We start from the raw sequence: 55932 nt of genomic DNA, 5'->3' as shown, positions 1-55932 counted from the left end.
ATGGCCAGCAGGCCCTGGTCCGCCTCCACCACGTCCTGCCGCGAACCGGGCCGGGTGGCCGCCACGTAGCGCGGCAGCGTGAGCGCCCCACCGCCGAGGTGCAGCACGTCCAGGGCGCGCCCCGGTTCGGTCACCGTGTCCAGCACATGCCCGAGGCGCCGTGTGTACTCGAACTCCAGATGCGTCGGCTCGTCCAGATCGACGTACGACTGGGGTGCGCCGTCCACGGTCAGCAGCCACGCCCGCTCGCGGTCCACGTCGGGCATCAGCTTGGCGGTCCCGTGATCCACGGCCCGCGTCACGGGTATCGGCTCGTCCACGGGTCCATTGTGCGGCACCGACAAACACCACGAACGGGTGCCCGCCATGTCATGGCGGGCACCCGCGGCGCCCTACCGGCCGGACGTCACCCGACCGACGTACCGGGCAGGACGTCACCCGACCGACGTCACCGTCCCGGCGCCGACCGTCCGTCCGCCCTCGCGGATCGCGAAGCCGAGGCCGGGCTCCAGCGGCACCTCGCGGCCGAGCTCGACCGTCATGGTGACGGTGTCGCCGGGCCGGGCGACGGCCCGCTCGCCGAGGTCGACGTCGCCGACCACGTCCGCGGTGCGGATGTAGAACTGTGGCCGGTACCCCGTGGAGACCGCTGTCGTACGGCCGCCCTCGCGCGTCGACAGGACGTACACCCGCGCCGTGAAACGGCTGCTGGGTGCGACACTGCCGGGCGCGGCGACGATGTGCCCGCGGCGGACCGCGTCGCGGGGCACACCGCGCAGCAGCAGCGCCACGTTGTCACCCGCCTGCGCCTCCTCCATGGGCTTGCCGAAGGTCTCCAGGCCGGTGACCACCGTGTCGACGGCCGCGCCGAGCACCTCGACGCGGTCGCCGACGTGGATCGTGCCGCGCTCCACGGCACCGGTGACGACCGTTCCGCGTCCGGTGATGGTGAGCACGTTCTCGACCGGCATCAGGAACGGCGCGTCGAAATAGCGCTCGGGCATGGGCACGTAGGTGTCCACCGCGTCGAGCAGCGCGTCGATGGCCGCCGTCCACCGGGGGTCCCCCTCGAGGGCCTTGAGGCCGGACACCCGTACGACGGGTACGGAGTCGCCGCCGTAGCCCTGCGCGGAGAGCAGCTCGCGCACCTCCAGCTCCACGAGCTCGGCGAGCTCCTCGTCGGCCCGGTCCGCCATGGTGAGCGCGACCACGATGTGGTCGACACCCACCTGCCGGGCGAGCAGCACGTGTTCGGCGGTCTGCGGCATGATCCCGTCCAGCGCGGACACGACGAGGATCGCCCCGTCGAGCTGGGCCGCGCCCGTGACCATGTTCTTGACGTAGTCGGCGTGACCCGGCATGTCCACGTGCGCGTAGTGCCGGGTGTCGGTCTCGTACTCGACGTGCGCGATGTTGATGGTGATGCCGCGGGCGGCCTCCTCCGGAGCGCGGTCGATCCGGTCGAACGGGACGAAGGTGCCGGATCCGCGCCCGGCGAGGACCTTGGTGATGGCGGCGGTCAGGGTGGTCTTGCCGTGGTCGACGTGACCCATGGTGCCGATGTTCAGGTGCGGTTTGGTGCGCACGTAAGCCGTCTTGGGCATGGCTGTACCTCGAAGCCTCTTCAGTGTCAGCGGAGCTGAGTGATGGTCCCGGCGCGTACGGGCCGGGACGGGGACCCCCAGGAGTTACCGACCCTCCCCCTGCGGGGTCCGCCGGACAATCCGGGAAGGGTCAGCTTCGGGCGCCGTCGACGGCTGCCGTGATGATCGGGACGGCAGCCTTCGGCGCGTCCGCGACTGCGGATGCTGCGAGGAGGAAGGCGTACCGGAACATGAGGAGATCATCGCCGACGCCTCCGGGCACGTCGAATGGTTTTCGGCGCCACGCGGGCCGCTGCGGTGCGGGTGATTCAGGTGGTGCGAACCGTGCGAGCGGTGCGCCGGGAGACTGCGGGTCCGAGGCGTCGGCGGTCTCAGGGGCCGATGTTCTTCAGCGCCTCGCGCACGGACAGCGGCGCGAGGTTCGCCCGCTCCGCGGCGACGAAGTCCCGTACCGCCCGCGGGTCCGTCTTGGCGTATTCGCGCAGACACCATCCGATGGCCTTGCGGATGAAGAAATCGGGATGGCCCGACTGCCGGACGCAGTACGCGAAGAGGCGTCCGGTGTCGGTGGCCTCCTTGTGGCGGAGCTGATGCAGCAGCGCCGTACGGGCGACCCACAGATCGTCGTCCTCGATCCAGGCGTCCATGTCGGTGCGCAGTCGCGGGTCGGCGGCCACCAGGCCTCCCACCACATGCGCGGCGAGCGCGTCGACGGTGTCCCACCAGGAGACGGTTGAGACCAGGTGCCGGGCCACCGGCAGGAAGCCCGACGACAGGCGCGTCACATGGCGGCGCAGGTAGTCGACGGCGAAGTACTGGTACTCGCGTTCCGGCAGTCGCCAGCAGCGCAGGGCGAGGGCCGTGCAGTCCGTCTCGTCGGGACGAGCGGCGTCCAGGAGCACCGTCCGGGACAGGGCACGGCGCTCGGGCGTCGACAGGCCGAGGAAGGGGGCGATGTCCTTCATGTACGCGCGCATCGAAGCGGCCCGGTGGGGGTCGGCGGCCGCCGGGTAGACGGTCGTGAGCCGTTCAAGGACGGTGTCCGCGAGGAGGCTGTCCGGTACCTCGAGGCGCGCACCTGACGTTCCGGAAGCTGTGACGCCCATGAGACGAACCATACGGCGATCACACGCGTACGTCGGCTAGTGTCACCGGAATGCTCGATGCCACCACCCGCTCTGGGGGCACCGCCACGGCCATTCCCCGGGCCGCCGCCACGGAGCTCACCGTCGCCACCGACCTGGTCGTCGCCTCGGAGACCGCCGTCGCCGCACCCGCGGTCCTGACCGCCGCGCGCTCCGACCTGGGCTCTCGCTGCCTGAGAGCACTGCTCTCGCCGTGGTCGCGGCTCTCCCTCCTGGTCGCGCTGCTCGCGGCGGCCGCGTCGAGCGTGCTCCTCTTCGATCCGCAGCGGCTGCTCGCCGACGGCTGGCCGCCCCAGCTCGGCGGCGCCGCGGCGGCCGTCTCGTTCGCCGTGGCGTACGGGCTGTGCACGGTCGCCTTCGTGCCCCGGCCCCTGCTCAATCTGGCGGCCGGCGCCCTGTTCGGCTCCCAACTGGGCCTCGGCACCGCGCTGGCGGGCACGGTGCTCGGCGCCGGTGTCGCCTTCGGGCTCGGCCGGATCCTCGGGCAGGACGCGCTGCGGTCGCTGCTGCGGGCCCGCTGGCTGAAGGCGGCGGACAGCCAGCTCAGCCGGCACGGCTTCCGCTCGATGATGGTTGCCCGGCTGTTCCCCGGCGTGCCGTTCTGGGCCGCCAACTACTGCGCGGCCGTCTCCCGCATGGGCTGGCTGCCCTTCCTGGTCGCGACGGCGCTCGGCTCGGTCCCGAACACCGCCGCGTACGCCGTCGCCGGCGCCCGTGCGTCCTCGCCGACCTCCCCGGCCTTCCTGATCGCGATGGCCTTGATCACGATCCCCGCCCTGGTCGGAACCGTGGTGGCCTGGCGCAAGCGCCACCACCTGCGCGGTCACTGAGGCACGGCGGCGCTACCCCTGTACAGCCGAGATCCTGCGGGCGCCCCGGATCCGGGGCTTCCAGGATCCGCGGTCGCTACGGACCCGAGGCGCCCAGAACCTGCGGTCCCTCCGGGCCCCGGCTTCCAGCATCCGCGGTCTACGGGCGCACGGCCTCCAGGATCCGCGGTCTACGGGCGCGCGGCCTCCGGAATCGGCGGCCGCTACGGGCGCACGGCCTCCAGGATCATCGCGTTGGCGAGCCCGCCCGCCTCGCACATCGTCTGAAGCGCGTAGCGGGCCCCGCGGGCGCGCAGCGCATGGACGAGGGTCGTGGTGAGGCGGGTGCCGCTCGCGCCGAGCGGATGGCCGATCGCGATGGCTCCGCCGTGCACGTTGACCTTGGACAGGTCGGCACCCGTCTCCTGCTGCCAGGCGAGGACCACGGCGGCGAAGGCCTCGTTCACCTCGAAGAGGTCGATGTCACCGAGCTCCAGACCTGCCTTGCGCAACACCTTCTCGGTGGCGGGGATGACGCCGGTGAGCATCAGCAGCGGGTCGGAGCCGGTGACGGCGAAGCTGTGCAGACGGGCCATGGGCCGCAGTCCGAGGCGCGCGGCGGTCTCGCTCGACGTGATGAGCACGGCGGAGGCACCGTCGTTGACCGGGCTCGCGTTCCCGGCCGTGACCGACCAGTCGATCTGCGGGAAGCGTTCGCCGAAGCCCGGGTCGTAGTACGCGGGCTTCAGCCCGGCCAGTATCTCGGGGGTGCTGCCGGGGCGGACGCTCTCGTCCCGGCCGACGCCCTCCAGGGGCGCGACCTCGGCGTCGAACAGACCGCTGCTCCACGCCTGGGCCGCCTTCCGGTGCGAGGAGACGGCGAAGGTGTCCATCCGCTCGCGGGTGATGCCCCACTTGGCGGCGATGAGCTCGGCGCTGATGCCCTGCGGTACCAGACCCTCGGGGTAGCGCTCGGCGACCCCGGGCCCGAAGGGATCGGCGCCCGCCGGCACGTTCGACCACATCGGCACCCGGCTCATCGATTCCACGCCGCAGGCGACGACCATGTCGTACGCCCCCGACATGACGCCCTGCGCGGCGAAGTGCACGGCCTGCTGCGACGAGCCGCACTGACGGTCCACGGTGGTGGCTGGGACCGTCTCCGGGAATCCCGCGGAGAGCACGGCGTACCGGGTGGTGTTCATGGCCTGCTCGCCGACCTGGTCGACGGTGCCGCCGATGACGTCGTCGATCAGTGCCGGGTCGATCCCGGAGCGCTCGACGAGTGTGCGGAGCGTGTGGGCGAGCAGTTCCACGGGGTGGACGTGGGCGAGGGAGCCGTTCGGCTTGCCCTTGCCCACGGGGGTGCGTACGGCTTCGACGATCACGGCGTCACGCATGGGATGCCTCTCAGGTCTCTGAGGTCGGGGAACCGGCGACCGGGCGGGTCCGGTCCTCGAACTCGGTAAGTTTGATTTTCCAACTCTCCAAGTGACCCAAGAGTAACCCAGCGAGTTGGAACAACCAACCCACCCTCGTAGACTGGCGCCATGAAGGACCCCCGCCCCTGCTCGATCGCCGCGACACTCGCCGTCGTGGGCGAGAAGTACTCCCTGCTGGTGCTGCGCGAGGTCTCGCTCGGAGCCACACGCTTCGACCAGCTCGTACGCAATACCGGCGCCCCTCGCGACGTGCTGACGACCCGGCTGAAGCGCCTCGTCGACACCGGGCTGCTGGAGAAGGCGGAGTACAGCGACCGTCCCAAGCGCTACGAGTACCGCCCGACCCGGGCGGGGCTCGAACTGGAACCGGTCCTGCTGACTCTCATGGCCTGGGGGGACCGGCACCTCCAGGAGGGCGGCTTCCGTCCCATGGTGCTGGAGCACACCTGCGGCCACGAACTGGTCCCACAGGTGGTCTGCCAGGAATGCGGAGAGCAGGTCGAGCACGACGCCCTCACGGCCCACCCCCAGGCTCCGGGCTGGACGGTGACGGGGCCTGCGGTGGCGTAGCCACTGACACAGACACGGGGAACGCCGGCAAGCACAGGCATTGCCCGCTGCCACGGTCACGGCCACTGGCACTGGCCACGCAGCGGTCAGCGGTCAGCGGTCAGCGGTCAGCGGTCAGCGGTCAGCGGTCAGCGGTCAGCGGTCAGCGGTCAGCGGTCAGCGGTCAGCGGCGACGGTACGGCCTAGTCGGCCGCCTCGTAGACATCGAGCCGTCCGCACATTCCGAAACGGCCCCGCGCAAAAGGTTGTTCGGCCCGTACGACGGCCGCCGTGAGGTGCGACGCGTCTCCCCGTTCCAGTCGGTCGAGCTGGTCCCCCGTCGCCGCGGCGGCGGCCTCGGCGCCGCGCCGCCATCGTTCGCGCCACTCCGCGAGGCGCGGCCGCACCAGGTTCGCGGCGGCCCGGTGGAACGCCGCGAGGGGCGCGGGTCCGTCCGCGTCGCGCAACGCGCGGTAGCCCTCCAGGGCGAGATCGCGCCGGGCGCGGGCGAAGCGCGCCTGCTCCTCCTCCGGCGCGTCCGCCGGGACGGCGGTGGCAGCCGCGTAGGTCCCGGGATCGGTCAGGTACTCGGGGGGCAGGGTCATGACCGCGTCGCCCGCCTCCGGCAGACCGCTGTTCTGCATGAGCACGGTGATGCGCAGGTCGCGCTCGTTGACCAGCCGGTGGATCGTGCCCGGCGTGAACCACGCGACCGTGCCGGGCGCGAGTGACGTCACCTCGTACCCCGACGCCGTCAGCGTCTGGACCGAGCCGCGTCCACCGGTGACGACGTACGCCTCCGAACAGGTCAGGTGGAGATGGGGAGTTCCGCCGCGCGCACCGTCGACCGCGGGCCAGTCGTACACCCGCAGACGCGACACGGCGACGGCTCCCGGAAGCCCGGGAAAGCCGGTGGTCTCCGCCGCGCTCACCAGGGGTGCTCCGTCAGGTACTTGACGACGTCCTCGCGTTCCCAGGCCCCCTCGGCGACGACCACCCGGTAGCGGCGGGTGAGCGTGTCACCGGGTGCGAGTTCCAGTTCGTCGAAGAAGGCGAAGGACGGGGCGACGGCGGCGAAGGGCTCGTTGCGTACGAACCAGTGGGCCGGGTGGGCGCCCCGCGACCCGGCGTGATCGTTCTCGGGCGCGTGCGCGAAGACGAGGGTGGCGTGACCGTCGGAGCCGTCGTGCTCCGCCGAGTACGCGAGCCAGGGCGCCTGACACCCCATCAGCCCGGTTCCATCGGAGTCCGGTCCGATGACCAGCCCGTCCCGGAAGGCGCGCGGTCCGCGCCAGAACAGGCCGGTATAGCCGGCCATCTCACGCCCCGCGGTCGTCGGGCTGCCGAAGCGCAGGGGCTCCTCGCGACGGTTGGTGACCGCGGAACTCCAGGTCAGCGCCCAGGAACCCGCCCCGGGATCGACGTCGTGGACCTCGACGCGGCGCTCCTCGTCGGCCCACAGTTCACCGCCGTACGGATGCCACGTGAGCCGCTCGGCGATGACCGCGCCACCGCCCTCCGCCGTGACCTCCTCGAAGGCGACATGCGCCATCGACCCGACGCGTTCCGGGAGTTCGAGATATCCCCGACCGTGGACGTAGGTGTTACCGCCCCACAGGTTCTGGCCGGAGAGGTGCGAGGCCGTCATCTGAAGGCCCTTGTGCCAGCGGTGGTCGTTCGGTCGGTAGTCCGTGACGACGTTGCCGGACAGCGTCCGCAGCGGATGCAGATACGGCTTCGGGGACTCCCAGGCGGCCTCGGGACGGTAGACGTAGTTCAACAGCTCGACGCCGGTGGAGACTTCGCTGATCGCGATCCGCTCCCCGTGCGTGTGGACGATCCGCAGGACGGACCCCGAGACCTCGCTCACGCCCGGGCCTCCGCACGTGCCGCCTCGGGTGCCTCGGGCACCTCAGTGCCGGACCCGGCGGGTGCCCAGCCGGGCGCGCCACCGTGCAGTGCCGTGTAGTACGGGTCCCCAGGACCGATCTCCCCCGCGCGGACGGTCGTGTCCGTGAACGCCGACTTGTAGAGCGCGGTGATCAGTTCAAGACTGGTCCGCCCGTCGGCACCGCTGCTGCGCGGCCGTTCGCCCGCCCGCATGCTCGCGACGAGCTCCCGCAGCTGCGCGAGGTGTGAACTGGGCACGTCCGCGCCGAAATCCCGCCAGGCCGCGACATCCGCCTCCGGGACATCGGGCACCGGAGTGATCCGCCAGTCGTCGTTGCTGTGGCCGTACAGGTGGGTCAGCTCGACGGTGGCACGCTCGCAGTCGACACGGATGCGGCTGACCTCGTCGGGGCTCAGGACGCTGTTGACGACGGTCGCCAGGGCGCCGTTGGCGAAGCGGACCAGGGCGGTCGAGACGTCCTCCGTCTCCACGTCGTGCACCAGACGCCCGGTCATCGCGCGCACCTCGGTCCACGGTCCCAGCAGGTCCAGCAGCAGATCCATCTGGTGGATGCCGTGCCCCATCGCGGGTCCGCCGCCCTCGGTCGCCCATCGGCCGCGCCAGGGGACGGCGTAGTAGTCGGCGTTGCGGTACCAAGTGGTCTGGCAGTGCGCGACGAGCGGCCGCCCCATGGCCCGATCCGCGATCAGGCGCCGTACATGCCGGGCGCCCGAGCCGAAGCGGTGCTGGAAGACGATCGCGGCGTACGGCCCGGCACACGGCCCGCCGTCCGTGCCCTCCGCCGCCTCGATGGCGTCGAAGTCGGCGAGCGTCGGCACGGGCGGCTTCTCGCACCACACCCACGCGCCCGCCCGCAACGCGGCGACGGTCTGCTCCCGGTGCAGGGTGGGCGGCGTACAGACGGAGACCAGATCGGGCCGCTGCTCCTCCAGCATCCGGTCCAGATCGGAATACACGTGCGGAATGCCCGCCTCGGCGCAGAACTCCCGGACAGCTCCCCCGGCGATGTCCACCGCGGCGACGATCTCCGTCTCGCCCTCCTCCGCGAGCCGGGCGAGTGCGGGGTGATGACTCCCGCGCGCGATGGCGCCGGCGCCGACGACCGCGACCCTGATGCGACGACCGTCGAGAGGAGTGTGCGCGGCGCTGTTCGTAGTGGCTTGGGGGGCGATTGCGGTACGGGATACGGTCATCTGCCTGATCAGCGCTCCATTGGACGTGATGTCGGACGTGATGTCAGACGTCGGCCAGCACAGGGCGCCACCGTGACGGACGCGTACCGCCGTACGGACGCGAGCAGTGGCAGCAAGCGCTTTCCCTGCCGCTGCAACGTAAGCGGCGGCAGGGCGGCCGGTCAACACCCCGGTCACCGCACGCACACGCCCCCAAACCGTTCCCCTCCAGTCCTCCATGGCCGAACCACGTGCCCGATCGTGTACGGACGCGCGGAATCACCTTGCGGCACCACTGCCGGGACGTACCGGCCGAGCGAGCTGTAGGCCGTCCGGCCGAACACTTCTGCGGACCGCGCCGGGGCGTTTTAACGTGGTCCCCCCGACTGGAGGTGGAACATGCCGAAGGAGCCGACGCTCAGCCGCTTGGGCACGGAAGCGCGCGGTGTGAAGTTCCCGGACGGCAGCCGCGGGATCATCCTGGTGAAGGCGGGAATCCCGCAGGACGAGGCGGACGCGATCGCGGCGCGGGTCTGGGCGGATCGACCGGAGCCGAGCGGGCCGAACGGCTGAACCGGTGGCAGTCCCCCCTGACCGCCGGGAGCGGGTGCCCCTCGACCGTCCGATCGCCGCATCCAGTCCGGGGCAACTCAAGCTGACGAAAAGGGAGTTCGGCGAGCAATGGGGCGTCGTTCCGCTACGTCGTGACGAAGCGCATACGACTTGAGTAGCCGCCCGGTAGCGCAGTGTCAGTCCTTGCGCCTAGGCTGTTGCGCATGTCCCCCGATGTCACTCCGCCTGGTTCCGTGCGGTCTGCCGCCGCGTTGAACGAACAGATCCGCGCCCTGTGGACGCGGACAGGCGGCTCCCTGTCCGCACAGGAGCGGGCGGAGTACGAGCTGTTGGTCGTGAAGTGGGCCGAGGCGATGCGCGGCGAGATCATCGAGGCGGCCTAGGACCGTTCGCGATTCCGGCCACGCACGGGCAGCTCACCGCCCGCCGGACACCCGTAGCACCGCCCCCGTCGTGTACGACGCTTCCGGCGACATCAACCACGAGACGGCGGCGGCGATTTCCTCCGCCCGGCCGACGCGGCGCAGCGGGATCGCCGGGGCGGCACGTTCGGCGCGGCCCGGGTCGCCCATGGCCGTGTGCATCTCGGTGTCGATCATGCCGGGCGCGACGGCGTTGACCCGGATGCCGTCGGGTCCGAGTTCCTTGGCGAGTCCCGTGGTCAGCGCGTCGACGGCCGCCTTGCTCGCCGCGTAGTGCACGAATTCGCCAGGACTGCCGAGGGTGGCGGCCGCCGAGGACATATTCACGATGGCGCCGCCTCCCAGGGCGGCCATGGACCGGGCGGCGCGACGCGAACAGAGCAGCGTGCCGAGCAGGTTGACCTCGATCACGCGCCGCAGATCCGCGGGGTCGGCGTCCGCGAGCCGCCCGAGCGGCCCGGTCACGCCAGCGTTGTTCACCAGCCCGGTCACGTGCCCCAACCGGTCCGCGGCCGTGTCGAAGAGCCGCTCGACGTCGGCCTCGTCGGAGGTGTCCACACGCACTGTGACACAGCGTGCCCCGGCCGAGCGGACGGCGGCCGCGGTCCGCTCGGCGGCCTCGCCGTCGCTCACGTAGCCGACGACGACGTCGTGCCCGTCCGCCGCGAGCCGTGTACAGGTCGCGGCGCCGATCCCTCTGCTCCCGCCCGTGACGATCGTGACAGGACGTGTCATAAGAGCCTCCTGGAGTGGCGGACGAGTCACCGACGCACCGGCAGGGTGATCGACAGCGGCGGAGACACCCAATGGAATCAGCATGGATCATGCATGGGATCAGCATGGACCGGGTTGGTCCTGGTTGGTCCGCGGTCGATGGAATCGCCATGGACCGGGCAGTCCGCGCTCGACCATGGATCCGTGGCGATCGCGGATCCGCGTCGGCCTCGGCGTGACGTCTCCGAACTTCCAAGATCAGCTCGCGCGCGCAGGGGTGCCGCCTCACCCACGAGACCGCCGGGACGGAGCCCCCGATGCCGAGCCGGACCCTGCCGGACACCGATTGTCCCCGCACAGCCTCTTGGCGTGGCACGTCCGGTGGCCAACACTGAGCCGATGACGCAGCGTGTGGAGCTCGCGACCGTGCTGGACCGGTTCGCCGTGGACGAGATCGTCACCGCCTACGCGGTGGCAGTGGACGACGGTGACTGGGAGGCGTACCGGGGGCTGTTCGCGCCGAAAGGCCGCGCCGACTACCGCTCGGCCGGAGGCATCGAGGGCGACGCCGACGACGTCGCCGAGTGGCTTTCGCAGAGCCTGGAGCTGTTCGCGATGCGCCAGCATCTGATCGTCAACCGGCGGGTACGGTTCGGCGTCCTGGATCAGGACACCGGCGACACGGCCGAGGTGCGGGCGGACTACATCAACCCGATGCGGTTCGCGGGGCAGGACGTTGATACCACCGCACCCGACCTCGTCTGCGGCGGCCGTTACGCCTTCGGCCTGCTGCGCACCGGCGACGGCTGGCGGCTGCGCCAGGTGGTCGTCCAGGAGAAGTGGCGCCGAATGCCTCAGCCCCGGAACGCGCCCACGAACACCTGAGCCACCCGGCACGCGCCCGCGAACGCCCGAGCCACCGGACGGCTTCCTTACCGAAACCGCGCGTTCCCGGCCCGCCTCCGGAACCTGGGGCGCTTCCCGGCCGACGCGCCCCTCCCGGTCTCCGTGCCCCCTGTCGGAGATCGCCGCCGACGCGCACACTGGAGACACTGCGGGGCAGGGAGGCGAAGGATGAAAAGGCCCGACCGTGCGTTCTGCCCATGGCTGGTCTCCCCCTGGCGGCGCGGTGTCGTCGCGGCGTCGGCGGGTGCGCTGCCCGTGTTCGCGTTCCCCGCCCCGTCCTGGTGGTGGTTCGCGTACGTGGCGCTGGTGCCCTGGATCCTGCTGGCCCGCTCCGCCCCCACGGGCAGGCGTGCCGCGTACGACGGCTGGCTCGGCGGGTTCGGTTTCATACTGGCCGTGCACCACTGGCTGCTGCCGAGCCTGAATGTCTTCACGGTGGTCATAGCGGCACTGCTCGGCGCGCTGTGGGCCCCGTGGGGCTGGCTCGTCCGGCGGTTCCTGGCCGGGGTGCCGTCACCGGGCCAGGTCGGCGCCGCCCTCCTCGTCCTGCCGTCGGGGTGGCTGATGGTCGAACTCGCCCGGTCCTGGCAGGGGTTGGGCGGCCCCTGGGGTCTCCTCGGATCGAGTCAGTGGCAGGTGGAGCCCGCGCTGCGGCTGGCCTCGGTCGGCGGGGTGTGGCTGCTCAGCTTCCTGGTGGTGGCGGTCAACGTCGCGGTCGCGGTGCTGGTCTCGGTGCGTGAGTCCCGTATGCCCGCAGTGGCCGGGCTGGTCGCGACGGCGGCCGCGACCTCGGCGGCCTGGGCGTGGTCGCCGCGCCCGGAGGTCGACGGCCGGGTGCGCGTCGCGGTCGTGCAGCCCGGTGTCATAAGCGGCAGCGCGAGCGGCGACAAGCGCTTCGCCCGCGAGGAGGCGCTGACCCGGGAACTCGCGGGCCAGGGCGCCGACTTGGTCGTCTGGGGCGAGAGCAGCGTCGGCTTCGACCTGGCCGACCGACCCGATCTGGCGCACCGCGTCGCGACGCTGTCCCAAGAGGTCGGCGCCGACATCCTGGTGAACGTCGACGCGCGCCGCTCCGACCGGCCCGGCATCTACAAGAGCTCGGTCGTGGTGGGGCCGCACGGTCCGACCGGCGAGCGCTACGACAAGATGCGGCTGGTCCCGTTCGGCGAGTACGTGCCCGCCCGCTCCCTCCTCGGCTGGGCCACCTCCGTCGGCAAGGCCGCGGGCGAGGACCGCCGGCGGGGCACCGAGCAGGTGGTGATGAACGTCGGTCACGGGCTGCGCGTCGGCCCCATGATCTGCTTCGAGTCGGCGTTCCCGGACATGAGCCGCCACCTCGCCAAGGACGGCGCCGAGGTGCTGGTGGCCCAGTCCTCCACGTCGACGTTCCAGCACAGTTGGGCGCCCGAGCAGCATGCCTCGCTCGCCGCGCTGCGCGCCGCCGAGACCGGCCGCTCCATGGTGCACGCGACCCTCACGGGCGTCTCCGCGGTCTACGGGCCGGACGGCGAGCGCATCGGCTCCTGGCTCGGCACGGACGCGAGCAGCGCGACGGTCTACGAGGTTCCGCTGGCCCGGGGTGTCACGCCGTACGTCCGTTTCGGCGACTGGCCGCTGCACGGCGCCCTGCTGGTGATGGCGGCGCTGTGCGTGACGGAGGGCGCGCGCACCTTCAGACTGCGGCGGACCGCTCCTGAACCGCTCGTACCACCCGCTCGCACAACTCGTGAGTCGCCAGCGCGTCCCGGGCGCTGAGCACCTTTCCCGCGCGAACGGCGTCGAGGAACGCGAGGACCGCCTGCTCGATGCCGCGTTGTCTGGCCACCGGCACCCAGTCGCCGCGCCGCCGCACGGTCGGCTGCCCCTTGTGGTCGATCACCTCGGCGAGATTGACCACCTGACGCTTGGTGTCCTGGCCCGAGACCTCGAGGATCTCCTCGTTCGAGCCGCTCAGTCTGTTCATCACACCGAGTGCGGTGAATCCGTCTCCGGCGAGCTGGAGCACGACGTGGTGCAGCAGCCCGTCCTCGGCACGGGCCCGCACCGTCACGTCGTCGACCGGTCCCGGCACGAGGAAGCGCAGAGTGTCGACGACATGGATGAAGTCGTCGAGGACCATGGTGCGGGGGTCCTCGGGCAGTCCTGTGCGGTTCTTCTGCATCAGGATGAGCTCACGCGGGTGTTCGACGCACTGTGCGTATCCGGGTGCGTGACGCCGGTTGAATCCGACCGCGAGACCGACGTTCCGCTCCTCCGCGAGCCGGACCAGCCGCTCCGATTCGGCGAGCTCGTACGCGAGCGGCTTGTCGACGTACGTCGGTACGCCCGCCTCCAGCAGCCGCGTGACGATCTCCGGGTGGGCGACGGTGGCCGCGTGCACGAACGCGGCGTCGAGGTCCTGGGCCAGCAGATCGGCCAGGTCGGTGTGGCGCTGCGTCCGCGGCAGGTGAAGGCTGTCGGCGACCCGGTCGAGCGTCGCGGGCGTCCGCGTCTGCAGATGCAGCTCGATCTCGGGCTGCACACCGAGCACGGGCAGATACGCCTTCTGCGCGATGTCGCCGAGTCCGATGCAGCCGACCTTCACAGGGGTCTCCTTCAGTCGCCGACGCGGTTCCCGTCGGAAGCATACGGCCGCCGCGGCGGCCGCCTGCCGGCGATTCCGTCCGAGCTCCGCGGGAAGATCGCGGGTCCCGCCTCGGACAAGGCCATGATCGCCGTCTGCGCCGGGCGATCACGACGCGGTCGCTCATCACGTTCATCCAGGCCGCCCAGAGGGCCTTACGGGCGACGCTTGCCTTCTCCGGGGTCCTCCCTTGTCCCGGGTCTCTTGAACGGGGTCGCTTGAACGGGGTCGCTTGTCCCCCGAGTGGGCCGCCGGGTCGGCGACCCCTGCCGATCGGGCGTGGTGGCCGCTGCCCGCAGAGGAAGGCCCGCACCCCGCGCACCCCGCGCACCAGGAGCGTGTCAGCTCACCAGGAGCGCGTCAGCTCACCGACGTCCGGTACCGCCGGAGGAGCGGAAGGATCACCCGTGCGGGGCATCCTGGGCTTCTCCGCTCCCCAAAGCGATCCGGAACCAGCAGAGTTGCGTGGGTGTATCGAACGACGACGACCGCAACGCTCCTGGTCGCCGTGGCAGTCACCGCCCTCTCGGGTTGTGTGACCGTCCAGCGGCCTCCCGCCTCCGGCTCCCCTTCCGCCCCGTCCGGGCCCGCCACACCGCAGAAGGACGACAAAGGTGGGTCCCAGATCGTGCAGGCCCCGGGCCGGGAGGCGCTGGCGCGCGTCGGTCCCTCGCACAAGCCCTCACCCGAAGCGGCGACCCGGCACCCGGTGTCTCCCCCACCGCGGGCCGTGGCACCCCCGGCCCCTCCGCGGCACGTCCACCCGGCACCGCGTCCCGAACCACGCCACCCGAAGCCCCGCGTCGCGGCTCCTCCCGGCACCCCCGCCCTGCCGAAGCGTTCGGACGTGTGCGCCCTCGGCAGTAAGTACGGAGGCTGGAACGCGGACAGCCCCGCGTCGGTCATCTGTATGAAGACGTACGGAAACTGACCGCACCCGCGGGCCCGGGCCCGGAACCGGCGGACTCACGGCCGCTGTCTGGGCGGTCCCAGGGTCTCGCCCCCGGAGCCGCCGAAGCGGTCGGGGCCGCCGGCCTCCGCCGATGATCCGGTGTCCCGGAGTCTCAGCTCCAGCCGGCCGATCGCCGCGCGGACACCGTCCCCGTATCTGTCGTCCGCGAGGGCGCCGACCGCGCCGCGGGCCCGGCGTAGATGGGTCCGGGCCGCCTCCGCGCGGCCGAGCTTCGCATAGTCCGCGGCGAGGTTCAGATGGAGCGAGGGGTAGAACGCGCGTACGGCAAGGGACTGGTGGGGCTCTGCGACCCGGCCGTCGGTCAGTTCCTCGGCCGCCGACAGAGCCCGCAGGTCCCAGGCGAGTTCGTCCGCGGGGTCGTCCTGGGTGTCGGCCATGTAGTGCGCGAGTGTGCAGCGGTGCAGGGCGTCACCGCCTTCGCCGATCTCCCCCCACAGACTCAGGAAGCGGCCCCGGGCCTCCTCGCGGTCACCGGCGTGGTGCAGCATGACGGCCTGTCCGATCCGGGTCATCATGGCGTCCGGTGCCGCCTGCTCCTGTTGCTCCGCCACCGCGTCCTCCAGGCTCGTCACTGTCCCTCACGACGCTAGCCGGAGCCACTGACAATCCCGCTCAGGCGCCCCCGTACGCCGCTGGGCCAGGCCGGTGACGGTCCCGCCCAGCGGCTCGGCCGTCAGCCCAGGTCCGGGATGCGCCAGTCGATCGGCTCATGGCCCTGGGCGGCCACGGCCTCGTTGATCTGCGTGAACGGACGCGAGCCGAAGAACTTCTTCGCGGACAGCGGTGAGGGGTGTGCCCCCTTCACCACCACATGGCGCTCCTCGTCGATCAGCGGGAGCTTCTTCTGCGCGTAGTTGCCCCACAGCACGAAGACCGCCGGGTCGGGGCGGTCGGCCACCGCGCGGATGACCGCGTCGGTGAACTTCTCCCAGCCCTTGCCCTTGTGCGAGTTCGCCTCGCCGGAGCGGACCGTCAGCACCGCGTTGAGCAGCAGCACGCCCTGTTCGGCCCACGGCATCAGATAGCCGTTGTCCGGGACCGGGGTGCCCAGCTCCTCCTTCATCTCCTTGTAGATGTTCCGCAGCGACGGCGGGGTCTTCACCCCAGGACGGACCGAGAAGCACAGCCCGTGCCCCTGGCCCTCGCCGTGGTAGGGGTCCTGACCGAGGATCAGCACCTTCACCCGCTCGTACGGCGTGGCGTCGAGCGCGGCGAAGACCTCCTCCCGCGGAGGGTAGACGGGACCCTTCGCGCGCTCCTCCTCGACGAACTCGGTGAGTTCTTTGAAGTAGGGCTGCTGCAGCTCCTCGCCCAGGACGCCGCGCCAGGACTCGGGCAGCATGGCGATATCGGTCACGTCAACTTCCTTCGATGTGCGATGACTTTCAGACCACAGAACCTACCGTCGCCCACTGACAATCGGTTCCTGGCCCGCGTCGAGGCCGTGCGCCGGGTACCGTGTGCCCCCGCGGCGCAGCCGACCGGGGTCCCGGTTCTCCGGTGACCCGCCCCGCTACCAGCCCGGCTCGCGGTCCAGCTCGCACATCGTCGTGATCGTCGACGGGTCCAGTGCCCGCTCGCCGCCCGGGAACCCCTCGTTCGCGGCCACGCACTGCCCGGCCTGCCACAGAGGCAGCAGCCGGGCGGTCGTCGACGAGGATCTGCTGGGCCTCCTCGTCGGGGAACCAGCCGCGGCCTGACACCGGTTACTCGCCGCCGCGGTAGCCCGCTTCGTACGTCTTCCACGGGCGGCTCGTGAGCGTGCCCCGGAACAGGCCGGGGCCGTCGAGCCGGCTCTTGAGTTCGCGGAACTCCGGGGCGGTCTCGGAGCCGTAGCGGTCGGTCGGGTACCAAAGGGTCAGCGGGACAAGCCCGTTGACGCCCGCGTCGAGCAGGATCTTGCGGGCCACCGGTCGGACGTTCCCCGCGCGCGGGGAACGTCCGACCGACCCTCGCGTCACTCGACTCCGGCGTTGAGGAACATCCCGCCATCGACCACGAGCGTCTGACCGGTGACCCAGTCCGACTGCTGCGAGGTCAGGAACGCGGCGGCTCCGCCGATGTCGGAGGGCACTCCGAGCCGGCCGAGCGGGTAGGCCGCGGCGGCCTCCGCCTCACGGCCCTCGTACAGTGCGGCCGCGAACTTCGTCTTCACCACGGCGGGGGCGATGGCGTTGACCCGCACCCTGGGCGCGAACTCGTGCGCCAGCTGCACGGTCAGGTTGATCATCGCGGCCTTGCTGATGCCGTACGCCCCGATGAACGGCGAGGGCGCGAGGCCGGCGACCGAGGCGATGTTGACGATCGCGCCGCCGTTCTCGCTCTGCCAGGCCTTCCAGGTCTGCTGGGCGAAGCCGAGCGCGGAGACGACGTTGGTCTCGAAGACCTTGCGCGCCACGTTGAGGTCCAGCTCGGCGATCGGCCCGAACACCGGGTTCGTACCGGCGTTGTTGACCAGGAAGTCGACGCGGCCGAAGGCCTCCATGGTGCGCTCCACGGCGACGGCCTGGTGGGCCTCGTCGTGGGCCTTGCCGGCCACGCCGATGACGCGGTCGGCGCCGAGCGCCTCTACGGCCTCCTTGAGGGCGTCCTCGTTGCGGCCGGTGATGCAGACCCGGTCACCGCGGGCGACCAGGGCCTCCGCGACGCCGTAGCCGATGCCGCGGCTCCCGCCCGTGATGAGCGCGACCTTGCCCGAGAGTTCGGGGAGCGTGGTCATGTTCTTTTCCCCCGTACTCAGTTGAGCGGTCCGCCGGCCACGTACAGCACCTGGCCGGAGACGAATCCGGCGGCCTCGCCGGTGAAGAACGCGATGGCGTTGGCGATGTCGTCGGGGTTGCCGACGCGCTGCACGGGGATCTGGGTGGCGGCCGCGGCCTGGAAGTCGTCGAAGTCCATCCCGACACGGGCGGCGGTGGCGGCGGTCATGTCCGTGACGATGAAGCCGGGCGCCACGGCGTTCGCGGTCACGCCGAACTTGCCGAATTCGATGGCCAGGGTCTTGGTGAGGCCCTGGAGGCCGGCCTTGGCGGTGGAGTAGTTGGCCTGGCCGCGGTTGCCCAGCGCCGAGGACGAGGACAGGTTCACGATACGGCCGAACTTGGCGTCGACCATGTGCTTCTGGCAGGCCTTGGCCATCAGGAAGGCGCCGCGCAGGTGCACGTTCATGACGGTGTCCCAGTCGGACGCGCTCATCTTGAACAGCAGGTTGTCGCGCAGGACGCCCGCGTTGTTGACCAGGATGGTCGGCGCGCCGAGCTCCTCGGCGATCCGCGCGACGGCGGCCTCCACCTGGGCCTCGTCGGACACGTCGCAGCCGACCGCGAGGGCCTTGCCGCCGGCCGCGGTGATCTTCTCCACGGTGTCCTTGCACGCGGCCTCGTCGAGGTCGATCACCGCGACGGCGCGGCCTTCCGCGGCCAGTCGTACGGCGGTCGCGGCGCCGATGCCGCGCGCGGCACCGGTGACTACGGCGACGCGCTGCTCAGTGGTGGACATTGCTGGTTCTCCTCGCCCTTGGAAAAGCCGGCCCAAGCCCGGCCAAGCTGTCTCGACAACCTTGCGGAGTCTTCCGGTGTCCTGGAAGACCTGCGGCTCACACGGTACGCCCGTCCAGTGAGCGACCGCTTAGTACCTTCAGCAGACGTGACGCTAGAAGCCCTGGCACCCGGTGTCAACGGCACACCGCGCGCATGTGATCCATTACCTGACCAGGAGCTGGAGCAACCGCTCCGTCTCGGCCTGCGGATCGGCGGTCAGGCCGGTGTGCACGGGACCCGGCTGGACCACCGTCGAACGCGGCGCGATCAGCCAGCGAAAACGCCGTCCGGCGTCGTCGGGGGCCGCTTGGCCGGCGGCTTTCCCTCCGGTGCAGACACCTTCGACACCGCGCAGCGCGGCCCGTACGCCCACCACGTCCGCGTCCGGGTCGAGCGCGAACAGCTTGTTCTCGTCCAGATGGGTACGAGCCGCGACGAAGGAGTGGGCGCGGCAGTAGACCAGCACGCCCGCGTTGAAGCACTCGCCGCGCTCGACCCGCGGCACCACGCGCAGCAGCGCGTACTCGAACACGTTCCGCTCGCTCACTTGTCCCCCTTGAAGCCGTCGCTGCCGTCGATGCCCTTGATCCGCTCGTGGATCACGCCCGCGCGCGCCAGGAGCGGCCGCGCGTAGGCGCGGCGCAGGTCGTCCACCGAGTCGAAGCCCGGCTCGTCGGCCAGCCAGGCCTCTGGGATCTCGGCGGTGACCTCGGCGAGCAGGTCCTCGGTGACCAGCGGGGCCAGCTCGGCGGCGGCAGAGGCGACGTCCGGCCCGAAGGGGGCGAGCGCGTGGTCGGAGATGTCGTACGGCTTGGCGGCGGAAGCCTCCGCACCGGGCCAGTGGTGATGCCAGATCATCGTGGCGCCGTGGTCGATGAGCCACAGGTCGCCGTGCCACATCAGCAGGTTGGGGTTGCGCCAGGAGCGGTCGACGTTGTTGACCAGGGCGTCGAACCAGACGATCCGGCCGGCGTCCTCGGCGCTCACCTCGAAGGCGAGCGGGTCGAAGCCGATGGCGCGGGAGAGGAAGTCCATACCGAGGTTCGGGCCGCCGCTCGACTTCAGCAGTTCCTGGACCTCCTGGTCCGGTTCGGCGAGCCCCAGGACCGGGTCGAGGCCGATCGTCACCAGGCCGGGCACCCGCAGACCGAGCCGACGGGCGAGTTCAGCACAGACGACTTCCGCGACGAGCGTCTTGCGCCCCTGTCCGGCCCCGGTGAACTTCATGACGTACGTCCCGAGGTCGTCGGCCTCGACGAGTCCCGGCAGCGAGCCACCCTCACGCAACGGCGTGATGTAGCGGGTCGCGGTGACCTCTTTCAGCATTTTCCCAGGCCACCAATCTCTTCAACCTTGTAATGCATGGCGACTTCGTAGGGGGCTCAGCGGCGGGAACACCTGCCGACGGGCCTGGGGAGAATCCGGGGAGTTTCGGCCGACCTGCCGATCTCCTCGCTCCCCGAGCGGTCAGTCGATCGCGGTGCGTCCCTTGCCGCCGGCCTCCGGCATGAAGTGAGCATAGTAACCGAGGGTGATCGCGGGCGAGGAGTGCCCGAGCCGCCGCGCCAAGGTCACCACAGGCTCTCCCGTCCTCAGGGTGATCGAGGTCGAGTGCCGGCGGGGTTGAACGCCAAGCTGGGCGCGCGACACGACGAACGGCACCGCGAACGCCGCCGGGCGGAGGAAGAGGTCGCGGGCGGTGGGCGTCAGCCGCCGAGGAACACCCGGCATGTGCCGGACCGTTCGAAGACCGCCCCGGTGATCTTGGGCTGGTTCGATCCCTTCGCCCGGACGTAGGCCGAGCCGGCATCCGCCGCGAGCCCCGCGTCCATGACGTCCGTCAGCACCTCGTCGGGGGTCTTCTTCCCGGCGGAGGCGAGCCGGTTGTCCCCGGACGAACGCCGGGCCCGCACCAAGAACACCTCGGGGCTTGCCGCCTTCGACGTTTCCCCAGTTGCACCTCATGTACACGTCCACAGTGACCGTTCCCGTGACCTGGCCCCGCTCGTGGACCGGACCACCGGCCGACATCGTCCTCGGGTCGCAACCGGAGCAGTTGTCCGGGTTGCACAGGGAGCCGATGCCCCTTTCGCCGGTGAGGTCCTGACCGACCGGCATCCCGCGAGGAAGTTCCTGTGGCCGGGCCGGTCCGCGCGGCGGTGAAGACCACCTCGGCACCGGGACGCGACCCGGGGGGTGCGGCCGGAGCGGCCCCGGGGTTTCGCGGCCGGGGCGGATCGTGATCGCGGCGCTTCGTGATCGTGGTGGATCGTGATCGTGGTGGATCGTGATCGTGGCGGCTCCGCTGTCGAAGCGCTGTCAATCCGGTCAAGAACTTCCATTGCCTGAACAGCACGCGGGCCCGGACCGTACCTCTGAGCAGATCCAGATCATGTCCGCTGAAGGGAAAGCCAGCATGACCAGCGAATCGCTTCACCCCGCACAGGCACCGGCCCGGCGCACCGTCGTGGCGGCGGTCGGCGCGGCAGGGATCGCCGTCGCGCTGACCGCGTGCGGGGCGGACGACAAGGCCTCCGACACCGTGGGCTCCGACCCCGGCGCGAGCGGCGGAACCTCGGGCGCCGGCACCGGTGCGGCCGGGAACGCGGGCGGTACGGAACTCGCCAAGACCAGCGACATCCCGGAGGGTGGCGGCAAGGTCTTCGCCGACAAGGGCGTCGTGGTGACCCAGCCGACGGCGGGCACCTTCAAGGCCTTCTCGTCCAAGTGCACCCATCAGGGCTGTGCGGTCAAGGGCATCGCGAACGGTGTCATCACCTGTCCGTGCCACAACAGCCAGTTCTCCGCCACCGACGGCAGCGTGAAGAAGGGGCCCGCGACGAGCGCGCTGGCCGCCGCCAAGATCACCGTAGACGGGGACTCGATCAAGCTCGCCTGACCGTTGACCGCCGGCTGCCCGGAACGTCAGCGTCGTCGCTTGAAGCAGGCGAGCACGTCCTCGGTGGTCGTGATCGTGGCGACCAGCGCGAGCGTGTTGCGGACCATCGCGGGGGTGTACTCGGAGGGCACCCCCGCGATCGCGTCCGCGGGCACGACGACGGTGTAGCCGCGGTTCACGGCGTCGAACACGGCGTTGGGGACGGCGATGTTGGCCGAGACTCCGGTCACGACGAGGGTGCGGCAGCCCAGGTTGCGCAGCAGCGGGTCGACGTCGGTGCCCGCGATCGGCGACAGACCGTGCAGCCGGCGTACGACGAAGTCCTCCTCGGCGACGTTGATGGGCGACGCGATCCGCACCGCCGTCGTCCCGGTCAGCTGTTGCACGGGCAGCCGCTCGGCCGCGCGGAACAGCCGGGCGTTGCGGTTCGCGCCGCGCCCGTCCGGGCGGCGCTCGGCGACCGCGTGGATCACCTGCACCCCGCTCTCGTGCGCGGCGTCGACCAGCCGGGCGACACGGGTGAGCACTCCGGACGACCTTGCCTCCTTGGCGAGTTCGGGCAGCGCGCTGTCCTGGCCCACGACACCCTGTTGGCACTCCACGGTGAGCAGTACCGTGCCGCCGGGGTCGAGGAGTTCACTGAGTTGCTCGAACGACGGCATGGCTCTCCTTGTCGTCGCGGGTCGGGACGGGCGAGCGTAACGACCATTGCGCGAGGACGGAAGACGCCTCATGCTTTCCTGACGGAACGTCAGAAATCTTTGCGGGAACCCTTGGGCGGGTACGGAACGGGCCGGCCCGAGGGCCGGACCGGGACACGGCCGGTACGGGGAACGGCCCGGGACAGGGCCGGTACAGGAAGCGGCCCGGGACGGGCCGCCGACACAGCTCGGCACGGACAGAGCCGATACACGGAAGAAGAGGGGCCCGTATGGCCGTCACTCAGCGCAGAGGCCGGAAGATCATGATGACCCCGGGTGAACTCGACGAGTTCCTCACCACCCAGCGCACCTGCCGCGTCGCCTCCGTGTCGAAGGACGGAGTCCCGCATGTGAGTGCCCTGTGGTTCACCTGGGACGGCACCTCGCTGTGGTTGTACTCGGTGGTTCGCAGCAAGCGGTGGGTGCAGCTGCGGAACGACCCGCGGGTCGCGGTGGTGATCGACTCAGGCGAGGAGTACGGGGAGTTGCGGGGCGTCGAGCTGTCCGGCACGGTGGAGTTCGTCGGCGAGTTCCCGCGCACCGGGGAACTGTGCGCCGAACTCGACGTCCCGGAGACCCTGTTCGCCCGCAAGAACTTCGGTCTGGAGGAGATGCCGCACGACGGCCGGCACGCCTGGATGCGGCTGACACCGGACGCGATCGCCTCGTGGGACTTCCGCAAGCTCCCCCCGCTGTAGGACCTGCCCCGAACCGTCCGCCTCCGCCCCTCACTCGACGGCCTCACCGGCCCTGCGCAGGGCGTCCACCGCCGCCCTGATCGACGGCCGGCGGTCGGCGTCCGCCCGCCACACGACGTAGACATGGCGGCGCACCCGCTGACGGACCGGCACCGTGACAACCCCCTCGGGCATCGGATGGCGGCCGAGGAGCGGGGCCACGCAGACACCGAGCCCGGCGGCGACGAGCCCGAGCTGGGTGTGCGTCTCCCCCGCACGGTGCCCGATGTGCGGTTCGACGCCCTGGGAGCGCAGCGTGAACATGAGCCACTCGTGGCAGAACTCACCCTCTCCCCAGGTGATCCACTCGTCCTCGGCGAAGTCCCCGAGGTCCACCTCGGCGCGGCCCGCGAGCCGATGACCGGCCGGCATCGCCACATCGGCCGGGTCGTCGAGGATCGACGCCTTCACCAGGCCGTCGGGCAGCGGCATCGGCTTGTTGTACCAGTCGAGCACGACGGCCAGGTCCAGGTCCCCGCGCACCACCCCCGCGACCCCGGCCTCAGGCTCCAGCTCGCTGGAGCGCACCCGCAGACCGGGGTGGTCGGCGCGCAGTTCGGCGAGCGCCGCCGGGAACAGCCCGCGCGCCGCGGTCGGAAACGCGGACAGCCGCAGCTCGCCGACCACCTGACCGCGCTGCGCCTCCAGGTCGGACTGCGCGAGCTCGACCTGGGACAGGATGCGCGCCGCGTGCTCGGCGAGGAGCCGCCCGGCGTCGGTCAGACGCACCCCCCGGCCGTTCTTGGCGAGCAGCCGCTGTCCCACCTCGCGCTCCAGCTTGGACATCTGCTGGGAGACGGCGGAGGTGGTCACGTGCAGTCCTTCGGCCGCGCCGCTCACCGAGCCGTGCCGGGCGAGGGCGTCGAGGGTGCGCAGCCTCTCCAGATTCAACATGTAAGCAATGCTACGAGATATCGCTTGAGCATTCTCGCTTGTGCTACGAGATTGTTCTGCCTCATTGTTGACCCCATGAGCACCGTCGCCTCTCCTCGACCCGTCACGCCGAACGACGTCGCACCCCGCCACCGGACCGCCCTCGACTGGCGGATCCGTTTCGGTGCCCTCTCACTGATCTGGGGTTTCAGCTTTCTGCTCATCAAGGTCGGCACGGAGGGCTACGCGCCGTTCCAGGTCACCCTCGGGCGCCTGCTGTTCGGGACCGCGGTACTCGCGGCGGCGATGGCGGTGAAGAGGGAGCGGCTGCCGCGCGGCGCGCGGACGTGGGGACACCTCGCGGTCGCGGCCTTCCTGCTGAACGCCCTGCCGTTCTCCCTCTTCGCCTACTCCGAGCTGACCATCCCCTCCACGCTGGCGGGCATCTGCAACGCGACATCGCCGCTGTGGGGCATGGCCCTGTCCCTGGTCGCCCTCTCCGAGGACCGGCCGACCCGGGTCAGAGTGGCCGGTCTCGGTCTCGGCTTCCTCGGCGTCCTGACGGTGCTCGGTGTCTGGCAGGGCTTCCACGGCCTGGACGCCACGGGCACGGCAATGGCCCTGCTGGCCTCGCTGAGCTACCCGGTCGGCTGGATCTACGTCCGCAGGACCCTGGCCGGCACCGGCCACTCGCATCTGTCGATGACCGGCGCCCAGCTGCTCCTGGCCACCGTCCAACTGGCTCTCGTCACCCCGCTGTTCACCGCTCTGCCGAGCCATGTCGCCTGGGTGCCGCTGCTCGCGATCGCAGCCCTGGGGGCCCTGGGCACCGGTCTGGCGATGCTCGTCCAGTACGGCATCGTCGCCGAGGTCGGCCCGACGACGGCCCAGATGGTCACGTACTTCATCCCGGTCATCGCCACCGCCGCCGGTGTCGCGATCCTCGGCGAGTCGCTGGCCTGGTCGACTCCGGTCGGCGCGGTGATCGTGCTCGCGGGCGCGGCCCTCACCCAGGCGAAGCCGCGCCGCTGACGCCCTCCGGGGAACCCACCGCCGTCGGAGCTCCGCGACACCCGCCGCCCGGGCTCCCCACCACCAACCCTGCGGACGCCTCGCCGCCTGTCCTGCGGGGCCCCCGACTGCGACGGCACCTCAGACGTACCGGCGGGCGGGTGCCGGCCCCACGGCTGACGCGACGGCGTCCGCGAGCGGCTCGGTGTCCCCGGGCCGAAGCGTCGAGACGGTGATCCGGATGCCCGGCGGCGCGTTCATCCGGAAGCGGGCGCCGGGCGCGACCGCCCAGCCGGAGTGCAGCAGCCGGGAGACGGCCCCGGTCTCGTCCGGGACGGGGATCCAGACGTTCATCCCGCTGCGCCCGTGCGCCTCGACGCCACGCGCCTCCAGGGCGCTGATCAGCGCGTCACGGCGCGCCCCGTACGCGGCCGCGACGGCGCCGACGTCGACCGAGCCTGAGGTCCACAGATGGACCACGGCCTTCTGGAGCAGGCGGCTCACCCAGCCGGGCCCGAGCCGCTGCCGCCCGTGCACGCGGTCGACGGTGACGGGATCGCCGGTGAGCACGGCGAGCCGGAGGTCGGGTCCGTACGCCTTGGCGACCGAGCGCACGAAGGCCCAGCTGTGCGTGACGCCGGCGAGGGGGTGCAGGGGCAGGTCGACGATCTGATGGCCGTGGTCGTCCTCGACGAGCAGGGTCCGCGGGTACTCCCGGAGCACGGAACGCAGGGCCCGCGCGCGGCGGGCGGTGACCGCGGCGCCGGTGGGATTCTGCGCCCGGTCGGTGACGATCAGGGCCCGCGCCCCGGCCGCCAGCGCACGCCCTACCTCCTCGGGAAGCGGACCCTCGTCGTCGACCCCGACCCCGACCGTACGCAGACCGAGCGCCGGGACGAGGTCGAACAGACTGCCCCAGCCGGGGTCCTCGACGGCCACCGCGTCGCCGGGTCTGAGATGGGCCATGAGGACGCGCTCGATGGCGTCGAGTGATCCGGAGGTGACGACGACGGGCCCGTCCGGCACTCCGTCCGCGTCGAGGCCGGCGCGGGCAAGGCGCGCCAGCTCCGGTTCGACGGCGTCCTCCCCGTACTGAACGGGATGCCGGTCGGACCGCCGGGCCGCTGCCGCGAAGGCGTCGGCGAGAGCGGGCAGCAGGGCGGGATCGGGATTGCCCTCGCCCATGTCCCGCACGCCCTCGGGCACCTCGACGCGAAGGTGTTCACGCCCCGTGGTGGCGGGCTTCGGGCGCACCCGGCTGCCCCGCCGGCCGGCGGTCTCGATGACCCCGCGCTCGCGCAGCGTGCGATAGGCGGCCGCGACCGTATTCGCGTTGACCCCGAGCGCCTCCGCCAACTCCCGCATCGGCGGGAGCAGTTGACCGGGCTCCAGGTCCCCGGACCCCACCGCCCGCTCGACACTGGCGGCGATGTCGGCTGCGCGACGCCCTTCGATCCGATACTCTCCTAGCACAAAAGAGATTATGCACTAGTGCAATGGAGAAGGCAATGTCGGAGACGAGCACCCAGCCGAGGACGACGGGGACCGCTGCCTACGCCCCGACCGACCGCACCGTCCCCACCCGCTCCAAGGAACGCGCCGCGTACGACCACGAGCTGGTGCACGCGATACTCGACGAGGGGTACGTCTGCCATCTCGGCTTCGTCCGCGACGGCGCGCCGGTCGTCCTGCCCACGCTGTACGCACGGGTCGGGGAGCGGCTCTACGTGCACGGCTCGACGGGTTCGCGCCCGCTGCGGATGACCGGCCAGGCCGATCCCGGGCTGGCCGTCTGCCTGACCGTGACCCACGTCGACGGCCTGGTGCTGGCCCGCTCGGCCTTCCACCACTCGATCAACTACCGCTCCGTGGTCGTGCACGGCATCGCCCACCAGGTGACGGATCCCGACGAGAGGCGTCTGGCGCTGGACGCGCTGGTCGACCACGTCGTGCCCGGCCGCTCGGCCGACTCCCGCCCCGCCAACGCCAAGGAACTCGCGGCCACCGCCGTTATCAGCCTGGATCTGGACGAGGTCTCCGCGAAGCTGCGCACCGGCGGCCCCAACGACGAGCCCGAGGACCTCGCCCTCCCCCACTGGACCGGGGTGGTCCCGCTGACCAAGGGGCACGGCGTCCCGGTCCCGGCGGACGACCTGGCCCCGGGCATCGAACTGCCCGGCTACCTGACGGCGCCGTGAAGGCGCGAGCCGGCCTCTACGCGGCGCGCCGTTCGGCTCCCGCCGCACGCGCCTCCGCCACCGCGAGTCCGGCCCCCGAGCCGAGCGTCAGCAGGATGCCGGCGAGCGTCGGAAGGGTGAGCCGCTCCCCCATGGTCAGCCGGGCACCGAGCGCGATGAGCACGGGCCCGGCGCCCAGGGCGACCACCGTCGCCACCGCGAGTCCGGTGGCCTCCACGGCGGCGAAGCAGGCGGTCTGGAAGACGGCCGGCCCGAGGCCGGTCAGACCGATCCGCAGCGCTTCGCGGTGAAGCGGCTCCCGAGCCGCGGCGGCGCGGGGCCGGGCCGGTGTTCCGGTACTCCCGCCTCAGGCGGCCGGAGGCGGAAGAACGGGAGTCGTAGGCATGACCGGCACCCTAGACGGCCGTTCCGTGGGCGGCCAACTGCCTTTCGGCGTCGCCCGGCCCACTCGCGACCGGCTCCTGCGAGGGCTTCGCCGGGGCCGACGACTGCGCGATGAACGCACCGAGCAGGACCACCGAGCCGCCGACGATCTGCGGCGCCGAGAGGTGCTCGCCCAGCAGTACCCATGCCAGAACGGTGGCGATCACCGCTTCGAGACAGGCCACGACGCCCGCGACCTGCGGGGAGAGCCTGCGCACGGAGACGACTCCGGTGACGTAGGCGACGACGGTGGCGATGAGCACGATCCAGCCGAGGAGCAGCGAGGCGGGCACGGACGTCCCGTCCATGTCCGCGTTGCCGCCGAGGACGGACCAGTCCATGGTCCAGGGCCGCGCGACCGCGGTCAGCACGAGGGTGCCGACGAGCAGCCCGTACGCGATCACGCCCAGCGGGTCGGGTGCCTCGTCCCCCGCTTCGCTGCCCTGGTCGGACAGGACGAAGTAGCCGACCTGGCAGCAGGCGGCGCCCAGCGCGAGCAGGAGTCCGACGACGTCGAAGCTCAGCCCCGACCACACCTCGACCACACAGGCGAGTCCGCCCGCCGCGAGGACGACTCCGAGAGCCGCGGCCCGCGTGACGGGCCGACGCTGCACGAAGCGCACCCAGCCGAGCACCAGGGCGGGGGCGAGGTACTCCACGAGCAGGGCGACACCGACGGGGATGCGGGAGATCGCGGCGAAGTAGAAGGCCTGGACACCGGCCACACCGAGAAGTCCGAACCCGGCGAGCAGCGCGGGGCGTCGCTTCACCAGCGCCCGGTGCCGCACGGCCAGCGGCAGCATGACGAGGGCTGCGCCCGCGACCCGCAGCCACACCACGTGGAGCGGGTCGAGTCCCGCCTCGATCAGCGGCTTGGCCGCGACACCCGATCCGCCGAAAGCGACTGCCGACACGAGCGCCAGGCCGAGCCCGACGCCTCTTCCGTGGTTGCCCTGACTCCCCTGAGACGTATGCACCGGCACATGATGACAGGCGACGACATGACCGTCACCCCCGAAGACACCTGTCTCAACGGCTGGACTCCGGCACCGCCCCTCGACGACCACCGCATGTCAACATGTCCGCAGGACCGCAGGACCGCATGACGGAACACGGCGTCCAAGTTCCCGCGCGGCCACAACAGCACGCCCGCTCCCCTCCGGCGCGCCTGCTCCGGGTCAACCCTCCGGGGACCTCAGCCAGCCCGCGTCGCCGCCGCTCACGCACTCCTCGTGGCCGCGCTCGATCCGCTCAAGCAACGGAGGGAGCTCGACACCGGCGTGCCTGAGGACCTCGAGGGCGCGCGACCGGGAATCGACGAGGAGCGCCGCCAGCAGGTCGAGACCACGGGCCCGCTCGTCGCCCCGCAGTACTGCGCGCTCGTACGCCTGCTCCATGGCACCCGCCGCCACGGGGGACCAGCTCCCGCCGGCCGCCATCGGCCCGGCGCCGGAGTTCTCGACGGCGCTCTGCCAGCGGAGCCCGTAGCCGATGCTGCGCTGCACGAGGTAGCCGAGCAGCCGGGCGACCTGCGGCCCGCCGTCGAAGACCGCGCGCACCTCGGGGTCGGACTCCAGCAGGGAGTGCAGCAGATGGGCCGTGTCGATCTGCCGGTCCCCGTCCCGCAGCGCCCTTCTGCGCGCGCCGGAGACCACCGAGGCCAGCTCCTCGCTGAGTACGGCATCGGTGCCGGGATGGTTCGGGCCGCCGACGGCGGACTGCCGGGGGATACGGGATGGCACAACCTCTATCCCATCAGCCTCGTGGCGCCGGGTCATCCACGGCGGGCAGCATCTTCAGGTCCGACACAGGGTGGGCATCGCTGCACTGGTCCTCCTCCTCACGGATGACCTCGCGCCGATTTCCCCCCGCGGCGCGCGCCGCCTTGCCTCGCACCCCTCGACCGGACCGGACCACACCGGCCCGCTCCCGACCGGACCGGGCCACACCTGCGCCCACCCGCCGGAACTCGGCGCGCGACCACCCACGGACCTCCGCGCGTACCTGATCCGCCACCCCTCCACAATTCCTGACGGTTCATCAGTATTGAATGTTCCAGAGCCTGGGGCTACGTTCCGCGACACCGTAGCTGCGCCGGGCGCAGCGCCCGACACGAAGGGGTGGTCGCATGGCCGAAGTCAGCGCGGAAGCACGTATCGAGGCGCCCGCGGAGAAGATCTGGGCCCAGCTCACGGACTGGCCCGCCTACGGCGAGTGGAACGCGACGCACACCAACTTCCCGAAGGGCGGCCCGGAAAAGCTCGAAGTGGGCGGCACCTTCGCGGAGAACATGAAGCTCATGGGCTTCCCGGCCGAGGTCACCTGGACCATCGAGGAACTGGAGTCCGGCCGCACCCTGGCCATCCGCGGCAAGGGCCCGATGTCGGTGACCGTCTCCACCCGCTACACGCTCACCTCCGACGGCGACGCCACATCGGTGCGCATCGACGGGGAGTTCACGGGTGCGGCCGTCTCACTGATGGCCGGCAAGCTCAGGGACTCGGCGACGGCCGCCCTCGACGAGTCACTGCGCAAGCTGGCCGCGCTGGTGGCCTGAGCCCCGGGCATCCCCGCGTCGCACGAGGCGGCTCCCGGCGCCGCGTATGCGGAAAGGCGCCCCGCGGAAACACTTCCGCGAGGCGCCGGCAGATACCACAGCACGCCGTCAGTCCTCGTCGGCGAGGATCAGGTACAGCTTCTTCCGGGCTTCGTTGATGACCGCCAGCGCCTTGTCGCGCTGGCCCTTGCTGCCGGTCTTCCAGACCTGGCCGAAGGCCTCCATGAGACCGAAGCCGGCCTGCCGGATCTCGTGCAGCGACTCCCAGTCGACCCCGCGCCCGGCCTCTTCCCAAGGCGCGTCGGGACCCTCGTCGGCCGCGCTGCGGCCGGACTCGGTGAGCGAGAACAGCTTCTTGCCGCCCTCGGCCTCGCTGGTGATCAGGCCCTCGTCCTCCAGCAGCTGAAGGGTCGGGTACACCGAACCCGGGCTGGGCTTCCATGCCCCGCCGCTGCGCTCGGCGATCTCCTGGATCATCTCGTAACCGTGCATGGACCGGTCCTTGAGCAGGGCGAGGATCGACGCGCGCACGTCACCGCGGCGCGCCCTTCCCCGCGGTCCGCCCCGTCCGCCGCGCCCACCCCAGGGACCCGGACCGAAGCCGGGCCCCCCGAAGCCGGGGCCACCGGGTCCACCCGGCCCGAAGGGCCCGAAAGCCCCACGCAGCCCCTCGAAGCCGCCCCGACCCCGATGGCCGGGTCCGCCGTGGTGTCCATGTCCGTGTTCGTGCTCGTATCCGAAGTCTTCTCCACGGGAACGCATCGCAATCACTCCATTCCATCGTTGATCGGTCGCGATGCGTCAACGATATATCGGAAGCGTTCGCATGACAACCCCTTCCGGCAAGAGCGGCCCGTGACGTGTGCCAGTGATCGTTGATCGGTTTGCCACCGGAGGATGATCGACGACTGTCTGTGGCAGCGGAGGATGACTACTTGCAGATTCGTGTCAGCCGAGGACAACCGTTGGTGGCTCTGTCGTTTCGCACTGACAGGGCTCGTTAGGATCTCCTGATCATGGACGTGATGATGGGGAACGAGATGATCGCCATCCCACCGGGGCAGGTGACGCTGTCGGACCGGCGGACACAGCGCAGTTGGTCGGTCGAACTTGCGCCCTACCAGCTCGCGGCATCCCCGGTCACCCAGGCGTTGTACACACAGATCACAGGCCAGTGGCCGAGTACCACCCCTGGGGACCAGTTGCCCGTCGAGTGCGTCTCCTGGTGGGACGCGGCGCGGTTCTGCAACGCCCTGTCCCAGCGCGCCGGCCTCACGCCCGCGTACCACTTCAGTGCCGGGGCCGAAGACATCGAGTGGGACGTGTCCGCCGACGGGTATCGGCTGCCGACCGAAGCCGAGTGGGAGCACGCCTGCCGTGCCGGGACGACCGGGCCGCGCTACGGGGAGCTCGACGAGATCGGCTGGTACCGCGGCAACTCGCACGAGCGCATCCACGACGTGGGCGGCAAACGCCCCAACTCGTGGGGGCTTTACGACATGCTCGGCAACGTCTGGGACTGGTGCTGGGACGTCTACGACGCCGAGGTATACGGCACCTACCGGGTGCTCCGTGGCGGCGGTTGGTTCGATGAGCACTGGAGTTGCCGGGCCTCCGCGCGGCGCCGCAGCCACCCGACTTTCCAGGTCGACGACGTGGGATTCCGCGTCGCGCGTTCCGTCATGCGCTGATCCGCGTCGTGTGCGAAGGCCCTCTGCCGCCGAACCAGATCACTTGAGTGTTTTCGACAAGGTCTGAGGGGCCCACCTGGGCAGCAAAGACGGGGACCACGTTGCTCCGTTCGTGAGGCGGTGGATACGGTTTGCGGCCCGGCCCGCACGGGGTCGGTCTGGCGGTAGCGTGATCCTCATGACGGCTGAAGAGGAGGCGCTGGTCGGCGGGATGGCGAACGCGGGGGCGGTCTTCCGCTGGGGGGAGTTGGTGGAGCGACCGGCACCGCGCAACGCGCGCGCCCTGCACGCCTATCTCCGTGCGCTGAAGGAGCGCGGCTTCGACGCGGCACCGGCCCCTGTCGGTCTCACCGCGGACGGCCGTGAGCAGCTGACTTTCATCCCTGGCGACGTGGCTCTGCCGCCGTTTCCGGACTGGGCGATGACGAGCTCCGCCCTCGAATCGGTGGGGAGCCTGCTGCGGCGTCTGCACGAGACCAGCGCGGCCGTCGCGGTCGACACCCGTGCCGAGTGGCCGCCGGACCTTGCCGACCCGGAGGGGGGAACGATGTTGTGCCACAACGACGTGTGCCCGGAAAACGTCGTCTTCCGCGACGGTCGTGCCGCGGCCCTGATCGATTTCGACTTGGCGGCCCCGGGCCGTGCCCTCTGGGACATCGCCATGACCGCCCGCTATTGGGTGCCCATGCTCGATCCCGGGTCCGCGGCCGCTCTCTGTCCCCCCGGGCTGGGGGCGGCCGGACGACTGCGGATTCTTGCCGACAGCTACGGCCTCTCGGCGGGGGGCCGCGCCGAGTTGCCCGGCGTCATCGAGCAGGCCACGGAGGTCTGCCGGGCCTTCGTCGCCCGCCGCGTGGCTGGCGGAGACCCCGTCTACCTCAAGGCGTTGGCCGAGCGTGGTGGATGGGAACGCTGGGACCGTATGCAGACCTGGCTGGTGGACCACCGCAAGACGTTCACGGCTGCCCTGCTGAACTGACCGGCCCGGAAGTTCGAGGACAGACTCACAAAAGCATCGCCTTGCCTTGGCGATCAAGGGGCGGGCTCCCTCCCCGAGCCCTCGGGCGGACTTGGAAGGGGAGGTGGGCGACCGACGGAGCACTTCGGGCGGCCGGCTGTCGCTGGTCGCCGGTAACGGCTGCCGCTGACGGTTGACCGACGTCGTTCCGCGCCTCGGCGACGGCAGACTGCCGGAGTGTCCGTGTCAGCGAGGTCCGACCGGTCCCGAATCGACTTCCGTGGGCAGGCCGCGGAGGGCTAGTGTCCGAGTGCGGCGAGTGACCCACGAGGAGCGAAGACATGCCCGGTCGTCCGAGCGCGCGTTGACGTCGTAGGCCGTGATCGGCCCGTCATCGCGTGCTGCCCCTGATATCGCGGCACAGCGAGCCTCTCCCCGCCCGAACCGTCGGTGCGCCTTTCTTCGCGTGCCGGGTGGGTGGCGGGCCTCGTATTTCGGCAACCCCAGGGGTCCCTGTGCCGTCCTCTTCCTCCATCGCACCGGAGTCCGGTCGACCTGTTCCGTCGAGCCTGTGGCGGAACGGCGACTTCCGCAGGCTCTGGGTGAGCCAGACATCGTCCCAGTTCGGCGAACACGCGAGTCTGGTGGTTCTGCCGCTCTTCGCCGTCCTGACGCTCGACGCCGGTGGCGGCCGGCTGGGCGTTCTCCGCGCGGTGGGACAGGCTCCGATCCCGTTGCTCTCGCTCTTCGTCGGCGCATGGGTGGACAGGTGGCGTGTCCGCACGGTGATGGTGCTGGCGGACGCCGGCCGAGCCCTGGCGTTGGGCGCCGCCGCCGTGGCCGGCCTCCTCGGTTGGTTCGGCCTGCCCGCGCTGCTCGCGGTCGCCTTCGCCGTCGGAGCCCTGTCCGTGTACTTCGACGTGGCGTACCAGGTCTGTCTCGTACGGCTGGTGAAACGCGATCATCTGGTGCGGGGCAACAGCGCCCTGGAAGCCGGACGGTCCGCGGCGCAGATCGGCGGTCCCGCCCTCGGCGGTGCGTTGGTGTCCCTGCTGTCGGCGCCGGTCGCCGCCGCTTCCAGTGCGTTGCTCTTCACGCTGTCGTTCCTGTCCGCCCGACGGGTCCGCCGGACGGAATCGATGCCGGAGCGCTCGGAACGTCCACCTCGGGTCGGGCTGCGGATCCTTGAGGGCCTCCGCTTCGTCCTCGGCGACGCCTCACTGCGGACCGTGTGCCTCGCCTCGGCCGCCTTCCAGTTCTCCTTCGCGGCCACGATGACCGTCTATCTGCTCTTCCTGCCGCGGGAACTGCACCTGTCGGGCGCCGTCGTCGGGCTGGCGCTTGCGGCGACGGGGCCGGGCGCGCTCCTGGGCTCTCTGCTGGCCGCCCGCCTGCCGAGCCGGTTCGGCCATGGTCCGGTGCTCGTGTCCGGGGCGGTGCTCGGCGACGGCGTGTTCCTGTGCGTACCCGCGCTGCACGGCTCCTCCGCCGCGACCGTTCTCGCACTCCTTGCGGTCGGCTTCGTGTTCGGGGCCGGCGGCCAGTTGGTGAACGTCACGGTCATGGCCGTCCGGCAGGCTGTCACTCCGGACGGGATGCAAGGCCGCGCGGCCGCGACGATCACGTTCGCCGGCATGGGGCTGACCCCGCTCGGCTCCGTGCTCGGCGGATTGCTCGCGGAGGAGTGGGGGTTGCGCACGAGCCTCCTGGTGACGGCCGCGGGCATGATGCTGTCCCCGGTGGTGATGGCCTCGTCCCCACTCGCACACCTGGGCCGGGCGCTTACGGCCCCGCAGGACGCGCCGCTGGCGACCGCCCGCTCCGAAGCCCACGAGGAGGCCCGCCGCGAAGGGCCAGATCCCCCGGATTGGCCTTGGCCGGCGGCTTTCCCGGACCGTTAGCTTCGAGGTATGCGCATTCGTATCGTCGACGCCTTCACAGACCGCCCCTTCGCCGGCAACCCGGCAGGGGTCCTCCTCCTCGACTCCTTCCCGGACGACGCGTGGCTCCAGAGCGTGGCCATGGAGGTCAACCACGCGGAGACGGCGTTCACCCACCGTCTCCCCGAAGGCGGTGAGGCCGACTGGGCGCTGCGCTGGTTCACCCCCGCCACCGAGGTCGCCCTGTGCGGACACGCGACCCTCGCGGCAGCGCACGTCCTGCTCACCACGGACGCCCACCGGGGCCCGGTGCGCTTCGCCACCCGCAGCGGCGTTCTGATCGCCACCCCCGGCGCCGACGGCTCGATCACCTTGGACTTCCCGACCGCGCCGCTCACCCCGGTCGAGACCCCCGAGGGGGTCGCCGGCGCACTCGGCGCCGAGCCGCTCAGCGTCCTCGACACCGGCCCGAACACAGGTGACCTGCTCGTCGAGGTGGCAGACGAGAAGACGGTCCGCGGTCTCGCCCCGGACCACAAGGCGCTCGCCCGCTACTCCGAGCGCGGCATCATCGCGACCGCCCGCGCCGAAGACCCCTCCCGGGGCTACGACTTCGTCTCCCGGTGCTTCTTCCCCAATGTCGGCATCGACGAGGACCCGGTCACCGGCAGCGCCCACACCGCCCTCGCGCCGTTCTGGTCCGAGCGCCTCGGCCGCCCCGCTCTCACCGGCCTGCAGGCCTCCCCGCGCTCCGGCCTGGTCCGAACCGAAGTGCGCGGCGACCGCACCCTCCTGTCGGGGCACGCGGTCACGGTCATCGAGGGCGAGCTGCTCGCGTAGGCAAGCCCCCGGACTCTCGCTTCGGCTGCGGGATTCACACGAGAACACACGGGTCTCGCGCGACAGCGCACGAAAGGGGCGTACGAGATGGTCGTACGCCCCTTCTGGATCAGCCCCCGCCGCTCAACGGTCGCGAGCACCGCTCACGCCGTCGGGAGCCAACCCACCTTCCCCGCGAGCAGCGCGTACCCCACGAAGGCCCCGATGTCGAGCAGTGAGTGCGCGACCACGAGCGGTCCGACGCGGCCCCAACGCCGGTACAGATAGACGAAGACCACGCCCATCACCATGTTTCCGATGAACCCGCCGATCCCCTGGTAGAGGTGGTACGAGCCGCGCAGCACCGCGCTCGCGACCAGCGCGGTGCCCGGCGTCCAGCCCAACTGCCCGAGCCTGCGCAGCAGATACCCGACGACGATCACTTCCTCCAGCACGGCGTTCTGCACGGCCGAGAGGATCAGCACCGGGAACTTCCACCACACGTCCGGCAACGCCTCGGGCACCACCGTGAGGTTGGCGCCGAACCCACGCGCCGCCAGATAGAAGGCGATTCCCGAACTGCCGATCACCGCCGCGACCATGGCACCGCGGCCGAGGTCCGGCCAGGGACGCGTACGGTCGAAACCGATCACGCGCATCCCCTGCCCCTCACGCATCAGCAAGTGCGCGACGAGCGCGACCGGCACCAGAGCCGACGCGATACCGAAGAGCTGCCAGGCCAGATCGAGCCAGGGCCGCCCCGGCGCCGCCGAGGCGTTCAGGGTGGCGGCCTGGTCCTTGAGACCCCCCGGTTTCGTCACCGATCCGACAAAACTGATCAGCGCGGACACTCCGCTCGCGCCGAGCGACAGCGCCAGGACGAGCAGCGTCTCGTCCCGGAGAATCCGTCGTGTCAGCCTTTCCCTCGGAAAGGAATCGGCCACCGATCCCGCCTCCACCTGCACTCCCGCCTCCAGTTGGGTATTCCCGCCGCATCCCCGTCGTCGCCCCGCTAGGGTCTCGAAAGAAGTTACGAAGATCTTGCGCGACAGGCCGTTGGGGGACGGGCGCCGAATGGGGCGTGCTTCCCCCTTCGCCTGTTCTACGGCTGTCTCACGGCTCAGTCTCACCTGGGAGGGACCTCACCGTCATGGGACGTCACAGCTTGCCCGACGCGCCACGGGCGGGCTCCGCCGACCCCTGGATCCGCGTGCCCCGCCGCAATGTGGCCCTCGCGACGGCACTCGTCCTCACCGTCGCCGGAGGCACGGCCGCCGCCGCCCGTGGCGGCCTGTTCTCCTTCGGGGGCTCGTGCCGGGACGACGCCGTGCACATCGAGGTGGCCGCCTCGCCGGACATCGCGCCCGCGCTCAGGGCCGCCGCCGCGGACGCCCGCGAGAAGAACATCACCTCCGACGGCCGCTGCCTCGACGTCAGCGTCACAGCTCGCGAGTCGTACGAGGTCGCCGCCGCGCTCCGGTCGGGCAGGACGTCCGACGCGCAGGTGTGGGTGCCGGACTCCGACGCGTGGGTGGATCGGGTCGGCGAGGCCACGACCGCCACGCAGGTCACCAGCCTGGGCAACGTCGCCTCGACACCCGTCGCCGTGGCCATGGTCCCGTCAGCCGCCAGATCGCTGGGCTGGCCCGGGAAGACGTACACCTGGAGCGAGTTGGCCGGGGAGGCGATACGGGACAGGAAGATCGAGCTGGGGACGGTCGACCCCGCCCGCAGCTCGACGGGACTGCTCGCGCTCGCCCGGATCAGCGAGACCGCCTCCCGGGTCGAGGGCGGTGACGTCCGGACGGCCGTCATGGCCAAGGCGCTCTCGCAGCACGCGTCCGACAGCGGCACCCACCTCCTGGACACCCTTCCCCGCGACCTCTCCGGCTCCGGGCAGGGCAGCCCCGGGCGCAATCAGGCGCTGATCCTCTCCGAGCAGGCGGCGTTCGCCCACAACACCTCCGAGGACGGCGGTGACGACCTCGATCTCTTCTACCCCAAGGACGGCACGCCGCTGCTGAACTACCCGTACGCGCTGGTCGACGAGCCGCGGCTGGGCACGGACCAGAGCCGTGCGGCCCTACGGTTCATGACCTTGCTCGAAGAGGCGGCACCCCAGCGGTTCCTGCGGATGTTCGGCTTCCGCACGAACGCGGAGAATCCGTCGGACACTCTGGTCAGCGAGGCCGGCGGGAGGTACCCACAGCCGGACGCGCGCATCCTGGCCGACCCCTTGTCGAAGGAAGCGATCCAGGAGGCCCTCGGCATGTGGACCATCACGGTGGAGAGCGCCCGGATCACCACGGTCGTCGACGCCTCCTCCTCCATGGCCGAGCCGTTGCCGGGGGGCGATCGGTCCCGCATGGACGTCACCAAGGAGTCCCTGCTGCAGGCGCTCGCCACGTTCACTCCCGAGGACGAGATAGGGCTGTGGAAGTTCTCCACGAAACTCGACGGCGACAAGGACTACCGCGTCCTCGTACCGACCGAGCGGCTCGGTGACGTCAAGGGATCGGGCACCCAGCGCCAGAAGCTGTCCAGGGCCTTCAGGTCCTTGAAGCCGGTCCCGCACGGAGAGACCGGTCTGTACGACACCACACTCGCCGCGTACAAGGCTGCCGTCGCCTCCTACGCGAAGGGCCGGTTCAACGCGCTGGTCGTCCTCACGGACGGGGTCAACCAGGACCCCGGCAGCATCTCCCGGTCCGATCTCATCGCCGAGCTGCAGAAACTGGCCGACCCGGAACGCCCGGTGCCGCTGATCGCCATCGCGGTGGGCCCCGACAGCGACCGGCGGGAGGTCGACCAGATCGCCAGGGCGACCGGCGGCTCCGGCGAGCGGGTCAACGAGCCCTCACAGATCCACGCGGCGATGCTCAAGGCGATCACAGCGGCAGGCGCGGGCAACCCGGACTGACCACCCCGACCAGCGGCAGCCACAAGCAACCCGGACCGACCACCCCGACCAGCGCCGACCCTGCCTCCGCCGCACCGGCGCCCCACCCGTCCTGTGCTCGACCGGCACACCACGCCCGTGGCCTCAGCCCGACCGGCACCTCGCCTCGCGGCCCCCTCCCGACCGGCCACACGCCGACACGACCCGTCGGCGGGTTCGCCGGCAGGCACCGGCCGCCGCGGGACGCCCGCCCGGATTCCGGCTCCGGCAGGGACCCTGGCGCCCCCGCATCAACGCGAGTACGGAATCTGGGCACGGCCTCGCGTCACCCCAGCGGAACCGGCTCCGGGAGCCCCACCGGCCAGGTGTGCACCGGCTCCCCGAGATGCATCAGCTCGCCGTACCGCCGCGTCGTCGCGGCCAGCGCGGCATCGCGGCCGAATCCCTTCTCCAGGGCCCGGTGGAAGGTCGCCGTCTGCCAGGTCGCGCCGTTGACGCGCAGCCTGCACCGGTCCTCGATCACGCCCAGGTAGAAGTCCCGGTCGGCGGGCTCGACACCCCACGCGTCCAGCCCGGCTGCGGCGAGCGGCAGCAGCTCGTCGCGCACCAGGTTCGCGGCGTCCACCGGCGCGGTCCCGCCGTAGCGGCCACGCCGCGGCCACTCCAGGCGCGCGTCGATTCCGTACCGGCAGGCCGCGTCGAAATTGGCGGCGGCCGCCCCGAAGGACAGCCGCGTCCACACCGGACGCTGCTCCTCGGCGAGCGCGCGGATCAGCCCGTAGTAGAAGGCGGCGTTGGCGATGACATCGGTGACGGTCGGGCCGGCGGGAAGCACCCGGTTCTCGACGCGCAGATGCGGGACGCCGTCGGCGATGCCGTACACGGGCCGGTTCCAGCGGTACACCGTGCCGTTGTGCAGCACCAGTTCGGCGAGCTTGGGCACGCCCCCGGCGTCGAGGACTCCGAGCGGATCCTCCTCGTCGCAGATGGGCAGCAGGGGCGGGAAGAACCGCAGGTTCTCCTCGAAGAGGTCGTAGGCCGAGGAGATCCAGCGCTCGCCGAACCAGGTGCGCGGCCGGACTCCCTGCGCCTGCAGCTCGGGCGGCCGCGTATCGGTGGACTGCTGGAACAGCGGAGGCCTCGACTCCCGCCACAGCTCATGCCCGAACAGGAACGGCGAGTTGGCCCCGACGGCGATCTGCGCGGCCGCGACCGCCTGCGCAGCGTTCCACACGTCCGCGAACCGGCCCGGCGTGACCTGGAGGTGCAACTGCACGGAGGTGCACGCGGCTTCGGGCGCGATGGAACCCGCCCGGCAGACCAGACGTTCCACACCGTCGATGTCGAGTTCGAAATCCTCTCCGCGCGCGGCCACGATCTGATCGTTGAGCAGCGTGTAGCGGTCGACAGCCGAGAGGTTCGAGGACACCAGATCGTCCTGGCCGAGCGTCGGCAGGATGCCGATCATCACGATTCCGGCGTCGACCTCACTGGCTTTCCGATGCGCATACGCGAGCGAGGTGCGGATCTCCTCGGCGAGCCGGTCGAATACCCGGCCGCCCAATCGGTGTGGGGCTATGTTGACTTCCAGGTTGAACATGGCGAGTTCTGTTTGGAAATCGCGGCTCGCAATTCTTTCGAGCACTTGCCCGTTCATCATTCTGGGCATGCCGTCGGGCCCCGCGAGATTCAATTCGATCTCCAGGCCCATCAGGTTCTTCGGGCGGTCGAACCGCTTCTCCTCCAGCAGTCGCTCCAGCCCCGTCAGACACTGCCGGAGCTTGTCGCGGTAGCGCTGCCGATCGGACAGGCCGAACGTCCCTGCCACGACCTTCTCCCCCATCGAAGTGTCCCTCCTCGGATGGGCAGGCCGACGCTCCGGCCCTGGCGTCCCGGGTCACGGTGGATGATGCCCAGGCAACGCGATCCATAACGTCCCGCGCGCGCTCTTCGACCGCTACCCTGGACATCGGCCTCGGGCACATTCACGAGGCATGGAGCAATAAGCAAGTTTACCGCCCGGCATGATCTCGTGAAAAATGCCGACGAGAATCGGCCGACCGCTCCGGCGGAGTATTCCGAGGTCACCGCGGTTCGACCGCTCAGAACCGGGATGAATCCCTCGTTTCATCGACCGAATAACGCCTTGCTGTTCGCATTCGGGGCGACTAGACGAAACACCGCCTGAACACGCGTCGTATAAACTCCGCTACCGAGGCAGAGAGTTGGCGCTCGCGGTCCTAGGTCCTGTCGTCACGGTGACGGCGGCAGGCGACACCCTGTCGGCGGATCCAGACCCCTCGCCCCTCTGACCCGAGAGCTGACAGCGCCGTCCGCCCCCGCCCTCGCGCCACTGTGCCTGTCGAATGAGAGGCGACCCACCATGCCGCTGCACGTACCCCCGGCTCCCGCGCCCGCCCTGCGCACCGTTCTCACGGCACTCGGTTCCCCCACCGCTGTCCGCGAAGCCCGCACCCCGTCCCTGCGCCTGGCGCAGGGTCCCGCCACCCCCGAACTCCCGCTGCCCGTCCACGTCCTGGATCGCATCACCCCTGCGGGCGCCTCCGCCACCCGGCTCGCCGGGTGGCGTTTCCTGATCCGTTGCGGCGACCGTGCGGTGGCCGCGGCCGACACGATGCTGACCCCGGACGGCTGGGCCTTCTCACGCTTCTTCGAAGGCCCCTACATCGCCGCTACGGAACGCGCCGTACGACACGCCGAGACGATGCAACAGCCCTACCAGGCGCGCCTGTTGTCCGTGCCCGAGCTGTACATGCTGACCCTCTGGCTGCACGGCGACTGCACGGCGGACGGCGCCACCGGCCATCCGGCCGCCACCGACCTCCTGGTTCCGCTCGCACCCGCACCGCCCGGCATCGCCGCGCACCGTCCGTACCACGTCGCCGAACTGCTGCCGGTCCTCACCCACCGGGTCACCCCCGCACCCCTGCTCAGCTCGCCCGCCTGAGCCCCGTCGTCCGCCCCCGGATCCAGACCCGCGTCCGTGCCCCGCGGCCGTGCCCCTCGGCCGCGGGGCACGGCGCTGCCACCGACGCGAAATCCCGCTCGCTCGTTGGGGCCCGAGTGCGCTCGTACGAGGGGAAACGCGCTCCTGGACGGCACGGACTAGCCCCATCCGGCCACCTCGAACCACCCGAAAGGACAGCGCAGTTGGGGTGAACCCTCCGCACGGGTGACGCGTCATAAACCTGTGAGAAGCGGTGCCCTCAAATCCCTGCGGATTGGCGCCCGTGGGGCAACACTGGGGTCAGACCACATACCAACGGGGGGGCGGCCATGAGTACCTCAAGCCGCAAGACAGACACCACAGCCAACACTCACATCTCGACCCAGCGAAAGATCCCATCCATGTGCCAGCACCAGCCACCGTGTCCGTCAGCCGAATCAGCCGACCGGGAGTCCGCCCGCCTCGCGGCGCACCACCCGGAGCAGGGATGGAGCCTGCTGTGCAACGGCGTTCTGCTCTTCGAGGACACCGGTGAGCTCCTGCCCGACGGCCAGATCATCGCTCCGCACCGCCCGCTGGGCGGCGCGCAGGTGATGACGGCCGCCTGAGCCGCACGACCCGGGCGGCCCTGACAGGCCGCCCAGACACACGAGGGGCCGGCCCGGAGACGTACTCTCCGAACCGGCCCCGACGCATGTCCGAGGGGGATCACTCCCCGTAGGCGTCCGCGTGCCGAGCGCTGATCAGTCCTCGTACGCGTCCAGCGGCGGGCAGGAGCAGACGAGGTTCCGGTCGCCGTACGCCTGGTCGATGCGGCGTACCGGCGGCCAGTACTTGTCGGCGGCCGAGACACCGGCCGGGAAGACGGCCTCCTCGCGGCTGTACGGGTGCTCCCAGTCGCCGCCGAGCGCGGCGGCCGTGTGCGGCGCCCCGCGCAGCGGGTTGTCGTCCACCGCCCACTCACCGGCGCCGACCTTCTCGATCTCCCCGCGGATCGCGATCATCGCGTCGCAGAACCGGTCGAGCTCCCCGAGGTCCTCGGACTCGGTCGGCTCGATCATCAGCGTGCCGGCCACCGGGAACGACATCGTCGGCGCGTGGAAGCCGTAGTCGATGAGGCGCTTGGCGATGTCGTCGACGCTCACGCCGGTCGCCTTGGTGAGCGGACGCAGGTCGATGATGCACTCGTGCGCGACCAGGCCGCCGGGACCGGTGTACAGCACCGGGTAGTGCGGCTCCAGGCGCTTGGCGATGTAGTTCGCGGAGAGCACGGCCACCTGCGTCGCGCGCTTGAGGCCCTCGCCGCCCATCAGCCGGACGTAGGACCAGGAGATGGGCAGGATGCCCGCGGATCCCCAGGGAGCGGCCGAGATCGGGCCGACACCGGTCTCCGGACCGGCCTCGGGCTGGAGCGGGTGGTTCGGCAGGTAAGGCGCCAGGTGCGCGCGCACGCCGACCGGGCCGACACCCGGACCGCCGCCGCCGTGCGGGATGCAGAAGGTCTTGTGCAGGTTGAGGTGCGAGACGTCGCCGCCGAAGTGACCCGGCTTGGCGAGACCCACCAGGGCGTTGAGGTTGGCGCCGTCGACGTAGACCTGGCCGCCGGCCTCGTGCACCTGGGCGCAGATGTCGGCGACGTGCTCCTCGAACACACCGTGCGTCGAGGGGTACGTGATCATCAGCACCGACAGTTCGTCACGGTACTGCTCGATCTTGGCGCGCAGGTCCTGGACGTCGATCTCGCCGTCGTCCGCGGTCTTCACGACGACGACCTTCATGCCGGCCATCACGGCGCTGGCGGCGTTGGTGCCGTGCGCGGACGACGGGATGAGGCACACGGTGCGCTGGTCGTCACCGTTGGCGCGGTGGTAGCCGCGCACGGCCAGCAGACCGGCCAGCTCGCCCTGCGAACCGGCGTTGGGCTGGAGCGACACCTTGTCGTAGCCGGTGACCTCGGCGAGCTGGTCCTCCAGCTCGTGGATCAGCGTCAGGTAGCCCCGCGCCTGCTCGGCGGGCGCGAAGGGGTGGAGCTGCCCGAACTCGGGCCAGGTGACCGGCTCCATCTCGGTGGTCGCGTTGAGCTTCATGGTGCAGGAGCCCAGCGGGATCATGCCGCGGTCGAGCGCGTAGTCGCGATCGGAGAGCTTGCGCAGGTAGCGCAGCATCGCGGTCTCGGAGCGGTGCTGGTGGAAGACGGGGTGCGTGAGGTACGCGTCGGTGCGCAGCAGCGCGGCCGGCAGGGTGTCCTCCGCGCTCGCGTCCAGCGCCTCGATGTCGCCCTCGACGCCGAATGCGGTCCACACGGCGGCGAGCTGCTCGCGCGTGGTCGTCTCGTCGCACGAGATCGACACCTGGTCGGCGTCGACGAGGTGGAGGTTGACGCCGTGGTCGCGGGCGGCGGCGACGATCTCGGCGGCGCGGCCCGGGACCCGCGCGGTGAGCGTGTCGAAGTACGCGCCGTGCACGAGCTCGACACCGCCGGCGGTGAGCCCGGCGGCCAGGACCGTGGCGTAGCGGTGGGTACGCCGTGCGATGGTCCGCAGGCCGTCGGGACCGTGGTAGACGGCGTACATGCCGGCCATCACGGCGAGCAGCACCTGAGCCGTACAGATGTTGCTGGTCGCCTTCTCGCGACGGATGTGCTGCTCACGCGTCTGCAGGGCGAGGCGGTACGCCTTGTTCCCGTCGGCGTCCACGGAGACACCGACCAGCCGGCCGGGAAGGCTGCGCGCGAACTTCTCGCGGACCGCCATGTAACCGGCGTGCGGTCCGCCGAAGCCCATCGGCACGCCGAAGCGCTGCGTCGTACCTACCGCGATGTCCGCGTCGAGCTCGCCGGGCGAGGTGAGCAGGGTCAGGGCGAGCAGATCGGCGGCGACGGTGACGACGGCGCCCAGCTCGTGCGCCTGCTGGATGACCGGCTTGATGTCGCGCACGGCACCGGAGGCGCCCGGGTACTGGATCAGCACGCCGTTGATCTCGCGCCCGGCGAGGTCGGCCGGGATGCCGTCGGCGAGGTCTGCGACGACGATCTCGACGCCGGTCGGCTCGGCGCGGGTCTCTATGACGGCGATGGTCTGCGGCAGCGCGTCCGCGTCGACCAGGAAGAGGCCCTTCTTGTTCTTGCCCATGCGCCGGGACAGCGCCATCGCCTCGGCGGCTGCGGTGCCCTCGTCGAGGAGGGAGGCGCCGGAGGTCGGCAGGCCGGTCAGCTCGGCGACGACGGTCTGGAAGTTCAGCAGCGCCTCGAGGCGACCCTGCGAGATCTCCGGCTGGTACGGCGTGTACGCGGTGTACCAGGCCGGGTTCTCCATGACGTTGCGCAGGATCACCGGCGGCGTGAACGTGCCGTAGTAACCGAGCCCGATCATCGAGCCGAGCACCTCGTTGCGGTCCGCGAGGGAGCGGAGCTCGGCCAGTACCTCAGCCTCGGTACGCGCGGCCGGCAGCTTCAGGGCCTCGGCGTTCTTGATCACATCCGGGACCGCGGCGGCCGTCAGCTCGTCGAGCGAGCCGTATCCGACCTGCGCGAGCATCTTGGCCCGTGCTTCGGAGTCGGGCCCGATGTGGCGCTGCTCGAAGGGAATGCCCTGTTCGAGCTCGGAAAGCGGAATGCGAGGGGCGGTCATGGCGGAGGCCTCCTGGTCTGACGCGACCTTCGAGGGGCACCCCGGCACGGGCACCCCGACGGCCTCCCCCTCTGTCATCTCAACCTGAGAGTTTCACCGGATCGTCCGTGGACGGTCCGGCTTTCACCGTCGGTGAGAGCGGAAGCCATCGGCACCCGCCCTGCTTTCCAGAGTGACCTCGTCCGTGCGGTACGTGAGCCTGAGAGATTCCGGGGAGGAGTTGCTCCTTCGGCGCCTCCATCGAAGTCTGGAGGACTCTCCCGCACGGGATCAGCAGCCATCGCCAGCCTACCAGCGAGGACTGGACACCGGCCTTCGAGTGGCCACCTTCACAGATGTGCTCTTTTGTAGTACTTACGGATGAGTTTGCGACCACTGGAGGGACCGTGCAGACCGACATCGATCCGCGCAACCTGATCGGCCGCAAGGCGTTCGACAGCAACGGCACCAAGATCGGCACGATCGACGAGGTCTACCTCGACGACGCGACCGGTGTCCCGGAGTGGGCTGCCATACGCACCGGGCTGTTCAGCAGGGACGCCTTCGTGCCCCTGGAGCCCAGCGAGATCGTCGAGGGGACCTTGCGCATCCCCTTCGAGCGAGCGCTGATCAAGGACGCCCCCGACTTCGGCGTCGGGCGTCACCTCTCCCCCGAACAGGAACTCCAGCTCTACCACCACTACGGTCTCGACGTTGCGTCCCCGCCGCCCCCGGACCGGGACTTCGGCCGGATCGCGGGCACGGAGGACGCCTGAGCCGTGCGGGCGCCCCGGCGGCCCGCGTCCGGGCCCGGTCTCGCGTCGGGGCCTGTGTCCGGGCCTGATCTCGCGTCCGGGCCCGGTCTCGCGTCCAGGACCAGGTGCGTGTCCGGGCCTTGTGTCGCGCCTTCTGACACCGACGGCTCGGAAGCGGCCCGCAGCCCGTCGGCGGCCTCGGGTCCTCGCTCCACCAGGGGCAGCGGTTCAGCCGGTTCCAGTTGCGGATCGTCCGTCCGGAACGTCCGCACCCTGCCGGGCTCGGAGTAGGGCGTCTCGAACCGCACCGTGACCCGTCCCAGCCCGCTCCCCTGTACCCATCCGTGCCCGTACTCGGCATGACGCACGTCGTGCCCGGAGGGCCACCGCCGCTCCGCGGGCTCCGCCGCCTCCGTGCCGGCCTCCTCGGCCGGCTCGTCCACGGAACGCTCCTCCGCCGCCGGCTCCCCCACGGCAGCGGCCTGCGCCTGCGCGAACAAGTCCTCCTGCGTGTAGTCGGCGAGCCCGGAGACACCGACGCCCAGCAGGCGCACGCCTCCGGTCGTGTCCACGCCCTCCAGCAGCCGTGCGGCGGCCTCCCTGACGACACCGGGGTCGTCCGTGGGCCCGCGCAGCGTCTCGGACCGGGTCAGCGTCGAGAAGTCGTACCTGCGCACCTTCAGCACGATCGTCCGCCCCGACAGCCCGGCCCGGCGCAGCCGCCGCACACACCGGTCCGCGAGCCGCTGCACCTCCAGCTCCACCCGGACCCGGTCATGGATGTCCACGTCGTACGTGTCCTCGACCGACACGGACTTGGTCTCCCGCTCGGCCACCACGGGCCGGTCGTCGTGGGCCAGCGCCATCGCGAACAGCGCGTGCCCATGGGCCTTCCCCAGCAGCCGCACGAGCTCGTCCTCACCCGCCTCGGCGAGCTCCTCGACGGTGGTGATGCCCGCCCGCCGCAGATGGTCGCCGGTGGCCGGCCCCACGCCCGGCAGCGTCCGCACCGGCATCGGTCCAAGCAGCGCGCGCTCGCTGCCCGGCTCGATCAGCACGAGACCGTCGGGCTTGGCCTGCTCCGAAGCGATCTTCGCCAGCATCTTGGAGGCGGCGAGCCCCACCGACCCCGTGAGCCCCGTGACCGCACGGATGTCCGCGCGCAGCTTGGCACCGGCCAGCCGCGCCGAGGCGTCGTCCCAGGCCGTCCCGCCCGCCTCCAGGTCCACGAAGGCCTCGTCCAGGCTCAACGGCTCCACCAACGGCGACAGAGCCCTCAGCAGCCCCATAACCTGCTCGCTGACCTCACGGTAGAGCCCGAAGCGCGGCACGAGATAGGCGGCGTTCGGTGCGCGCCTGCGGGCCTGGGCCATGGGCATCGCCGAGTTCACCCCGAAGACGCGCGCCTCGTACGAGGCGGTGGCGACGACTCCGCGGGGTCCGAGCCCGCCCACCACGACGGCCTTCCCGCGCAGGCTCGGCTTGGACGCCTGCTCCGCCGAGGCGAAGAAGGCGTCCATGTCGAGATGCAGGATCGTGGGCGCGGTTCTCACATCTCCGATGCTGCCCTACGCCACTGACAATGCCCCGGCACGCCGGGGCATCACGTCATCGAAAGGCTCGCGTCACACCGCTCGGTTGCGCCTGCGCGCCAGCTCGTCGGCGGGATTGTGCCCGAGGAGCGTCTCACCGGTGTCCACGCGCTCTCCGTGCAACTGAGACAGGGCGCTCTCGACATCCCGCCACACCACACCCACGGCGATGCCGAAGACCCCCTGGCCGCCCTGGAGAAGCGCGTGCACCTCGTCGGGCGACGTGCACTCGTAGACCGTCGCGCCGTCGCTCATCAGCGTCATGCGCTCCAGGTCCTGGAAGCCTCGTTCCCTCAGGTGCTGGACCGTGGTGCGGATGTTCTGCAGCGCCACCCCGGTGTCGAGGAACCGCTTGACGATCTTGAGGACCACCACGTCCCGGAAGCTGTACAGACGCTGTGTCCCCGACCCGTAGGCGGGACGCACGCTGGGCTCGACCAGACCGGTCCGCGCCCAGTAGTCCAGCTGCCGGTAGGTGATGCCCGCGGCGGCGCACGCCGTGGGACCTCGGTAACCGACCTCCTCGGGAACAGCCCCTCCCTCACCAGGCACTGCTGTCGGCCGCCGCGGAACGTGATCGGCCGCGCCGCCATGCTGGGGGTGCCCCCTGCTCGAGTCGAGCCGAGAGCTTGGGGGAGGGTACGGGCCGCTCTCCCCCGGACCGCGTCCGGGAGCACCCCCAGCCGTACCGTCGCCGCTGCTTCTCACGCCGACCTCCGTCCTTGACCTGCCTTCTCGACGGTAGGCAGTCACCAGGGGCGCGTCAACGATCGCCACACTCGGCACGCCGAGTGATAATCACCCTAAGGGTGGTTTCCCGTGCCCTACCGCGGGGAAAGGCTAGCCGAATGCTTTCGGCGCGGGCTGCGGCACACCACACTCGCCGAGGGCAAATGCCGCCCGAACGGCCCTCCGCTCATCCGCGTCACTGGCTGTTGGTGCCGAAGTCCTCGGGCGAGATCTGGTCGAGGAACTCGCGGAACTTCTCCACCTCGTCCTCCTGCTCGTCTGGGATCGCGATACCCGCGTCGTCGAGCACCCCGTCGCTGCCGTAGATCGGCGTTCCGGTGCGCAGGGCCAGCGCTATGGCGTCGGACGGCCGGGCACTCACCTCGACCCCGCTGGCGAAGACGAGCTCGGCGTAGAAGACGCCCTCGCGCAGGTCCGTGATACGCACTTCGGTGAGCTCCTGGCCGACGGCCTCCAGCACGTCCTTGAACAGGTCGTGGGTCAGCGGTCGTGCGGGGGCCATGCCCTGCTGGGCGAAGGCGATCGCCGTCGCCTCCCCCGGTCCGATCCAGATGGGGAGGTAGCGGTCGCCTCCCACTTCACGCAGAAGCACGATCGGTTGGTTGGAGGGCATCTCGACCCGGACACCTACGACATCGAGCTCGTTCACACAGCAACCCTAGGCCGTGCCCGGGACGTTTGGGTAGTCGGGCACAGAACGGGTGGACGATCCACAGCCCGCGCCGGTACCCCGGATCAGCGCAGCCGCACACCCAGCGCGGTCTGCACGAGTGCGGCGTGCAGCTTCACAGTGAGGCCCGCCAGTTCCTTCGTACGGGCCTCCGCGTGCGCCCGGGTCTGCGGATTGCGATGGCGCCGCAGTGGGGCGACCACCTGGTCCACCAGTCCCGCGTCACGCTCCGCCGCGGCTTTCATCGCCCGCAGATGACGCGGCTCGATCCCGAAGCGCCCCAGCTCGACGACGAGCGCGGCGACGGTCACCGCCTCGGCGTCGTAGACCCCGTCGGGCAAAGGGCCGATCAGTCCGTACGACTCCCACTCCTGGAGCTGCTGCTCACCGATCTCAGCGGCGGCGAGCAGCTCGGCGCGGCCCACCCGGGCCGCCGTGGGGCCCTCGGGCTCGCCGTAGAGCTCACCGAGGGGTTCTCCCTCACCCGCGTCGCGCTGGCGGCCCACCGAGGGCAGGCGCACCTTCTCACCGCGCGACAGGGCGTCCAGGTGCTCGCGGATCACCTTCAGCGGGAGGTAGTGGTCGCGCTGCATTCTCAGGACGTGGCCGAGGCGTTCGACATCGTCCGCGCTGAACTTGCGGTACCCCGAAGGGGTCCGCCGCGGCTCGACGAGCCCCTCCGACTCCAGGAACCTGATCTTGGAGATGGTGACTTCGGGGAACTCGTCGCGCAGCACGCTCAGCACCGCGCCGATGCTCATCAGCCCGCTGTCCGCGGCGGCGGTACCGCTGCCGGCACCGCCGCTCGGTGTTTGAAGCATGGACATTCCCTCGGTGTCCCCCCGGACGGAGTTGGGGGAGGGTTCAGATGCCCCGCTGGCTGGCGTAGAACACCAGTCGGTACTTGCCGATCTGCACCTCGTCACCGTTCGACAGCGGGACCTGGTCGATCCGCTCCCGGTTGACGTACGTGCCGTTCAGGCTGCCGACGTCGGCGACCGTGAACGAGCCGTCCGCGACACGGCGGAACTCCACATGCCGACGCGACACCGTCACGTCGTCGAGGAAGATATCGCTCTGGGGATGCCGCCCGGCCGTGGTCAGCTCGCCGTCCAGCAGGAAGCGGCTGCCCGAGTTGGGGCCGCGGCGCACCACCAGGAGCGCCGAGCCGACCGGCAGCGCGTCGACCGCCGCCTGAGCCTCCGGGGACAGCATCGGCGAGGCCGTCTGACCCGTCACCTCGGCGTCGTAGGCCTCGATACCGGAGATGGAGATCGTGGACGTCTGCTCCGACGGACGCTCCGGTCCACCCCGCAGCGGCGCACCGCAGTTGGAACAGAACCGGCTGTTGTCCGCGTTGCGGTTACCGCACCTCGTACACACCTGGGCCGACATGGACGGATCCTCCTGCCGCGGCTGCCCACCAGGGGCATGGGACGCATACGGATCGGAGGCGAACCCTCCACCCGTGCTCGAGGCTGACGATTCCCCGAAACCTATGCGGCCGGACTGGGCAGGGTCAACAGACGACGCGCCCTGACCACCGGGACCGGTGACCTGGTCCCGGAACAGCGGACGGTCGCCGCTCTGGGCCTCCGCGTCTCCCTGGCGCGGTGCACGATGACGGGCAGTCGCGTTGTCGCCACTGTCCTCTCGCGTGCTCTTGCCGAACAACTTCGCAAACAACTTCACGGGCGATTCCCCTTGACCGAAACAGACCCGCCCGTGGGGCAGGACGAACCCTGATTGAACACACCGGTCGACCCGGACATCCTCACAACGTCCGTATCCACCAGACAGTTTCCACCACGCACCACCCATTCGGTGCGCCGACCCCCCGCAACCTCCTGCCCTCGCCCGGCGACCCCCATGCGACCGCCGTTCACCGGGAGGACGACTGAGCGTAGTCAGGCCGCTCCGCCGGTCGCAAGGCATCGACGACGATCTTCGTCGAGCGGTCCACCGTGACGGTGGCCTGCTCCTTCTCCAGTGTCTGCACCACGCCTCCCGGAATGTTCAGCGCCGGCTCCAGGTCCTGCGGCTTGCCGATGACCTTGAAACGATAGGGCTGGGTGATCTTGTTCCCGTCGACCTTCACTCCGCTTCCGGAGTCGGCCAGGTAGGTACCGGCGACCACGCGCACGCCGTTCACCTGGATCGCCTCCGCGCCGGCGGCGCGCAGCTCCTGGATCGCGTCGAGCAGCATGTCCGCCTTGACCGCGCCCTTCGCGTCGTCGATCGTCAGGGTGATGCCGGGGCCCTGGGCGGCCACGGTGCCCGCCAGAATGCCGAGTTGCTTCTCCTTCTCGACCGTCTGCTTGCGGGCCTCCTCGGCCTGGTTCGAGCTGTTCTCCAGCTCGGTGCGCTGATCCTCCAGACCCTGTTTCTCATCCTCAAGACGCTGAGTCCGGCTGTCGAGTTCATCGAGAATGCGCACGAGATCTTCCTGACGCGCACCGCGCAGGGCGCTGTCGCCGTCGCTGTTGGACGCCACCTGGACGGCCAGGCCGAAGCCCAGGCCGAACAGCAGCACGGCGACGATGAGTTGGGCACGCGAGACCCGCGGCGGCCACAACCCCTTGCCCAGCCTCTGACGGCCGGACAGCGACGGCGTGCCGTTCTCCTCGGCCGCCTCCGGTTCGGGCTCCTCCGCGGCCGCGGGGACCTCTTCCGGCAGCTCTTCGCGCAGCGGGTTCTTGGTGGTCTCGTCTTCGTTCTCGTTGGTCATCGGCCTCACGCCCGGAACACGTGCCGGCGGATCGCCGCGGCATTGGAGAAGATCCGGATGCCGAGGACGACCACGACACCCGTGGACAGCTGGGCACCCACGCCCAACTTGTCACCCAGGAAAACGATCAGCGCGGCGACGACCACGTTCGACAGGAACGAGACCACGAAGACCTTGTCGTCGAAGATGCCGTCGAGCATCGCGCGCAGACCGCCGAACACGGCGTCGAGCGCCGCCACGACGGCGATCGGAAGGTAAGGCTCGACAACCGCCGGAACCTCGGGCCGGACCAACAATCCAGCCACGACTCCCACGACGAGGCCCAGTACGGCGATCACGGTGTGCCCTTCTCTGTGCTCGGCTCTGCTGTACGTACGATCACACTCGGTGCGGCAGACAACCGGACGTCGCCCTCGGCGGAAATGCTGGTCCGGATGCCGTAGTTCTCCTGCAGGGCGTGCAGATACAGCCCGTCGGAGCTGTTCTGGAACCGGGTGCTGAGCCGCTGGCCGTCCCCCACCGCGAGCACCGTGTACGGCGGCACCAGCGGCTTGTTGTCGACCAGTATCGCGTCACCCGCGGCCCTGATGGCCGACAGGGCGGTCAGCCGCTGTCCGTTGACGGAGACGGCCTCGGCGCCCGACTCCCACAGGCCGTTGACCACACGCTGCATGTCACGGTCCCGCACCCGCCCGGTGTCGGAGAATCCCGAGGTCTCCCGCGGATTGGTGCCGTCACCGCCCGTGCTGGCTTCCTTCGCGTCGTTGACCACGAGTCTCACGCCGGGTCCGTGCACATCGGTGGCACCCGACAGAATGCTCACGAGGTCGGCCTGCTCACCGCCGCCGTCCTTTTTCAGCGCCACACGCTGGCGGGCGCTCACATCGGCGCGCAGGGTGTCGACGCCGTTCTCCAGCTTGTCCGCGGCCGTCGTCTCGCGCTCGATACGGTCGATGAGTTCTTGGCGCTCCTTGGCGACGACAGGGGCCGCCAGCCGAGCGTTCGCCGCTCCCACGGTGACAACGAGCGCGGCGAGCACCAGACCCGCGGCAAGACCCAGCTTGGCCCGGACCGTTTTCGGCATGCCGACCGCGCCCTCGGCCTCCCTGCGGGCGGCCGCCTCGGCGTACCCCTCGTCGAGGCTGTGGTCCATGACGTTGGTGAGCAGCGACATGGAGGCGTCCGGGCGCGGGGGGCGCGGAGCGTTGCTCCGAACGGGGGGCTGCTGCGGCATGCCGCACATCGTCGCACGTCGCGGGTGCTACCTCCGAATGGCCCCACCAACGTGCCGGACAGGCCCCCTTGGGGACACTTGTCCGGCACGCAAGGGTGAAGATCGTTTCAGCGGCCGGCGCTGTCCACAACAGCCGCCCACTCGTCGAGCAGAGCCTCCGCGGAGGCGTCGTCCGGGCCTTCCGCCCACAGATGGGTGACGGCCTCGGCAGGGTCCGGCAGCACCATCACCCAACGCCCGTCCGTCTCCACGACGCGCACGCCGTCCGTCGTGTCCACGAAGCGGTCTCCCGCCTCCTCCACGACCCGGCGCATCACCAGCCCCTTCACGGCCCACGGAGTCGCGAGGTCCCGCTTGAGCACATGCGCCCGCGGAATCCGCGCGTCGATCTGGCTGAGCGTGAGCTGCGTCCGCGCCACCAGACCGATGAGCCGTACGAACGCGGCAGCACCGTCGAAAACGCCGCTGAACTCGGGAATGATGAAGCCGCCGCGCGCGTCGCCACCGAAGATCGTCGTCTCTTCGCGGCCGACTCGCGTCAGGTCGTCGGGCGACGTGGTCGTCCACTCCACCTGAGTGCCGTGGTACGCCGCCACCTGCTCGGCGATCCGTGTCGTGGTGACCGGCAGCGCCACTCGCCCACTGCGCCGCTCGGCGGCCACCAGGTCGAGCATGACGAGCAGGGCTCTGTCGTCCTCGACGATCCGCCCCTTCTCGTCGACGAGCGAGAGCCGCTCACCCACCGGGTCGAAGCGCACTCCGAACGCGGCCCGCGCGGACGCGACGATCTCGCCCAGCCGTACCAGGCCGGCCCGCCGCGTCTCCGCCGTCTCGGTCGGCCTGGACTCGTCGAGACCGGGATTGATCACCAGGGAGTCAACACCGAGCTTGCCCAACAGGCTGGGCAGCACCAGTCCGGCACTGCCGTTGGAGGCGTCGACGACGACCTTCAGCCCGGAATCCGCGATACCGGTGGTGTCGACATTCCGAAGCAGTGATCCCGTATACGAGTCGAAGACGCTGGCGGGGAAGTGCAGGTCCCCGATCTCCCCGGGAAACGCGCGCCGGTACTCCTGCCGCGCGAACACCCGGTCCAGCTTCCGCTGACCGCCCTGCGACAGGTCGGCACCCTGCCCGTCGAAGAACATGATGTCGACGGAGTCGGGCACTCCGGGTGTCGTCCGGATCATGATTCCGCCCGCGCTGCCCCGGGCCGTCTGCTGCCTGGCCACGGGCAGCGGTACGTTCTCCAGGTCGCGTACGTCGATGGCGCTGGTCTGCAACGCCGAGATCACCGCTCGCTTCAGCGCGCGGGCACCTCGGGAGTGGTCGCGGGCCGTGGTGACGGTGGACCCCTTCTTGAGAGTCGTCGCATAGGCACCCGCCAGGCGCACGACCAGTTCCGGGGTGATCTCGACGTTCAGGATCCCGGAGACGCCACGGGCGCCGAAGAGGTGGGCCTGACCGCGCGACTCCCAGATCACCGAGGTGTTGACGAAGGCGCCGGCCTCGATGGTCTTGAACGGATAGACGCGGACGTTGCCCTGAATGATCGATTCTTCACCGACGAGGCATTCGTCGCCGATCACCGCGCCGTCCTCGATCCGAGCGGCGCGCATGATGTCGGTGTTCTTTCCGACCACGCAGCCGCGCAGATTGCTGTGCTGACCGATGTACACGTTGTCGTGCACCACGGCCCGGTGCAGGAACGCGCCGTTCTTGACGACGACGTTGGAGCCGACGACCGTGTGCTCGCGGATCTCGGCGTTCGCCTCGACCTTGGCGTAGTCACCGATGTAGAGCGGCCCGCGCAGTACGGCGTCGGGATGCACTTCCGCGCCCTCGGCCACCCAGACGCCCGGGGAGATCTCGAACCCGTCGAGTTCGACGTCGACCTTGCCCTCAAGGACGTCGGCCTGGGCCTTCACATAACTCTCGTGAGTGCCGACGTCCTCCCAGTAGCCCTCGGCGATATAGCCGTAGATGGGCTTGCCTTCCTTCATCAGCTGGGGGAAGACGTCGCCGGACCAGTCGACGGAGACATCGGCATCGACGTAGTCGAAGACTTCGGGCTCCATGACATAGATGCCCGTGTTCACGGTGTCCGAGAAGACCTGACCCCAGGTCGGCTTCTCCAGGAAGCGCTCGACCTTGCCTTCCTCGTCCACGATGGTGATGCCGAATTCCAGCGGATTGGGGACGCGCGTCAGGCAGACGGTGACGAGCGCGCCCTTCTCCTTGTGGAAGTTGATGAGTTCGGTGAGATCGAAGTCGGTGAGAGCATCACCGGAGATGACGAGGAAGGCGTCGTCCTTCAACGCCTCCTCGGCGTTCTTGACGCTCCCGGCGGTACCGAGTGGCTTCTCCTCATTGGCATAGGTGAGCTCCATGCCGAGCTCTTCACCGTCACCGAAGTAGTTCTTGACCATCGAGGCCAGGAACTGAACGGTGACGACGGTCTCGTTGAGCCCATGCCTTTTGAGCAGCCTCAGCACATGCTCCATGATCGGGCGGTTCACCACCGGCAGGAGCGGCTTGGGCATGCTTGAGGTCATTGGGCGAAGGCGTGTGCCTTCGCCTCCGGCCATCACGACGGCCTTCATGTCGGAAGCGTCCTCCTTGAAGAGACGACGGTACAGCCGACTTCACCCGTCCTGATTGTCCCGCAGTTTTCGAGCGCGGGCCATCGGGGCACTACAGCCGCCCAATCGGGCCGAGCTCAATCGGCCATGGTGTCCGCTCGGACCAACCGGCGGACCTGCACCACGTAGAGGACTCCTGCCCACCAGTACAGGGTTGTACCCCATCCGGCGAACGCCCATCCGAAAATAGCGCCGAGTGTCGCGATCCAGCCGCTCGCGTCACTGAGCAGCAGCAACGGGAACGCGTACATCAGGTTGAAGGTGGCCGCCTTCCCGAGGAAGTTCACCTGCGGAGGCGGATAGCCGTGGCGCCGAAGGATCCACACCATCACGAGCAGAACCAGCTCGCGTGCGAGAAGCGCGGCCGTCAGCCAGATCGGAAGAATCTCGCGCCAGGTGAGCCCGACAAGCGTCGACAGAATGTAGAGCCGGTCGGCCGCGGGATCCAGCAGCCGGCCGAGGCTGCTGATCTGGTTCCAGCGCCGGGCGAGCTTCCCGTCCAGATAGTCGGTGATACCGCTCAGCATGAGGATGAGCAGCGCCCAGCCGTCACTCTTGGGACCACCGAACTCCGGCCTGAGGATCAACCACAGGAAGATGGGTACGCCGAGGAGACGCGCCATGCTGAGGATGTTCGGGATGGTGAGGACCCGGTCCGTCTGAACACGGGTCTCCTGGACCTCCACCCGGGGGCCTCCTGTGGGAAACGAGCCAACGATGCCCCCTGACCTTACCCGCAGCCCCGACGCCGGAGCGCGGAGGGGGGGAGGCGAGGAGGAGACGTCATGCGGAAAAGTCTGTCGGAAAACAAAAAAGCTCCGGCTCTCGGAAAATTTCCCGAGAGCCGGAGCTCTAATTTTAGTTCGGCGGCGTCCTACTCTCCCACAGGGTCCCCCCTGCAGTACCATCGGCGCTGTGAGGCTTAGCTTCCGGGTTCGGAATGTAACCGGGCGTTT

The 55932-nt window shown here is 70.5% G+C and carries 55 protein-coding genes, 1 rRNA gene, 2 pseudogenes and 1 riboswitch (1 of these 59 only partly in view); of the genes and pseudogenes, 19 read left to right on the top strand and 39 right to left on the bottom strand.

All coding sequences use genetic code 11. The features are described 5' to 3' along the window. From ACFYW8_RS20900 to ACFYW8_RS20890, 3 genes are all read right to left on the bottom strand, one after another. Window positions 1-320 carry the beginning of a fused MFS/spermidine synthase gene (locus tag ACFYW8_RS20900; RefSeq protein WP_365870638.1) on the bottom strand. Its footprint begins 526 nt before the window's first position, so 320 of the gene's 846 nt are visible here — the first part of the coding sequence; its start codon is at window positions 318-320; its stop codon lies off the left edge, out of view. Window positions 321-434: 114 nt separating this feature from the next. Further along, window positions 435-1604, bottom strand: coding sequence for an elongation factor Tu (gene tuf / locus ACFYW8_RS20895; RefSeq protein ID WP_389077500.1), 1170 nt, complete (start codon window positions 1602-1604; stop codon window positions 435-437). Between the two features lie 371 nt (window positions 1605-1975). Continuing rightward, entirely contained in the window at window positions 1976-2710 is a 735-nt protein-coding gene (locus ACFYW8_RS20890) for a DNA alkylation repair protein (protein ID WP_389077496.1), read from the bottom strand. A gap of 50 nt (window positions 2711-2760) precedes the next feature. Here ACFYW8_RS20890 and ACFYW8_RS20885 point away from each other — a divergent pair, with 50 nt between their 5' ends. Then, window positions 2761-3579, top strand: a complete 819-nt coding sequence (locus tag ACFYW8_RS20885; protein WP_389077492.1) for a TVP38/TMEM64 family protein — start codon at window positions 2761-2763, stop codon at window positions 3577-3579. A gap of 203 nt (window positions 3580-3782) precedes the next feature. Here the strand turns inward: ACFYW8_RS20885 and ACFYW8_RS20880 are convergent, their stop codons facing one another. Further along, window positions 3783-4958, bottom strand: a complete 1176-nt coding sequence (locus tag ACFYW8_RS20880; RefSeq protein WP_389077488.1) for a thiolase family protein — start codon at window positions 4956-4958, stop codon at window positions 3783-3785. 150 nt (window positions 4959-5108) lie between these two features. On the opposite strand from ACFYW8_RS20880, the gene ACFYW8_RS20875 reads away from it, so the two are divergent. After that, on the top strand, window positions 5109-5570 hold the full coding sequence (locus tag ACFYW8_RS20875) for a winged helix-turn-helix transcriptional regulator (protein WP_389077483.1): 462 nt from the start codon (window positions 5109-5111) through the stop codon (window positions 5568-5570). Window positions 5571-5752: 182 nt separating this feature from the next. Here the strand turns inward: ACFYW8_RS20875 and ACFYW8_RS20870 are convergent, their stop codons facing one another. From ACFYW8_RS20870 to ACFYW8_RS20860, 3 genes are read right to left on the bottom strand one after another with little or no spacing between them, the layout of a single operon-like run. Further along, window positions 5753-6481: a cupin domain-containing protein gene (locus ACFYW8_RS20870; RefSeq protein WP_389077478.1), complete on the bottom strand. Its 729-nt coding sequence runs from the start codon at window positions 6479-6481 to the stop codon at window positions 5753-5755. Further along, window positions 6478-7419: a PmoA family protein gene (locus tag ACFYW8_RS20865; RefSeq protein WP_389077474.1), complete on the bottom strand. Its 942-nt coding sequence runs from the start codon at window positions 7417-7419 to the stop codon at window positions 6478-6480. Before ACFYW8_RS20865 ends, ACFYW8_RS20870 begins: the two co-directional genes overlap by 4 nt. After that, window positions 7416-8654, bottom strand: a complete 1239-nt coding sequence (locus ACFYW8_RS20860; RefSeq protein ID WP_389077470.1) for a Gfo/Idh/MocA family protein — start codon at window positions 8652-8654, stop codon at window positions 7416-7418. The genes ACFYW8_RS20865 and ACFYW8_RS20860 overlap by 4 nt, the downstream gene beginning before the upstream one ends. 378 nt (window positions 8655-9032) lie before the next feature. Between ACFYW8_RS20860 and ACFYW8_RS20855 the strand changes: the two genes are divergently transcribed. Both ACFYW8_RS20855 and ACFYW8_RS20850 read left to right on the top strand, forming a co-directional pair. Further along, complete coding sequence (locus tag ACFYW8_RS20855; protein WP_365870647.1) at window positions 9033-9206, top strand: hypothetical protein; 174 nt, start codon at window positions 9033-9035, stop codon at window positions 9204-9206. Window positions 9207-9409: 203 nt separating this feature from the next. Beyond that, window positions 9410-9589: a hypothetical protein gene (locus ACFYW8_RS20850; RefSeq protein ID WP_365870648.1), complete on the top strand. Its 180-nt coding sequence runs from the start codon at window positions 9410-9412 to the stop codon at window positions 9587-9589. Window positions 9590-9622: 33 nt separating this feature from the next. Here the strand turns inward: ACFYW8_RS20850 and ACFYW8_RS20845 are convergent, their stop codons facing one another. Beyond that, a complete protein-coding gene (locus tag ACFYW8_RS20845; protein ID WP_365870649.1) occupies window positions 9623-10363 on the bottom strand; it encodes a glucose 1-dehydrogenase in 741 nt (246 codons plus the stop codon). 378 nt (window positions 10364-10741) lie between these two features. Here ACFYW8_RS20845 and ACFYW8_RS20840 point away from each other — a divergent pair, with 378 nt between their 5' ends. Both ACFYW8_RS20840 and lnt read left to right on the top strand, forming a co-directional pair. Next, complete coding sequence (locus ACFYW8_RS20840; RefSeq protein WP_389077460.1) at window positions 10742-11227, top strand: nuclear transport factor 2 family protein; 486 nt, start codon at window positions 10742-10744, stop codon at window positions 11225-11227. Between the two features lie 189 nt (window positions 11228-11416). After that, window positions 11417-13003, top strand: a complete 1587-nt coding sequence (gene lnt, locus ACFYW8_RS20835) for an apolipoprotein N-acyltransferase (protein ID WP_389077456.1) — start codon at window positions 11417-11419, stop codon at window positions 13001-13003. On the opposite strand, the gene ACFYW8_RS20830 is transcribed toward lnt, so the two are convergent. From ACFYW8_RS20830 to ACFYW8_RS20785, 10 genes and pseudogenes are all read right to left on the bottom strand, one after another. Further along, a complete protein-coding gene (locus ACFYW8_RS20830; protein ID WP_365870652.1) occupies window positions 12921-13832 on the bottom strand; it encodes a Gfo/Idh/MocA family oxidoreductase in 912 nt (303 codons plus the stop codon). The two genes, lnt and ACFYW8_RS20830, sit on opposite strands and share 83 nt — an antisense overlap. A 1005-nt stretch (window positions 13833-14837) precedes the next feature. Next, window positions 14838-15395, bottom strand: coding sequence for a hypothetical protein (locus ACFYW8_RS20825; protein ID WP_365870673.1), 558 nt, complete (start codon window positions 15393-15395; stop codon window positions 14838-14840). Window positions 15396-15517: 122 nt separating this feature from the next. Further along, window positions 15518-16201: a uracil-DNA glycosylase gene (locus tag ACFYW8_RS20820; protein WP_365870653.1), complete on the bottom strand. Its 684-nt coding sequence runs from the start codon at window positions 16199-16201 to the stop codon at window positions 15518-15520. Between the two features lie 156 nt (window positions 16202-16357). Next, window positions 16358-16751: pseudogene (locus ACFYW8_RS20815) on the bottom strand (peptide-binding protein); the annotation flags it as partial. A 50-nt stretch (window positions 16752-16801) separates the two neighbouring features. Continuing rightward, complete coding sequence (locus tag ACFYW8_RS20810) at window positions 16802-17563, bottom strand: SDR family oxidoreductase (protein WP_389077449.1); 762 nt, start codon at window positions 17561-17563, stop codon at window positions 16802-16804. A gap of 17 nt (window positions 17564-17580) precedes the next feature. Then, window positions 17581-18342, bottom strand: a complete 762-nt coding sequence (fabG, locus tag ACFYW8_RS20805) for a 3-oxoacyl-ACP reductase FabG (protein ID WP_389077445.1) — start codon at window positions 18340-18342, stop codon at window positions 17581-17583. Between the two features lie 204 nt (window positions 18343-18546). Further along, window positions 18547-18930: a DUF3037 domain-containing protein gene (locus tag ACFYW8_RS20800; protein WP_365870656.1), complete on the bottom strand. Its 384-nt coding sequence runs from the start codon at window positions 18928-18930 to the stop codon at window positions 18547-18549. Then, the gene (locus tag ACFYW8_RS20795) at window positions 18927-19709 is read right to left on the bottom strand and encodes a HipA family kinase (RefSeq protein WP_389077439.1); all 783 of its coding nucleotides are present in this window, start codon (window positions 19707-19709) and stop codon (window positions 18927-18929) included. Before ACFYW8_RS20795 ends, ACFYW8_RS20800 begins: the two co-directional genes overlap by 4 nt. 141 nt (window positions 19710-19850) lie before the next feature. Beyond that, the gene (locus ACFYW8_RS20790) at window positions 19851-20114 is read right to left on the bottom strand and encodes a hypothetical protein (protein WP_389077435.1); all 264 of its coding nucleotides are present in this window, start codon (window positions 20112-20114) and stop codon (window positions 19851-19853) included. Further along, the gene (locus ACFYW8_RS20785) at window positions 20090-20296 is read right to left on the bottom strand and encodes a hypothetical protein (protein WP_389077431.1); all 207 of its coding nucleotides are present in this window, start codon (window positions 20294-20296) and stop codon (window positions 20090-20092) included. The genes ACFYW8_RS20790 and ACFYW8_RS20785 overlap by 25 nt, the downstream gene beginning before the upstream one ends. Before the next feature lie 503 nt (window positions 20297-20799). On the opposite strand from ACFYW8_RS20785, the gene ACFYW8_RS20780 reads away from it, so the two are divergent. Continuing rightward, entirely contained in the window at window positions 20800-21282 is a 483-nt protein-coding gene (locus tag ACFYW8_RS20780) for a Rieske (2Fe-2S) protein (protein ID WP_365870658.1), read from the top strand. A 26-nt stretch (window positions 21283-21308) separates the two neighbouring features. On the opposite strand, the gene ACFYW8_RS20775 is transcribed toward ACFYW8_RS20780, so the two are convergent. Further along, window positions 21309-21944 (bottom strand): cysteine hydrolase, encoded by a 636-nt coding sequence (locus ACFYW8_RS20775; RefSeq protein ID WP_389077425.1) that lies wholly within the window; start codon window positions 21942-21944, stop codon window positions 21309-21311. A gap of 269 nt (window positions 21945-22213) precedes the next feature. On the opposite strand from ACFYW8_RS20775, the gene ACFYW8_RS20770 reads away from it, so the two are divergent. After that, on the top strand, window positions 22214-22681 hold the full coding sequence (locus ACFYW8_RS20770; RefSeq protein ID WP_261704113.1) for a pyridoxamine 5'-phosphate oxidase family protein: 468 nt from the start codon (window positions 22214-22216) through the stop codon (window positions 22679-22681). Window positions 22682-22711: 30 nt separating this feature from the next. Here the strand turns inward: ACFYW8_RS20770 and ACFYW8_RS20765 are convergent, their stop codons facing one another. Next, a complete protein-coding gene (locus ACFYW8_RS20765; RefSeq protein ID WP_365870660.1) occupies window positions 22712-23614 on the bottom strand; it encodes a LysR family transcriptional regulator in 903 nt (300 codons plus the stop codon). Window positions 23615-23689: 75 nt separating this feature from the next. Between ACFYW8_RS20765 and ACFYW8_RS20760 the strand changes: the two genes are divergently transcribed. Continuing rightward, window positions 23690-24625: a DMT family transporter gene (locus ACFYW8_RS20760; RefSeq protein WP_389077414.1), complete on the top strand. Its 936-nt coding sequence runs from the start codon at window positions 23690-23692 to the stop codon at window positions 24623-24625. Between the two features lie 120 nt (window positions 24626-24745). Here ACFYW8_RS20760 and ACFYW8_RS20755 read toward each other — a convergent pair whose 3' ends face one another. Further along, window positions 24746-26077 (bottom strand): aminotransferase class I/II-fold pyridoxal phosphate-dependent enzyme, encoded by a 1332-nt coding sequence (locus ACFYW8_RS20755; RefSeq protein WP_389077411.1) that lies wholly within the window; start codon window positions 26075-26077, stop codon window positions 24746-24748. Window positions 26078-26112: 35 nt separating this feature from the next. Here ACFYW8_RS20755 and ACFYW8_RS20750 point away from each other — a divergent pair, with 35 nt between their 5' ends. Further along, on the top strand, window positions 26113-26802 hold the full coding sequence (locus tag ACFYW8_RS20750) for a pyridoxamine 5'-phosphate oxidase family protein (protein WP_389077408.1): 690 nt from the start codon (window positions 26113-26115) through the stop codon (window positions 26800-26802). A gap of 25 nt (window positions 26803-26827) precedes the next feature. On the opposite strand, the pseudogene ACFYW8_RS20745 reads toward ACFYW8_RS20750, so the two are convergent. From ACFYW8_RS20745 to ACFYW8_RS20735, 3 genes and pseudogenes are all read right to left on the bottom strand, one after another. Beyond that, window positions 26828-27124: pseudogene (locus ACFYW8_RS20745) on the bottom strand (EamA family transporter); the annotation flags it as partial. Between the two features lie 73 nt (window positions 27125-27197). Further along, window positions 27198-28208 carry a DMT family transporter gene (locus tag ACFYW8_RS20740; protein ID WP_389077403.1) on the bottom strand — a complete coding sequence of 337 codons (1011 nt, stop codon included), beginning with the start codon at window positions 28206-28208 and terminating at the stop codon, window positions 27198-27200. 195 nt (window positions 28209-28403) lie between these two features. Beyond that, window positions 28404-28967, bottom strand: a complete 564-nt coding sequence (locus ACFYW8_RS20735) for a Clp protease N-terminal domain-containing protein (RefSeq protein WP_389077398.1) — start codon at window positions 28965-28967, stop codon at window positions 28404-28406. Window positions 28968-29353: 386 nt separating this feature from the next. On the opposite strand from ACFYW8_RS20735, the gene ACFYW8_RS20730 reads away from it, so the two are divergent. Continuing rightward, a complete protein-coding gene (locus tag ACFYW8_RS20730) occupies window positions 29354-29782 on the top strand; it encodes an SRPBCC family protein (protein WP_389077393.1) in 429 nt (142 codons plus the stop codon). Window positions 29783-29890: 108 nt separating this feature from the next. On the opposite strand, the gene ACFYW8_RS20725 is transcribed toward ACFYW8_RS20730, so the two are convergent. Continuing rightward, entirely contained in the window at window positions 29891-30544 is a 654-nt protein-coding gene (locus tag ACFYW8_RS20725) for a PadR family transcriptional regulator (RefSeq protein WP_365882300.1), read from the bottom strand. Between the two features lie 254 nt (window positions 30545-30798). Between ACFYW8_RS20725 and ACFYW8_RS20720 the strand changes: the two genes are divergently transcribed. From ACFYW8_RS20720 to ACFYW8_RS20705, 4 genes are all read left to right on the top strand, one after another. After that, window positions 30799-31473 (top strand): formylglycine-generating enzyme family protein, encoded by a 675-nt coding sequence (locus ACFYW8_RS20720; protein ID WP_389077386.1) that lies wholly within the window; start codon window positions 30799-30801, stop codon window positions 31471-31473. A gap of 178 nt (window positions 31474-31651) precedes the next feature. After that, a complete protein-coding gene (locus ACFYW8_RS20715) occupies window positions 31652-32452 on the top strand; it encodes an aminoglycoside phosphotransferase family protein (protein WP_389077380.1) in 801 nt (266 codons plus the stop codon). A 494-nt stretch (window positions 32453-32946) separates the two neighbouring features. Then, window positions 32947-34332, top strand: a complete 1386-nt coding sequence (locus ACFYW8_RS20710) for an MFS transporter (RefSeq protein WP_389077375.1) — start codon at window positions 32947-32949, stop codon at window positions 34330-34332. Window positions 34333-34341: 9 nt separating this feature from the next. Then, a complete protein-coding gene (locus tag ACFYW8_RS20705; RefSeq protein ID WP_389077370.1) occupies window positions 34342-35151 on the top strand; it encodes a PhzF family phenazine biosynthesis protein in 810 nt (269 codons plus the stop codon). A gap of 143 nt (window positions 35152-35294) precedes the next feature. Here ACFYW8_RS20705 and ACFYW8_RS20700 read toward each other — a convergent pair whose 3' ends face one another. Then, a complete protein-coding gene (locus ACFYW8_RS20700; RefSeq protein WP_365882290.1) occupies window positions 35295-36095 on the bottom strand; it encodes a CPBP family intramembrane glutamic endopeptidase in 801 nt (266 codons plus the stop codon). Between the two features lie 185 nt (window positions 36096-36280). Between ACFYW8_RS20700 and ACFYW8_RS20695 the strand changes: the two genes are divergently transcribed. After that, complete coding sequence (locus tag ACFYW8_RS20695) at window positions 36281-38050, top strand: substrate-binding domain-containing protein (protein ID WP_365882288.1); 1770 nt, start codon at window positions 36281-36283, stop codon at window positions 38048-38050. Between the two features lie 304 nt (window positions 38051-38354). Here the strand turns inward: ACFYW8_RS20695 and ACFYW8_RS20690 are convergent, their stop codons facing one another. Next, complete coding sequence (locus tag ACFYW8_RS20690; protein WP_365882286.1) at window positions 38355-39872, bottom strand: glutamate--cysteine ligase; 1518 nt, start codon at window positions 39870-39872, stop codon at window positions 38355-38357. 540 nt (window positions 39873-40412) lie between these two features. Here ACFYW8_RS20690 and ACFYW8_RS20685 point away from each other — a divergent pair. After that, window positions 40413-40997 carry a hypothetical protein gene (locus tag ACFYW8_RS20685; RefSeq protein ID WP_365882284.1) on the top strand — a complete coding sequence of 195 codons (585 nt, stop codon included), beginning with the start codon at window positions 40413-40415 and terminating at the stop codon, window positions 40995-40997. Window positions 40998-41398: 401 nt separating this feature from the next. Next, window positions 41399-41605 carry a DUF5999 family protein gene (locus ACFYW8_RS20680; protein WP_328556777.1) on the top strand — a complete coding sequence of 69 codons (207 nt, stop codon included), beginning with the start codon at window positions 41399-41401 and terminating at the stop codon, window positions 41603-41605. A 135-nt stretch (window positions 41606-41740) separates the two neighbouring features. Here ACFYW8_RS20680 and gcvP read toward each other — a convergent pair whose 3' ends face one another. Beyond that, window positions 41741-44626, bottom strand: coding sequence for an aminomethyl-transferring glycine dehydrogenase (gene gcvP, locus ACFYW8_RS20675; RefSeq protein ID WP_389077348.1), 2886 nt, complete (start codon window positions 44624-44626; stop codon window positions 41741-41743). A 177-nt stretch (window positions 44627-44803) separates the two neighbouring features. Next, a riboswitch (glycine riboswitch) is annotated at window positions 44804-44899 on the bottom strand. A 113-nt stretch (window positions 44900-45012) separates the two neighbouring features. Here gcvP and ACFYW8_RS20670 point away from each other — a divergent pair. Beyond that, window positions 45013-45381 (top strand): PRC-barrel domain-containing protein, encoded by a 369-nt coding sequence (locus tag ACFYW8_RS20670; RefSeq protein ID WP_365882280.1) that lies wholly within the window; start codon window positions 45013-45015, stop codon window positions 45379-45381. On the opposite strand, the gene ACFYW8_RS20665 is transcribed toward ACFYW8_RS20670, so the two are convergent. The 11 genes from ACFYW8_RS20665 to rrf all read right to left on the bottom strand — a co-directional run. Then, window positions 45306-46913: a DNA polymerase IV gene (locus ACFYW8_RS20665; protein ID WP_389077342.1), complete on the bottom strand. Its 1608-nt coding sequence runs from the start codon at window positions 46911-46913 to the stop codon at window positions 45306-45308. The two genes, ACFYW8_RS20670 and ACFYW8_RS20665, sit on opposite strands and share 76 nt — an antisense overlap. A 72-nt stretch (window positions 46914-46985) precedes the next feature. After that, a complete protein-coding gene (locus tag ACFYW8_RS20660) occupies window positions 46986-47660 on the bottom strand; it encodes a MerR family transcriptional regulator (protein ID WP_389077337.1) in 675 nt (224 codons plus the stop codon). Between the two features lie 217 nt (window positions 47661-47877). Then, entirely contained in the window at window positions 47878-48351 is a 474-nt protein-coding gene (locus ACFYW8_RS20655; RefSeq protein ID WP_006123076.1) for a bifunctional nuclease family protein, read from the bottom strand. Between the two features lie 86 nt (window positions 48352-48437). Beyond that, the gene (locus ACFYW8_RS20650; RefSeq protein WP_389077333.1) at window positions 48438-49193 is read right to left on the bottom strand and encodes a MerR family transcriptional regulator; all 756 of its coding nucleotides are present in this window, start codon (window positions 49191-49193) and stop codon (window positions 48438-48440) included. A 43-nt stretch (window positions 49194-49236) separates the two neighbouring features. Next, window positions 49237-50193, bottom strand: coding sequence for an FHA domain-containing protein (locus ACFYW8_RS20645; RefSeq protein ID WP_365882272.1), 957 nt, complete (start codon window positions 50191-50193; stop codon window positions 49237-49239). Window positions 50194-50254: 61 nt separating this feature from the next. Beyond that, window positions 50255-51100, bottom strand: a complete 846-nt coding sequence (locus tag ACFYW8_RS20640) for a DUF881 domain-containing protein (RefSeq protein WP_365882270.1) — start codon at window positions 51098-51100, stop codon at window positions 50255-50257. Between the two features lie 5 nt (window positions 51101-51105). Continuing rightward, window positions 51106-51438 carry a small basic family protein gene (locus ACFYW8_RS20635; RefSeq protein ID WP_003988855.1) on the bottom strand — a complete coding sequence of 111 codons (333 nt, stop codon included), beginning with the start codon at window positions 51436-51438 and terminating at the stop codon, window positions 51106-51108. Further along, window positions 51435-52343 (bottom strand): DUF881 domain-containing protein, encoded by a 909-nt coding sequence (locus ACFYW8_RS20630; RefSeq protein ID WP_389077322.1) that lies wholly within the window; start codon window positions 52341-52343, stop codon window positions 51435-51437. The genes ACFYW8_RS20635 and ACFYW8_RS20630 overlap by 4 nt, the downstream gene beginning before the upstream one ends. 98 nt (window positions 52344-52441) lie before the next feature. Beyond that, window positions 52442-54937 carry a sugar phosphate nucleotidyltransferase gene (locus tag ACFYW8_RS20625; RefSeq protein ID WP_389077318.1) on the bottom strand — a complete coding sequence of 832 codons (2496 nt, stop codon included), beginning with the start codon at window positions 54935-54937 and terminating at the stop codon, window positions 52442-52444. A 116-nt stretch (window positions 54938-55053) separates the two neighbouring features. Beyond that, on the bottom strand, window positions 55054-55662 hold the full coding sequence (locus ACFYW8_RS20620; protein ID WP_261704088.1) for a CDP-alcohol phosphatidyltransferase family protein: 609 nt from the start codon (window positions 55660-55662) through the stop codon (window positions 55054-55056). A gap of 175 nt (window positions 55663-55837) precedes the next feature. Continuing rightward, window positions 55838-55932 (bottom strand): 5S ribosomal RNA (gene rrf / locus ACFYW8_RS20615); the annotation flags it as partial.

It is taken from the genome of Streptomyces sp. NPDC002742 (genome assembly GCF_042888885.1).
Classification (GTDB): Bacteria; Actinomycetota; Actinomycetes; order Streptomycetales; family Streptomycetaceae; genus Streptomyces.
Note: the sequence above shows the minus strand (reverse complement) of the source record. Positions and strands in the feature narration are given on the sequence as shown.

Bases quoted from the DNA above. Each gene is read 5' to 3' on its own strand.
- tuf (WP_389077500.1), bottom strand. From the start codon at position 1,604: ATGCCCAAGACGGCTTACGTGCGCACCAAACCGCACCTGAACATCGGC.
- ACFYW8_RS20890 (WP_389077496.1), bottom strand. From the start codon at position 2,710: ATGGGCGTCACAGCTTCCGGAACGTCAGGTGCGCGCCTCGAGGTACCG.
- ACFYW8_RS20885 (WP_389077492.1), top strand. From the start codon at position 2,761: ATGCTCGATGCCACCACCCGCTCTGGGGGCACCGCCACGGCCATTCCC.
- ACFYW8_RS20880 (WP_389077488.1), bottom strand. From the start codon at position 4,958: ATGCGTGACGCCGTGATCGTCGAAGCCGTACGCACCCCCGTGGGCAAG.
- ACFYW8_RS20875 (WP_389077483.1), top strand. From the start codon at position 5,109: ATGAAGGACCCCCGCCCCTGCTCGATCGCCGCGACACTCGCCGTCGTG.
- ACFYW8_RS20860 (WP_389077470.1), bottom strand. From the start codon at position 8,654: ATGACCGTATCCCGTACCGCAATCGCCCCCCAAGCCACTACGAACAGC.
- ACFYW8_RS20855 (WP_365870647.1), top strand. From the start codon at position 9,033: ATGCCGAAGGAGCCGACGCTCAGCCGCTTGGGCACGGAAGCGCGCGGT.
- ACFYW8_RS20850 (WP_365870648.1), top strand. From the start codon at position 9,410: ATGTCCCCCGATGTCACTCCGCCTGGTTCCGTGCGGTCTGCCGCCGCG.
- ACFYW8_RS20845 (WP_365870649.1), bottom strand. From the start codon at position 10,363: ATGACACGTCCTGTCACGATCGTCACGGGCGGGAGCAGAGGGATCGGC.
- ACFYW8_RS20840 (WP_389077460.1), top strand. From the start codon at position 10,742: ATGACGCAGCGTGTGGAGCTCGCGACCGTGCTGGACCGGTTCGCCGTG.
- lnt (WP_389077456.1), top strand. From the start codon at position 11,417: ATGAAAAGGCCCGACCGTGCGTTCTGCCCATGGCTGGTCTCCCCCTGG.
- ACFYW8_RS20810 (WP_389077449.1), bottom strand. From the start codon at position 17,563: ATGACCACGCTCCCCGAACTCTCGGGCAAGGTCGCGCTCATCACGGGC.
- fabG (WP_389077445.1), bottom strand. From the start codon at position 18,342: ATGTCCACCACTGAGCAGCGCGTCGCCGTAGTCACCGGTGCCGCGCGC.
- ACFYW8_RS20795 (WP_389077439.1), bottom strand. From the start codon at position 19,709: ATGCTGAAAGAGGTCACCGCGACCCGCTACATCACGCCGTTGCGTGAG.
- ACFYW8_RS20790 (WP_389077435.1), bottom strand. From the start codon at position 20,114: ATGCCGGGTGTTCCTCGGCGGCTGACGCCCACCGCCCGCGACCTCTTC.
- ACFYW8_RS20780 (WP_365870658.1), top strand. From the start codon at position 20,800: ATGACCAGCGAATCGCTTCACCCCGCACAGGCACCGGCCCGGCGCACC.
- ACFYW8_RS20775 (WP_389077425.1), bottom strand. From the start codon at position 21,944: ATGCCGTCGTTCGAGCAACTCAGTGAACTCCTCGACCCCGGCGGCACG.
- ACFYW8_RS20770 (WP_261704113.1), top strand. From the start codon at position 22,214: ATGGCCGTCACTCAGCGCAGAGGCCGGAAGATCATGATGACCCCGGGT.
- ACFYW8_RS20765 (WP_365870660.1), bottom strand. From the start codon at position 23,614: ATGTTGAATCTGGAGAGGCTGCGCACCCTCGACGCCCTCGCCCGGCAC.
- ACFYW8_RS20760 (WP_389077414.1), top strand. From the start codon at position 23,690: ATGAGCACCGTCGCCTCTCCTCGACCCGTCACGCCGAACGACGTCGCA.
- ACFYW8_RS20750 (WP_389077408.1), top strand. From the start codon at position 26,113: ATGTCGGAGACGAGCACCCAGCCGAGGACGACGGGGACCGCTGCCTAC.
- ACFYW8_RS20730 (WP_389077393.1), top strand. From the start codon at position 29,354: ATGGCCGAAGTCAGCGCGGAAGCACGTATCGAGGCGCCCGCGGAGAAG.
- ACFYW8_RS20725 (WP_365882300.1), bottom strand. From the start codon at position 30,544: ATGCGTTCCCGTGGAGAAGACTTCGGATACGAGCACGAACACGGACAT.
- ACFYW8_RS20720 (WP_389077386.1), top strand. From the start codon at position 30,799: ATGGACGTGATGATGGGGAACGAGATGATCGCCATCCCACCGGGGCAG.
- ACFYW8_RS20715 (WP_389077380.1), top strand. From the start codon at position 31,652: ATGACGGCTGAAGAGGAGGCGCTGGTCGGCGGGATGGCGAACGCGGGG.
- ACFYW8_RS20705 (WP_389077370.1), top strand. From the start codon at position 34,342: ATGCGCATTCGTATCGTCGACGCCTTCACAGACCGCCCCTTCGCCGGC.
- ACFYW8_RS20695 (WP_365882288.1), top strand. From the start codon at position 36,281: ATGGGACGTCACAGCTTGCCCGACGCGCCACGGGCGGGCTCCGCCGAC.
- ACFYW8_RS20690 (WP_365882286.1), bottom strand. From the start codon at position 39,872: ATGGGGGAGAAGGTCGTGGCAGGGACGTTCGGCCTGTCCGATCGGCAG.
- ACFYW8_RS20685 (WP_365882284.1), top strand. From the start codon at position 40,413: ATGCCGCTGCACGTACCCCCGGCTCCCGCGCCCGCCCTGCGCACCGTT.
- ACFYW8_RS20680 (WP_328556777.1), top strand. From the start codon at position 41,399: ATGTGCCAGCACCAGCCACCGTGTCCGTCAGCCGAATCAGCCGACCGG.
- gcvP (WP_389077348.1), bottom strand. From the start codon at position 44,626: ATGACCGCCCCTCGCATTCCGCTTTCCGAGCTCGAACAGGGCATTCCC.
- ACFYW8_RS20650 (WP_389077333.1), bottom strand. From the start codon at position 49,193: ATGCTTCAAACACCGAGCGGCGGTGCCGGCAGCGGTACCGCCGCCGCG.
- ACFYW8_RS20645 (WP_365882272.1), bottom strand. From the start codon at position 50,193: ATGGGTGGTGCGTGGTGGAAACTGTCTGGTGGATACGGACGTTGTGAG.
- ACFYW8_RS20640 (WP_365882270.1), bottom strand. From the start codon at position 51,100: ATGACCAACGAGAACGAAGACGAGACCACCAAGAACCCGCTGCGCGAA.
- ACFYW8_RS20630 (WP_389077322.1), bottom strand. From the start codon at position 52,343: ATGTGCGGCATGCCGCAGCAGCCCCCCGTTCGGAGCAACGCTCCGCGC.
- ACFYW8_RS20625 (WP_389077318.1), bottom strand. From the start codon at position 54,937: ATGAAGGCCGTCGTGATGGCCGGAGGCGAAGGCACACGCCTTCGCCCA.